The sequence below is a fragment of the Conchiformibius steedae genome, from assembly GCF_014054725.1.
GTDB classification, from domain to species: domain Bacteria; phylum Pseudomonadota; class Gammaproteobacteria; order Burkholderiales; family Neisseriaceae; genus Conchiformibius; species Conchiformibius steedae.
The window spans coordinates 512,524-569,504 of record NZ_CP059563.1 but is presented as its reverse complement, the minus strand read 5'-3'; the positions used below and the strand labels follow the sequence as shown (position 1 = coordinate 569,504).

Below are 56,981 nucleotides of genomic sequence, written 5' to 3'. Positions count from 1 at the left end.
TCGCATTGAATCAAAGTACGGGAATATTAACCCGTTTCCCATCGGCTACGCATTTCTGCCTCGCCTTAGGGGCCGACTCACCCTACGCCGATGAACGTTGCGTAGGAAACCTTGGGCTTTCGGCGAGCGGGCTTTTCACCCGCTTTATCGCTACTCATGTCAACATTCGCACTTCTGATACCTCCAGCAGCCTTTACAAGCTGCCTTCACAGGCTTACAGAACGCTCCCCTACCATGCTAGTAAACTAGCATCCGCGGCTTCGGTTACAGATTTGAGCCCCGTTACATCTTCCGCGCAGGAAGACTCGACCAGTGAGCTATTACGCTTTCTTTAAATGATGGCTGCTTCTAAGCCAACATCCTGGCTGTCTGTGCCTTCCCACTTCGTTTACCACTTAATCTGTCATTTGGGACCTTAGCCGGCGGTCTGGGTTGTTTCCCTCTTGACAACGGACGTTAGCACCCGCTGTCTGTCTCCCATGATTGCACTTTCCGGTATTCTTAGTTTGCCATGGGTTGGTAAGTCGCAATGACCCCCTAGCCATAACAGTGCTTTACCCCCGGAAGTGATACATGAGGCACTACCTAAATAGTTTTCGGGGAGAACCAGCTATCTCCGAGTTTGTTTAGCCTTTCACCCCTATCCACAGCTCATCCCCGCATTTTGCAACATGCGTGGGTTCGGACCTCCAGTGCGTGTTACCGCACCTTCATCCTGGCCATGGATAGATCACTCGGTTTCGGGTCTACACCCAGCAACTGTTCGCCCTATTAAGACTCGGTTTCCCTGCGCCTCCCCTACTCGGTTAAGCTCGCTACTGAATGTAAGTCGTTGACCCATTATACAAAAGGTACGCAGTCACCCTATACAGGGCTCCCACTGTTTGTATGCATCAGGTTTCAGGTTCTATTTCACTCCCCTCCCGGGGTTCTTTTCGCCTTTCCCTCACGGTACTGGTTCACTATCGGTCGATGATGAGTATTTAGCCTTGGAGGATGGTCCCCCCGTCTTCGGACAGGATTTCACGTGTCCCGCCTTACTTTTCGTGCGCTTAGTACCATGATAGTGTTTTCGGATACGGGGCTATCACCCACTATGGCGGACGTTTCCAAGTCCTTTTCCTAACACTGCCATTATTACGCACAGGCTTTTCCGTGTTCGCTCGCCACTACTTACGGAATCTCGGTTGATTTCTTTTCCTCCGGGTACTTAGATGGTTCAGTTCTCCGGGTTCGCTTCAGCAGAGCTATGTATTCACTCTGTGATACACACTAAAGTGTGTGGGTTTCCCCATTCGGACATCGCGGTATCATTGCTTTATTGCCAGCTTCTCCGCGCTTTTCGCAGGCTTACACGTCCTTCATCGCCTATCATCGCCAAGGCATCCACCTGATGCACTTATTTACTTGACTCTATCATTTGAAGTACCTGTTGACTTCGTTTGTTTGGCGTTGACGACCAGAACAAACTTCAGATACCTTACTTTGATACAGTTTACTGCTTTGTTGTGAATTGTTCCTGCCTTTTGTGTTCAGGAACAATTGATACAATCATCACCCAAATTACTGTGGTTGAAATATATTTATATTTACAACCAACATTGTCTTTGTTTGTTGATTTCGGCTTCCGATTTGTTAAAGAGCGATGCAATTATTTTTGCAAATAAAAACAGACTATTTTACCTTAATCCGCTTTTATTTGCAAAAGCTTTATTTAATATCTGATGAAATACCTGATATTTGGTGGAGGCAAACGGGATCGAACCGATGACCCCCTGCTTGCAAAGCAGGTGCTCTACCAACTGAGCTATGCCCCCAGTATTCTTCAGTTTGGGTCTTTCAAACGGCTTTAAGCAGTTTGGTGGGTCTGGGAGGACTTGAACCTCCGACCCCACGCTTATCAAGCGTGTGCTCTAACCAGCTGAGCTACAAACCCAAGGTCTTTTTCTTGCATCTAACATGATTACCGATAAGTGCGGATACTTGACCGCTTTCTCTAGAAAGGAGGTGATCCAGCCGCAGGTTCCCCTACGGCTACCTTGTTACGACTTCACCCCAGTCATGAAGCATACCGTGTTAAGCGGGCTCCTTTCGGTTACCCTACCCAATTCTGGTATCCCCCACTCCCATGGTGTGACGGGCGGTGTGTACAAGACCCGGGAACGTATTCACCGCAGTATGCTGACCTGCGATTACTAGCGATTCCGACTTCATGCACTCGAGTTGCAGAGTGCAATCCGGACTACGATCGGTTTTCTGGGATTGGCTCCGCCTCGCGGCTTGGCTACCCTCTGTACCGACCATTGTATGACGTGTGAAGCCCTGGTCATAAGGGCCATGAGGACTTGACGTCATCCCCACCTTCCTCCGGTTTGTCACCGGCAGTCTCATCAGAGTGCCCAACTTAATGATGGCAACTGATGACAAGGGTTGCGCTCGTTGCGGGACTTAACCCAACATCTCACGACACGAGCTGACGACAGCCATGCAGCACCTGTGTTACGGTTCCCGAAGGCACAAGCATATCTCTACGCTCTTCCGTACATGTCAAGACCAGGTAAGGTTCTTCGCGTTGCATCGAATTAATCCACATCATCCACCGCTTGTGCGGGTCCCCGTCAATTCCTTTGAGTTTTAATCTTGCGACCGTACTCCCCAGGCGGTCAATTTCACGCGTTAGCTACGCTACTAAGGTGTCAAGCACCCCAACAGCTAATTGACATCGTTTAGGGCGTGGACTACCAGGGTATCTAATCCTGTTTGCTACCCACGCTTTCGGGCATGAACGTCAGTGTTATCCCAGGGGGCTGCCTTCGCCATCGGTATTCCTCCACATCTCTACGCATTTCACTGCTACACGTGGAATTCTACCCCCCTCTGACACACTCTAGCTATCCAGTTCAGAACGCAGTTCCCAGGTTGAGCCCGGGGATTTCACATCCTGCTTAAATAACCGTCTGCGCCCGCTTTACGCCCAGTAATTCCGATTAACGCTCGCACCCTACGTATTACCGCGGCTGCTGGCACGTAGTTAGCCGGTGCTTATTCTTACGGTACCGTCATCAGTCATGGGTATTAGCCACAACTTTTTCTTCCCGTACAAAAGTCCTTTACAACCCGAAGGCCTTCTTCAGACACGCGGCATGGCTGGATCAGGCTTGCGCCCATTGTCCAAAATTCCCCACTGCTGCCTCCCGTAGGAGTCTGGGCCGTGTCTCAGTCCCAGTGTGGCGGATCATCCTCTCAGACCCGCTACTGATCGTTGCCTTGGTAGGCTTTTACCCCACCAACTAGCTAATCAGACATTGGCCGCTCGGATAACGCGAGGTCAGATGATCCCCCGCTTTCCTTCTTAAAGCGTATGCGGTATTAGCTTACCTTTCGGCAAGTTATCCCCCATTACCCGGTACGTTCCAATGCATTACTCACCCGTTCGCCACTCGCCGGCAGAAGTGCAAGCACTTCCCCGCTGCCGTTCGACTTGCATGTGTAAAGCATGCCGCCAGCGTTCAATCTGAGCCAGGATCAAACTCTTATGTTCAATCTCTAACTTAATAACTTCTGGTCTGCTCAAAAAAACCGACAAGAACACAACAAACAAAATTACTGTGTACTCGTCAATCTTGGCAGTGCGGACAAATATCCGCACTTATCGGTAATCAACTGTTAAAGAGCAATAAAAATGGCTACCACAACCAGAAAACTAATGTCGCAGCAGCGAAAAACCGAACTATACGCACTTTGCTAAATCTTGGCAAGCACTAGAGCACAAAAAATTGCAGGAAATTTGACACACCGTTATTTATTAACAGTATTTTGTTGCAAAAATTGTGGCGGAAATTATGCAATCATGTGTGATGCTTTAAACTGCTGTTATTGGGTTCAAAGTGTTGGTATGGGCGTATTATACACGATGTTGGCATTTGTGTTAAAATGTAAAATATTGTATTGGTTATATAATAACACCAAATTAAGGGCTTGATTATGCAAACCACTTCTATTTTACGATATGGGGCTTTGTTGGCAGTATTGGCTGCTGCCGCGTGTTCGCCCGAAAATAATACGAAATCTGTGAAACCGAATCCTGAAGAGATTGAGCTGCTGACACAGGCGCAGGGTATTTTTCAGCCTTTACCCAGCTTTGAGGAAGCCAATAAAGAGCATCATTTGAATGATGAGCAGGTAAAACTGGGACAGCAGCTTTGGTATGACACGCGTTTGTCGCTGGGCAACGATATCAGTTGCAATACCTGCCATCTGCTGACTACGCATGGTGTGGATAACAAACCCACCAGCCCCGGACACAATGGCGCGCCTGGGGTTCGCAATTCGCCTACGGTATTAAATGCGTTTTTATTAAAAACGCAATTTTGGGACGGACGCGCACCCAATATAGAAGAACAAGCCAAACATCCTATTATTAATCCGATTGAAATGGCAATGCCAAATCATGAGAAAGTGGAGCGCAAAATTGCCGCCATTCCGGGTTATGTGAAGCAATTTCAATCAGCTTACGCCCAAAACGGCGGTAAGGTCAGCATTAATAATATCGCGCACGCTTTGGGGGCGTTTCAACGGACGCTGCTGACACCAAGCCGTTGGGACAGTTATCTGAAAGGCGATACGAATGCTTTGAACGAGCAGGAAAAACGCGGAATTAAGTCGTTTATCAACAATGGTTGTGTGGCATGCCATTCGGGGGTAACGCTGGGTGGGGATTTGTTTCAAAAATTCGGTTTGGTAAAAGGACCTTATTGGGATTTGATTCACAGTAAAAACCGTGATGAAGGGGTATTTGACATCACCAAGAAAGAGGAAGACCGTTTTGTGTTCCGCGTGGCGGGTTTGCGTAATGTGGGTAAAACTGCACCTTATTTTCATAACGGCAGCATCGCGGATTTGGGCGAAGCGGTGTCGATTATGGGTGAGGCACAATTGGGCAAGACACTGAGCAAGCAGGATGTGGACGATATTGTGGCGTTTTTGCACAGCACCACGGGCGAAGTGCCGAAAGAGGCTTTACAAGTGCCGAAGCTGCCTGAATAAAGTTGAAATGCTTATTTCCAATCAATAAAAAACATACTGCCAAGCATTTTGGCAGTATGTTTTTTATGGCTTAAACACAAGGTTTATTTGGTAACATCTACAATGCTGCGGGCGGCGCGGCGGGCATCCAGCAGAATCAAACCGAGTTTTGCCGTTTCACGCGCGGTTAAGCATAAAACATTGGTTCCACCTGCCTGAATCAGCAGGGTATAACCCAAACGCCCTTTTACAATGACTTGTTCCAGTTCGCCGCAAGAAAGTTCTTGCGCGGTGCGGTTACCCAGTGCCAGCAATGCGGCAGACATGGCACCGATACGGTCGGCATCAATGTTGCGCGGAAGCATGTGGGCAATAGGCAAGCCGTCGGTAGAAATCACGGCCGATGCGGTAATATCTGCCGAAGAGCTGTTCAAATCACTCAATATGGAAGTTAAAAGTTGTGCATGCATTTTGTTTTCCAATCAATTGCTGTTAAGCGCCTACAGCCAGCCCGGCAGCGCCTTGGCGGGTACGGTACAACACATGCACCAACGATACAAAGGCATCTTTATGCAGTTGCGGTGTTCCGCCCGTTACCAGAATAAAGCGTGATTTATCAATATAAATCGGGAAGAAGGTTAATTCGCTTTGACCGTTCGGGTCGCACAAGCCCCATGCGCTTTGGTAGATATTCAGGTTGTTTTTAATCAGCAGCGAGTGGCGTTCCGACAGGCGGATGGCTTCGCTTGCCAATACTGCGACTTCTTCTGCGGCTTCGTGGTTAAAGCCTGCATTGGCAAAGTAAAAACCGTCTTGGTCAATCAGCAGGGCTTTTTGGTTGTCCGACATCAAAGGCAGCAGCTTGCCCAATACGGTTTCGTTAATCACGGGCATTTTGGCAGGCGCATCGTCGCCGTAAATAAATTCCAAACGCTGCATACGGTAAAGCAGGCTTAATGCGGCTTCCATATCGTTGGTTTGCGCCCACTGCTGCAAACGTTCGGGGGTCATCGGTGCGCTGCCCGATTTCAAAATATTCGCCAACAGCGTGCGGCTGGCGCTCTCGCTTTTGTTTGTAACAGCGTAAAACGCACCGGCGGGCGTGATGTGCGGATACAAATTGGCCTGTAAAGACAAAGTAGAATTAGAATCCATTATTATACCTCTAAACCGGGGTCGATTTGAAACAGCATGGCTGTTACCAATTGTTTAACGTCTTCCTCGTTTCGCGCGTCCACCTCGAACACGGGGGCTACCATATTGTGCTGCGCCAAGTATTTTTGGTACACATCAATACCTGGCACGGCGCGGATGTCCATTTTGGTCACACCGATAACCACAGGGGCGGTTTTGAGCAAATCGGCAAAAGAGTCCAAAAAGAACTTCAAATCTTTAAGCGGATTGGCACGGGTATTGTCCAGCAGCAGCACCAAACCCATGCTGCCCTGACTTAAAATATCCCACATAAAATCAAAACGCTCTTGACCGGGCGTGCCGTACAAATGCACTTTGGTGTTTTCATCTAACTGAATCAGACCATAGTCCATTGCCACGGTGGTGTAGCCCTTGCGCACGGCGGTCATATCCGATGCGTTGGCATCGGTTTGAATCGGCGGCTCGTCCGACAAGGCGGCAATCGCGGTGGTTTTGCCCACACCGACAGGACCTGTAAATACAATTTTGTTTTCTACCAACATAATTCCGATGCCTTCGTTATTTACTGAGTAATCGCTTCATCAAACGGCTGAGCAGACCGCCTTCTTTTTTCGGCTGCTCGGTTTCATCATCATCTGCCGCACGAGCGCGTCCTTCGGAACGCTCCGGCGCGGCGGCGCGGCGTACTGCTTTGGGCATGGCAGCGGCGGCAGCACTATCGGCAGCCGCAGCCCCAGTCTGACTAACCGCCAAATAATCAGTCAGATAAGTAGCAGCGATATAATTCAAAATATCCGCCATATCCAAAGGCATCATTTTATACAGCATATTCAGGCTGACCGATGTTTTGGTCAAAAACGCCGACAAACGCATTGATTCGGGCAAAGGTGCCAGGCGGGTCAGATTGGGCCACTGCTTCAAACGGCACACCGTAGAAGGCGTAAGCGGATACACCAAACGTCCGTTTGCCGTCCACACCGCCACCTGCCACATGCACGATACCACCGTGGCATTAGCACGTTCCTGAATCTGACTGCCTTCAGAAATAATTTTTACCTTAATATCAGGCTGTTCCTGACGACACAGCTCTTCCAGCAGCTTGGAATCGGGCACCCACACGCGCTGAATGGACGGAAAAACCGCCAACACGGGCTTTTCTTTAAACACGATTACCGTGTCTTTGCTTTGATTGAGCAATTCGCGAAAACGCCCCAACAAACCGCGGCGCGGGTCAAAACGCGGAATGCGCATTTCAGCTGCCCGTTCGGGGTGTGCAGGTTTGGCAGGTTCGGCAGGCTGTTGCTGCGCCTGCTGCGCCGCCGCGCCCTGCTGCTGCCCGTTTGCCAGATTACCCACCCATACGCCGTTGCCCTGCAACAAATTACGCAGGCTTAAAAACAGCGTGTCAAACTTAATCGGTTTGGAAAGATAGGGCGCAGTAATCATCGGCGGGCGTTTTGAGAAAAACACCACCACGCTTTTGGGGTAATCGGTTTTGGCTTTCTGCCACACCGCCGCACCCATCGGTCCGTCGCCGTCCACAATCACCATTTCGGGGCGTTCGCTGCTATCTGCACCGATTACCTGATAGGACGTGGTGCTGTGCATTTTAAACGCCATCTTAAACATCGCCTGCTGCCGTTCGTCCATAGCCACAAACAGCAACTTGACGGTTTTTACTTGCGGGATATTGTTATTCATCACTTACCGTCCTAAAGCACCTTGGTTGTTAAAACGCTGCAGCAACTGGCTCATTGCCAGCACCACTTCTTCAGGCAAGGTTTGAACCTTAGTACGCAAATCCTGAACCAGTTTGCCCAAACGCGCCCATTCTTCGGCACGCTCGTACAAATCGAACAAGGTAATGTACAGTTGTGCTTCTTGCGGGTATTCGCGGATTGCCGATTCCAGCAAATCCATCGATTGGTCCAACTGACCGTACATAAGCAGGAATTCCGCTTCTTTGAGTACGCGTTCGGCGGGGGTTTTGGGCTCGTTGTCCACATCCACTTTTTCGGTTACCAAGCTCTTATGGCGACCTTTTTTGGCAGCGGCACTGGCCTCGATAAAGCCGTTACGGATACCGATTTCACGCAAAATCGCTGTATCGCCCGCGTGGGTTTCCAACAAAGGGAAAATCGGATGTTCGCCCATCATGCTGTAACCCAAACCCAACATACGCTCTTTTACCTGACGTCCGCCATTGCCCAAGCTGTAGTACAAATTCCACAAATGCTCGATAAAACTGCGCAGGTTTTTGGCTTTATAGTCCATAGTCAGCGCATCAATCAGCAGCGCAGCAGGTTTGGTGGACGAGCGGATGGCTTTGTTCAGATAGCGGTTGGACACATCGTACCGCAGCATGCCTTTCAGCAGTTTCATGCTTTGTTCGGGCTGCATAAACGCCAATACCGTGCCTTTTTCTTCGTTTTCCACCCCCGCCAAAGGCGCATTGCCCGACACCAGCTCTTTACGCGCAGCTTTGGCAGCGGCTTGTGCGGCTTCTTCGGACTGTTTGTTAGGCAGACCCAATTGCGGGCGTTCTGGCAAGGCGGGTGTTTCTTCGGTTTGCTCGCCGATTTCGTTGGCGGTTTTTTTCACCGACCAACCCAAACGCGATTCTGCCAACACGCGCAAACCCAAATGGTTGGCATCCAGCGCCAAACCTTGTTTGACATATTCTGCCAACGCCGCTTGGTCAAACATTTCCTGATATTGTGTCAATGCATCGGAAAACTCGTCGGTTTTTTTCGCCTGCAGCCACAAATCCAGCAGTTCGTCCACCAAATTTTTATCGTTTGCCTTATCGGGATGATTTTTCAAATAAGCCGCCAGCGATTCGGCGGCTTTGTCCACATAACCAAATTGTTTGTACACATTAAATTCGGTTAGCGGATCCACATCCTGCACTGATACTTTGGTATCGTCCACCACTGCGCTGGATGCCGACGTGCTACCCCAGTCCCATTCGTCGCCCGCCACTTCTTCCGTTTCTTCTAAAACGGCTTCATCTTCGGCAGGCAGCGGCTCTTCCGCTTTGGTTTTTGCGGCACGTTCGGGCTGCTTGGCAGGCTCTGCTGTGTTTTTCGCCCCTGCCTTTACCCTAGATGCGGGGGTGCGTACAGGTTCGTCATCATCATCGTTTTCACGACGTTTGGACGCTCCCGTGCGGCGGCCGCTGCGGTTTGCATCGGCACGGCGGTCATCGTCCTGTCCGTCCCGTTTTTTCAACACGACAAACAGAACCCCGCCGACCACAGCCAACACCACTACGGCGCCGACAATCCCCAAAACCACGGGATTGGTTAAAGCATCCATAAGCGTTGCTCCTGTATCTGTTTGAAATTGATTCTCTGCTTCATATCCACACTTTCATCCCAATAAACAAAATCAGCAAAAATCCACAATAGCCGATATTCTATCATTTTTTTTTACATTGCGATGCCTCTGTAAACATTTTTCTTCTTTGTAAACGTTTCTTTACATAAAAATTTGGTTTTTTACCACCACTTGTGCCGACACGCCCGCCGTCTGCCCTGTCCTGCCCCTGTTTTCCGCGCCCGCGCCCTTTGTACAAAAACACTTGCCAAGCCCGCGCAGCTGTGTTTAAATGGCGGTTTGTTTGGCCAGATAGCTCAGTCGGTAGAGCAACGGACTGAAAATCCGTGTGTCGGCAGTTCGATCCTGCCTCTGGCCACCAAATTCTTGCTAAAGCCCGAAAATAATTTTTCGGGCTTTTGTCGTCTTTCATGCTGCGATACAATCGCCATTGTTAGATTTTTTCCTCTACCTATATATGACCTCTACCCGCGAACGCATAAACAAGCTCAGACGACAGCTATACCGTTATTCCTATGAATACCACACTTTAAATGCACCCACCATATCCGATGATGAATATGACCGTTTATTCCGCCAATTACAGGACTTAGAAAAAGAATTTCCACAGTACCATAACAGTAATAAGCGCAAAGAAAACTTTACCGACCGAGTGGGCAATAAACCACTAGACGGTTTTGCCGAAGTGCGCCACGCCGTTCCCATGCTGTCGCTGAACAATGCCTTCTCGCCACAAGACGAAAACGGCACATTTGACCACGCCGAAATGTATGCGTTTAACGAGCGCGTGTGCAAAGATTTGGGTGTTCGCCACACTGTTTACACCATTGAACCCAAATTTGACGGCTTGGCAGTCAGCCTGCTGTACCAGCAAGGCATCTTAACGCTGGCAGCCACACGCGGCGATGGCGAAACGGGCGAAGACGTGAGCCACAATATCCGCACCATTGCCAGCATACCCTTAAAACTGCACGGCGACACCTTGCCTGAATTATTGGAAGTGCGCGGTGAAGTATTGATGCTCAAAAGCGATTTTGCTGCCTTAAACGCACGTCAGGAACAAAACGGACAAAAAACCTTTGCCAACCCGCGCAACGCCGCTGCAGGCAGTTTGCGCCAATTGGATTCCGCCATTGCCGCGCAACGCAAACTGCATTTTTTTGCCTATGGCATTGCCCGCTGCCAAGGCGCAACCGCACCGCTTACCCACGCAGATGAACTGCATTGGCTGCACAGCTTGGGTTTTGCTGTGGCAGAAAACGAATGGAAAGTCTGCGCCGACATAGATGAAGCCTTGGCGTTTTATGAGCAAATGGCGCATGCACGCCCGCATCTGCCTTATGAGATTGACGGCATGGTGCTGAAAGTAAACGATTTGGCACAACAGGAACAATTGGGTTTTGTTTCCCGCGCCCCGCGTTGGGCGATTGCACATAAATTTCCTGCCGAAGAAGCACTGACACAGGTGGAAGGCATTGATGTGCAGGTAGGGCGCACAGGTGTACTCACGCCTGTGGCGCGTTTAAAGCCTGTGTTTGTTGGCGGGGTAAACGTTACCAATGCCACTTTGCACAATCAGGACGAAGTGCGCCGTAAAGACGTGCGCGTGGGCGATACGGTTATGGTGCGCCGTGCGGGGGACGTGATTCCCGAAGTGGTGCGCGTGTTGCCCGAACTGCGCCCGATGCGCTCGGACGATTTATTTGGCGAACAGCAAACGCCGTTGCATCCGCCGTTTGAACTGCCTGCACAATGCCCCGTTTGCGGCGGCGAAACCGTGCGAGATGAAGGCATGGCAGCTTTGCGTTGCAGTGCAGGATTATTGTGTCAGGCGCAGCGCGTTCAAGGGCTGATTCATTTTGCTTCACGCAAAGCGATGGACATTGGCGGCTTGGGACAAAAACAGATTGAAGCCTTGGCAGAACGCGGTATTTTGCGCGATTTTGCCGATATTTACGCGCTGGACGTAGCCGCTTTGCAGTCCATTAAAGACCCCGAAAGCCAAGCAGTGAAATGGGCGCAAAATATTTTAGACGGCATCGCTGCCAGCAAAACGCCGACATTGGCACGGTTTTTATTCGCTTTGGGCATCCGTCATGTGGGCGAAAGCACCGCCAAACAGCTTGCCGCCGCTTTCGGTACGCTGGAACGGGTAGCCGCCGCGCCCGAAGCCGTATTGGCGTGTTTGCCTGATATTGGCGACGTGGTGGCGCGTTCCATTGCGCGGTTTTTCCGCACCCCCGAACAAAACGCTTTGGCACAAAGGCTGTTGGCAGCAGGCGTACAGCCACAGCCGCAAACGGTTACGCTGGATTGGCACAGCACCGCCGCGCCTGCGCGTTGGTTGGCAAAACTGCCCGCCGCCAAACTCAGCGAAAAACGCGCCCAAGCGCTGTGGGAACTGGCAGGCAGCAGCATCGGTGGTTTGTTGGACGACCCCGTTTTACCAGCCGAATGGCAACAATGGCGCAGCCACCCCGAACACGCCGCCTTATTGCGCGAAATCGCTGCTTTTTTACAAAACTTGCCCGAAACCACCCTTAACAAGGATAATGCGCCCGTATCTGCAGCGTCCGCTTCCGCCGTGCTTGGCAAAACCTTTGTGCTGACAGGCACATTACCCAGTTTGAGCCGCGAACAAGCACAAGCACTCATCGAAAGCGCAGGCGGAAAAACTACTTCCAGCGTTTCCAAAAAAACCGATTTTGTGGTGGCGGGCGACAAAGCAGGCAGCAAGCTGGACAAAGCACAACAATTGGGCATTACTATATTAGACGAAGCCGCCTTGCTGGCGCTGCTGCCCCCAAAAGCATAAACACACCCGTTTTACCGCCGTTTGCGGCGGGGTTTCAAACCGAAAAGGAATCATAATGAAACAATATTTGACTCTGCCCCTGTGCCTGCTGCTGTTGGGCGCGTGTTCCGACAGCGGCACGCCCGCCGACACCAAACGCCACACCACCGCCGCACCCAACGCCGCTGCCTCTGCCACAGCCCAAGCGCTGAATCCCGAATGCAGCGCAATCATGACCGGCAACCATTCTATGGTGTACGACAAAGCCGAAATCAATATTGACGCCTCCAAATGCGCCGAATTTACCATTGTGGTACGCAATATCGGCTACTTGCCGCGCAACGCCCGCGGACACAATGTCGTTATCGCCAAAGATACGGACGAAAGCGGCATTTTGGCAGACGGCGTGGATTTGGGCGCGAAATCCGACTTTCTCAAACCCAACGACCCGCGCGTGATTGCCAACACCAAACTGGCAGGCGGCGGCGAAGAGCAGCGCGTTACCTTTAAAACCAACCATTTCAAACCGGGCAACAACTACGTTTATTTCTGCTCGTTTTTAGGACACCACAAAATGCGCGGGAAAGTTAATATCACTTATCCCAACAGCTAAACCCATACACCGTTTCGCCCCACAGCCAAACGGTGTATTTTTTGCCATCAGTCTGCCACAGCCGCATCAAATCCCGCTGCTTCTACCGCCGCTGCCAACTGTGCCACATCGGTTTGCTGTGGGTCAAACTGCACCTTTGCCTTACCTGATGCCAAATCCACCAACACCTGCGCCACGCCCGCACAGCCGTTTAAAGCCTGTTCCACCCCGCGCACACACGCTGCACAGCTCATGCCATTTACTGCTAAAATAACTGTTTCCATTTATATTTCCTTGATAAATATGGGTTAAGGGTTTTCGCGCACCGTTCCGCGCCCGATGGCGCAGGGTAAAACGGTATATTCGGCTAAAGCCTGTTGAAAATCGTCAAACAGCAGCGTACGCGAACCGAAACGCGCCAGATGTCCCGTGTCCTGCTGGCAATCAATCAGGCGCACGCCGCAGTCTGCCAAATAAGGCACGGCACAGGCAAAGGCGATTTTAGACGCATCGGGTAATTTAGCAAACATGGATTCGCCAAAAAACACCGCGCCGATTTGTACGCCGTACAAACCGCCTGCCAATATTTCACCGCCCTTACCGTCAGGCAACCAGCATTCAAACGAATGGGCAAAACCTTGCTGATGCAATGCACCGTAAGCCCGTTGAAACGCGGGCGCAATCCAAGTACCGTCTTGCCCAACACGCGGTGCAGCAGCACACTCGCCCATCACCGCTGCAAAATCCTGATTTACGCTAACGCGGTAGGCACGATTTCGCAGGGTTTTGACAAGCGAACGGGAAAGGTGCAATTCGGCGGGATACAGCACGGCGCGGGGCGCGGTGGCAAACCAGTAAACATAATCACGGTCGCTGTGCCACGGAAAAATCCCGCAGCGGTACGCCGCCAAAATCCGTTCGGGGCGCAAATCGGCACTCACGCACACCCAACCGTTGCGCTTGGAACAGGCAAGTGCGGGGCGCGGGTCGGGGAAAGTCAAATCATCGGGGGGAAGAAAGGGAATGTCCATATCGTGATTCAGGCTGTCCGAAACGGTTTCAGACAGCCTGTCAAATCGGGGGTTAACGTTTTTTTTCTTTTTTTTGGCAGTCGGCGCACACACCGTATAAATACAGCGAATGGTCCACCACACGGTAGCCGTTTTCGGCGGCAATGCGCTCTTGCATGGCTTCCATTTCTTTGTTTTGAAACTCGGTAATCAACCCGCATTTCACACACATAATATGGTCGTGTTCTTCCTGATTCAGTTCGTAAACGGCTTTTCCACCTTCAAAATGGTGACGGATTAAAATACCAGCCTGTTCAAACTGGGTCAGCACACGATAAATGGTGGCAACGCCCACTTCTACGCCTTCTGCCAACAAAATACGGTACACGTCTTCCGCGCTTAAATGGCGTTCACTTTCACGCTCGGCGTACAGCTCAAACAAATCCAGTATTTTCAAACGCGGACCGGTAACTTTCAAACCGTTGCTTTTTAATTGGGTAATATTGTTCATTGTTATCTATCCTTAATCAATTGACTGCTTATAGGCAAACCGCCCAATCATACGCATTTTTCACGGCTTTGCACACGCTGCGCCGATAAAAAGTTTTAAAGCGGTTTTCAAAATTGGCTAAAACACAGCACATCAGTTTTAAGGGCTGCGGTGTAACACCAAGCGCCCAGCCCAATCACACAGTTTTTTTCCTTGACTAACTACAGATTACGAAGATTTTTTCTCTGCACGCGGGATAAAACGGATTTCTTGTTCGTTGGCTGCCAAATCGGCTTTTTTAACGGCGTGTCCGAACACGGTTTCCAAGGTGATTTGGCGCAATCCGCCTTGCTGCCATGTTTGACGAATCAGGTTTTCGGCAGCGGCGGGGTTGTCGCACTGCAATGCCTGCCATGCGCCCAAAGTGCTCAAATCCTGCAACAGGGCTTCGGCGCTGCGGTAGGTTAAAACCAGTTTTTCGGTGTCCATCACGGGGTCGTAAAAGCCGTGATGAAACAGCATATCGCCCAAATCGTGCATATCCAGCAAAGTGGGCGCGGGGCAGGAAATTTGGTTGTCTGCCAACAGGGTGCGTATGTCTGCCAAGCTGTCGCCACCCAAATGGCTGAAAAACAGCAAGCCGCCGTTTTTGAGTGCAGCCGCCCAATTTTCAAACACGGCAACAGGCGCGGTTTCAGTCAGCAAACTTAAATTCGCCCACAACATATCCGCAGGTTCGCCCAAAGGTTCGGCAATGCTTTGGCAGTGTTGGACAACGGTTTTGCCTGTCCATTTTGCCAGTAAGCCTGTTTTGCGCACGGCTGCGGCATCGTCTAAAAAATCTGGGCGGGGGTCGTATTCACGAAAACGGGCTTGCGGAAAACGCGCCGCCAACAGGCTGCGCCCGCCGTCGCCGTCTGCGCCCGCCAAGATAATCTGACGCGGGGCGTGTTTGAGCAGTGCCAGCCGTGTGTCCATAATGTGTGCCAAATGGCGGTGAACGGCATAGCGGTCGGTATTTATCATGCGGCTTCCTTTAGAACCAAAGCCCCTTTATTCGGGGTAAAACGGTTGAATTTTACCCGATATGGTTTACAATATTTGGCATATTTGTACACATTGGGGCAAGGCTTTTGCGCCGCCCTGATTTTGGAAGGGAAAAATTAACCTTTCAATTCAGCAGTTTTACGCCACACTTGGCGAAGTTTCAAAACCCAAAGAATGCATGATGAAAAAAACATTATTCCGTTTGTGGCTGATTGGTTTCACTTTGTTTGCTACCGGTGCCTGCGCTTCACTAAACGAACCGACCGATGCGGCGGCATCTGCCCCTGCTGTAACAGTTGCCGCTTCTGCCGATGCCGCAGCGCCCGAACCCGACACGGCAGAAACGGCTGCCGCTTCCGCCCCCGCTGAAGAGGCTGCAACCGAGCAAACCGCCCCTGCACAAGCCTTAAAACCTTCGGAAGAATTGCGCCGTATTTGGGATAATATCCGCCGCGATGATGATGTTACCGTGTTGCCCGAAGTCACACCACCCGTAACCGAAACCATTGAAAAAGTGGAAAAACCCACCAAGCCCGAAAAGGCTGAAAAAGAAAAAAACAAAAAGGATAAAGCTGAAAAAGGCTCGGGCAACACCGACAAATCCAGCAAAACCAAAGTGAATGTTCAGTTACGCAAACCGCCCGCGTCCAATCCCACACGCAGCAAAGGCAAAGGCAAATCAGTTCCCCAACCTGCGCCCACTGTTAAAATGCCGACTGCTAAAACTGCACCATCTGCCCCCGCGCTCACCCGCCGCCAAATTTTAGAACGCGAAATCAATCGGGAACGTGCTGCGCTAAAAGCCGCGCAATCGCAGTTAAACGCAGCCCGCAAAAAAGGTAATACTTCACAAATCAACCGCTTAATGGGTATTATCAAAGACCGCGAACTGAACATCAAAGCCATCAGCAAAGAAATGGTAAAATAAAGCCCTCTTTCCCCTTTGACTCACGGTAAAAACACCTTGTTTTTACCGTCTTTTTTTAGAAAGCAGATATGGCAGGAAAATTTTTGTGGATAATGGCAGCGGTGTTGTTATCGGTACAACTGCTGCACTATGGCGCAGCGCGTGCCTTGGTGTGGTGGCTGGGCGTAAGCCGCCGTTCTGTATTGTGGGCGGTGTTTTTAATCGGTAACACCATTATTTTATTGAGCAGTTTAAGGCTGATGCTGTCGCCGCGCTGGGTAGCGGCGTGGCTGGCGTTGTTGTGGTTTGCCTGTTTGAGCGCAGGCGCGGTGCTACTGTTAAACCAATTTGCTTTCCGACACCACCCACAACGCCAGCGCGTGTTACGCATCACTGCTGCTGCCATTTTTCTTGCCCTACCCGCATGGTCTGTCTATCACGCCTATGTGCCTGTGGTGCGCCACATCAGCATCACTTTAGACAAACCTTTAACCAAACCCCTACGCATCGGCATGGCTGCCGACACCCATTGGGGCGTATTGGCAGGCAAACGGCAAATCCGCACCCTCGCCCAAATCATGCAGCGTGAACAGGCAGATGTGATTCTCATGCCAGGCGACATTATGGACGATAACACCGCAGCCTATGAAGCCGAAAACATGCACAGCGAATTGCTGAATTTACGCGCCCCTTTGGGTGTGTATGCCACTTTGGGCAACCACGATTTATTCGGACACCAGCAGCAAATCACCCAAGCCCTGCAACGCGCAGGCATCCGCGTATTAAACGATGAAGCCGTACTATTGGACGGGCGCGTGTGGGTGGCAGGTCGTCCCGACAAATTAAACAGCCAACGCCTGCCCACCGAACAGCTGCTTGCCCAAACCGATGCCAAGCAACCTGTCATTCTGCTGGACCACCGTCCTGACGATGCCGAAGCCCACGCCCAAATGCCGATTGACATCCAGCTTTCGGGGCATGTGCATAACGGACAGGTTTTTCCGCTCAATCTGTTGGTTCGCGCCCTTAACCGCATTCATTACGGCTACGAACGCATTAACCAAACCCATTTTGTTGTGACATCGGGTTATGGTTTTTGGGGTGTGCCGCTGCGTTTGGGTTCGCAAGCGGAAGTGTGGATCATTGATGTGAACAGCAAACAACCCTAATCCCCCACATATTCCCACAGCCCAAAACGGCTTTGCCCTGCCCGTCCTTCGCGGCGCAACACCAGCCAATCAGGTAGGTCGGGCAACATCCCTGCTTCAATATATACCCGCGCACCGTTTGCCAAACGCGGGCGCAGCAACGTCCACAAACCGTCCCACTGCTGCCATGCAAACGGCGGATCCAGCAGCACAATATCAAATGTTTCGCCTGTTTGCGCCAAAAACGCCAAGGCATCGGCACATACTACCTGCACCGTTGCCGTTAAATTTAAAGTGCGGATATGGGATTGCAGCGTTTGCGCGCTTGGACGGGATTTTTCGCACAAACACACCCGCGCAGCATGGCGCGATGCGGCTTCCAAACCCAATGCGCCGCTGCCCGCAAACAAATCCAAGACGCTTTGTCCGTATAATTCCTGTCCCAACCAATTAAACAGCTTTTGACGCACGCTTTCGGGTGTGGGGCGCAAACCTTCGGCATCGGCAAAACTCAATTTGCGCCCTCGGTGAATGCCGCCGCTGATGCGTACCTGATTGCTGTGTTTGGCGTGTTTTTTGTTCATGGCATCACCTGCTGCAATGCCTGATACACTTCATTTACAGTGGGTATTTGTCCCATCGCGCCCACGGCACACGCCCGCGCAGACGGTTGTAAACCTGTTTTGTGCGGATGGCTGGCAGTATAAATTCCCACCACTGGCACGCCTACGGCATCGGCAAGGTGCAGCAAACCCGTATCCACGCCCACCACAGCGGTAGCCCCGCGCAATACGTCTGCCGCCTGTGCCAAACTTAATGGCGGACACACGCGCACAAAATCCAAACCCTGTGCCAGTTGTTCAGCACGTTCACGCTCAGCATCGCTGCCCCACGGCAACCACAACGGCAAACCCTGTTCCTGATGCCAACGCTGCATCAGCTCACGCCACGCATCGGCTTGCCAATGTTTGTCGGCGCGGCTGGCAGCATGCAAAACCACCCCGTAAGGCTGCGCCATTTCGGGCAAACGGAAACCCGTTCCCCCCGACACGCCAAAATCCGCCGCACCCTCAAACGAATAAGCAAAAGCTTGTGCAAACAAAGTACGGTTGCGCCACACCGCATCGCGCCCCGTTTCCACCGCAAAACGGCGATGGTACGCCCACGTTGCCAAAGGTTCACGCGCACTGTTTTTGTCCAAACCATACACAGGCGCACCCGCCAAACGCGCAAACGCCGCGCTTTTCAGCAAACCTTGACTGTCCAGCACCCAATCATAACGCGCCGCACGCAACGCACCACACAATTCATCAAGCGCAGCAAAGGATTCTTTAAAAGATTCTTTTTTAAGTAGCTGTTTACGCCACTGCCGCCACTGCATTGGCAACACCTTTGCCGTAAAAGAATGCAGCCGCGCAATATCCGCAAACGCCGCTTCGCACAACCAATCCAATTGCACATCAGGGCGATGCCGCGCCAAATCCGTCAGCGCAGGCAGCGTATGAATCAAATCGCCCATGCTCGACAGGCGCACCAGCAGGATTTTCATGATTTTTCCTTGATGATATGGTTGATAAAAATAAAAACGAGACAAGGCGACAACGCCCGCCGTGTACGAACAGTACATCAGGGCGTTGGCAACGCCATATCGTTTTGATTTTAATCAACTATATTGACTATTTTTTCGCGCACACACCCAATCTTGCCTATCCAGCCCGCCAAAGGATGGGGCGCAAACACTTTTTCCACGCTGGGATACCACGGACTCACACCGTTTTGCGGCAAACCCCAACGCCAATCATACACAGGTGCCAACATCACCAGCGCAGGCACACCCAACGCCCCCGCCGCGTGTACCACCGAAGTATCCGCCGTAACCAGCAAATCCAATTGCGACAATGCTGCTGCGGTATCGGCAAAATCGTGCAGTTGCCCGCGCCAATCTGTAATCGGGCGAGATTGCAACCATTGCGCTTCTTCATCGTTTACCGATTTTTGTAGGTTAAACCATGCTGTATTGGGAATGTCTAACAAAGTATCCAATAATTCAGGACGGTGCAGCGAACGCATGGCATCGTTTTCATGACGCGGGTCGCCGCGCCACACCAAACCGATTTTCAACTTACCCGCTGCGGCAGACACATCAAAAGCGCGCACCTTATCCGCATCGGCAAACAAATACGGGCTGCGCTTAGGTAAATCGGCAAACGGCTGCTCACAATGCGCCAGCAGCGCGTGCGGAAAATCCCAATAATCCACAGGCGGACAATGCTGTGCGGCGGTATCGGCACTGATAACTTCGTCAATATCGGGGTGACTGCGCAGCAAATCCACCAAAGGCGGTTGCACCACCCACAGCAGCCGCGCCACACCGCAATCTTGTTTCAGCCACCTTGCCAAAGATGCAAACATGATTTCATCGCCCAAACCAAATTCACTCCACACAATCAAGGTTTTGCCGTTTAGGTTTTCGCCCTGCCAGCGCTTCGGATACAAACGGACAGGCGGCGGCGGATAAGCATGGCTGCGCCGCTCGTAAGGCAAAAAGCGTTCCGCATAGGCTTCGCGCATACGAAAACCCCGCAAATAATCGCCTGCAATCAGGGTATTCAATACCTGCATTATCAAAGGTTTGGTGGAACGGGGATATTGGTGGTGCATTTGTTGCCACAATTTATCGGCTTGTTCAAACTGATTTTGGCGGTTGTAAAACAAGGCAAGATAATGCGCTGCATCCCAATCAGCAGGTGCAACGGTGCGGGCAAAGGTATAGTGATAATGCGCTTGTTGGATTTCACCTGCAATTTCAGCGTGCAAAGCAGCAAGAACATGATGGGTAGCCGGAAAAAACTTGGCTTTTTTGCGTACCATGGTGGTGCGTGTGGCTTCCTGCGCTTCCACCGTTTCCGCCAAAGGCTCAATCAGCGACAAACCGCGCACCAGTAAGTTGTGATTGTCGCTGCTGTTTTCCAAAAACAATTGTCCGCCACGGCGCAATACACGCATCCAATTGGCAAAACTGTCCGCGTGTGCCGCTGACGATACGTCTTGCGCCACCAGCACCGCATCAAAGGTTTCATCTGCCACTTCGGGCAAATAGTGCCAAGACGACACATCATTATCATCAGGCACTTGCACCTGCATCGCGTGCCAATCGCCCAAGCTGTGCAGATAATCGGCGTTTTTCGCGCCCAAATAGAGAACGTTCACGCTTGCCACTTTTTTCAAAACAATGGATTGTATATAAAAACCCCGTCCTTAAACGGGAACGGGGTTTTGCGTCTTTTAAACGGATATTCAAGAATTTAGGCAGAAAAATCGCGCCTAATTCAATATCGTTTTTAGTTTTCTTCGCCAGTGTAGGGGCGAACGCTAACGGTTTTGCGGTTCAAACGGCCTTTTACGGCAAATTCTACATAACCGTCCACTTTGGCAAACAGGGTGTGGTCTTTGCCCATGCCTACATTGGTGCCTGCGTGGAATTTGGTACCGCGCTGACGCACGATGATGGAACCTGCGGGAATCAGTTCGTTACCAAAGGCTTTTACGCCCAGTCGTTTGGCTTCGGAATCGCGGCCGTTTTTGGAACTGCCGCCTGCTTTTTTGGTTGCCATGTCGGATACTCCTTAAATTGGTTGCAAATTAGGCAATCGCCACGATTTCAATTTGGGTGAAATTTTGACGGTGACCTTGGCGTTTTTGGTAGTGTTTGCGGCGGCGCATTTTGAAAATGCGGATTTTTTCGCCGCGACCGTGTGCCACCACTTTGGCAGTCACTTTTGCACCTTCAATAAAGGGCGCACCCACTTTTACCGCGTCGCCGTCAGCAATCATCAAAACTTCGTTCAGTTCGATTTGGCTGTCGAGTTCGGCAGGTATCTGTTCTACTTTCAATTTTTCGCCGACGCGCACTTTATACTGCTTACCGCCGGTTTTTATGACCGCATACATACTCAACTCCGTGTATTTAGTGTGAAAACATACCGCATCCCCAGCGGGCGCGGCAACAAAACGGCGCATTATAGCCCAAATAAACGTTAGGGGCAAACGCAAGTGCGCGGTTTCACGTTACAATCGCCTTTTTACACAGGGGAATGCCATGATTGGTCACATTGCCGGCACGCTTACCGAAAAACACGCCCCGCAAATTGTGGTGGAAACGCACGGCGTGGGTTATGAAATTGATGTTTCCATGCAGACTTTTTGCGCCCTGCCCGCCACAGGTGCAGCCGTGCGCCTGTACACGCAATTGGTCATACGCGAAGACGCGCATTTATTATACGGTTTTGCCGAACGTGGCGAACGCGCCGCTTTCCGCCAATTATTAAAAGTCAGCGGCATCGGTGCCAAAACCGCTTTGGGTGTATTATCGGCATTAAGTGCAGACGAATTGGCACAAGCCGTGGCGCAGGAAGACGTGAAACGTTTATCGTCTGTTCCGGGGATTGGCAAAAAAACCGCCGAACGCATGGTTTTGGAACTGCGCGGCAAATTGACCGCTGCTGATAATGCCTTGTTATCTGCCGATGCTTCTTCGTCTCAAGCCGATATTGTCGCCACCCTGCTGGCATTGGGCTACAACGAACGCGAAGCCCAAAGCGCAGTCAAAAACCTACCCCCTCATAGCGATGTGGGCGAAGGCGTGCGCTTGGCATTAAAAAATCTGGTTAAATCTTAAACTTCTTACCCCTTCATTTTGATTAAAAAGGTAAAAACCATGTCCCATTTTCACGATTGGCAAACCCAAACCCGCGCCCGTACCGAACAATTATTGGCACGCCTGCTTCCCCCTGCCGACAGCGAACCCGCGCTGTTACACCAAGCCATGCGCTACAGCACTTTAGACGGCGGTAAACGTCTGCGCCCATTGCTGGTTGCCGCTGCTGCCGAACTCGGCACGCCCTGCCCCACCGCCTTGGAACACGCCATGGCAGCCGTTGAGTGCATTCACGTTTACTCACTGATACACGACGACCTGCCCGCCATGGACAACGACGAACTGCGCCGTGGCAAACCCACCTGCCACGTTCAATATGGCGAAGCCTTTGCCCTGCTGGCAGGCGATGCCCTGCAAACCCTTGCGTTTGACCTGCTGTCGCGCCCCACCACCCTGCCCGCCGAACGCCAAATCCGTCTGCTCAACACATTGGCACACGCATCAGGCAGTTACGGCATGGCAGGCGGACAAGCCATTGATTTGGCGAGTGTCGGACAAAGCCTAGATGCCGATGCCCTTGCCCGTATGCACAGCCGCAAAACCGGTGCGCTGATTGATGCTGCCGTGCAACTGGGCGCACTGTGTTGCCCCGATTTGCACGATAGCGACCTTGCCAATCTACACACCTATGCCAGCAAAATCGGTTTAGCGTTTCAAGTGATTGATGATGTACTGGATTGCGAAGCCGATACCGCCACCCTAGGCAAAACCGCAGGCAAAGACAACCAAGCCGACAAACCCACTTATGTGGCACTAATGGGCATCGCCCCCGCCCGCCAATACGCCGAACAACTGCTTGCCGAAGCACTGGACGCGCTTACCCCCTACACCAGCCGCGCCGACCACCTGCGCCATTTGGCGGAATTCAGTGTACGGCGCGGATATTAAAGCCCTATGTTTAACTTTGTTCTCCAAAACGCCGTTACCTTTGAAAACAGGGACACATTTTTACGCTCACAAACCGATTATTTTCCTAAAAATTTATTTATCCGTATCCACCCAAACGAGATAAACGAACTGCAAAAAATCATTCCGATTCCCAAGCAGTTAAAAAGATTTTGGCTGGAAGTGGGGGAAGGCTTTATCCATTGCAGCAGCAACGGTTTAACCCTGTCCGAATGCAGCAATCAAATCCTATCCCCTTTAGCAGTTAAAGAAATTCTATTGGGCGAACACGGGGAACGTCCGTTTTTTGAAGTGGAAGACAATACGCTGCCGTTTTTTGAAGTCAATCCTTCATCATTTATCTGCATGAAATCAGATGATTCCGACACAGGAGTTTATTGGATGCACGGAGGCAAAATTGCTGATTCGCTTACAGCGTTTTTTGAAAAATTATTGCTCACCCCGAATGATATTCCTTGGATTGCCCCATAGACCTTGCAAATTTCAACCCCGGCAGATTGACCGAATTATGACCACTTTACTAGAAACCTTATTGGCTATCCGTCCCAAGCACCATGATTTTACCCGTCCTGAATTAATTCAAGGGTATAACAAAGAAGAAATTCAAGAAATTGAACAACGCTACAATTTATCTGTACAAGGACAATTTAGGGAATTTTTAATGACAATGGGTAAATGTTCTGGAGGGCTACTTCTAGGGGAATATATCTCAATCTTTGATAGTATTTACAATCCTGATAGTAGATATTTTGGCATACAACATCAATTAGATACGCAGAATGATGAACGTTTATCAGACTTTTTAAGGGAAAACCAAATTAATTTGGTACAAGAACAATATTTTCATTTTTCATATGAGAATGAAGGCATTATTTCCTATTTTCTACTGACTAATAGAAATAATGATATTATTTATAAATATGATGAAAATATGGAAGAAGTTCAATTTAAGGAATGGGGAACACTATTTGATTTATTAATTGCTTATCGGAAAAATATTGTTCGCTACTCAAAAAGATGGACACAAATATTTAATGGCAATCCTAATCGTTTTAAGGAATTGACAATGGGTTACTTACTGTAAGATATTCAGATTTAATGAAAACATAGCGTAAATCTAAAGCCATTTCCATCTTAACACTATAGATTATCCTACATTCATACAAAATTTGCACATAGCAATTGTATAATTTTTTATCTAGACGTTTTCAGTTTACCCATTAAAGCAACAGGCTGTCTGAAAACCGTTCAGACAGCCTGCTTTCACATTAAATCAATGTGTTATTTCACACGCATATCGCCTGTTTCCACAAAGCGTTGGTGCCACGACAGCGCTTCCGCCAGCAGGTGCGGGGTGTGCAAGCCCACTTTTTCCGCTTTTTCGGCGCGGTCAAAGTAGTCGCGCAACTGGTCGCGGTAGTCGGGGTGGGCGCAGTTTTCAATAATCAGCTTGGCACGCTGGCGCGGGGCTTTGCCGCGCAAATCCGCCATACCTTGCTCGGTTACGATAAACATCACATCGTGTTCGGTGTGGTCGTGGTGGGAAACCATCGGCACAATGCAGGAAATCGCGCCGTCTTTGGCAACAGAGGGCGACACAAAGAACGAGAAGAAAGCGTTACGGGTAAAGTCGCCCGAACCGCCAATGCCGTTCATCATTTTCGTACCCATCACATGAGTGGAATTCACATTGCCGTAAATATCCGCCTCAATCATGGCGTTCATGCCAATCACACCCAAACGGCGAATCACTTCGGGGCTGTTGGTGTATTCCATTGGGCGCAAAACGATTTTGTCGCGCAAAAATTCAATATTGTCGTTAAAGCGTTGCAGCGCATCGGGGCTGAACGACAAGGCAGTTGCGGAAGCGGATTTCATTTTGCCTGCAATAATCAAATCCAACATACCGTCTTGCAGCACTTCGGTGTAGCCGGTTAAGTCGTCAAACGGTGCGTCCAACAAGCCTGCCAACACGGCGTTTGCCACATTGCCTACGCCCGATTGCAAAGGCAGCAGGTTTTTCGGCAAACGTCCTGCTTTCACTTCGTGATTAAAGAAATCAATAATTTGGGCAGCAATGCGTTTGGAGTTGTCGTCGGGGTCGGCAAACTTGCTGTTGCGGTCGCCGCTGTCGGTAAACACGATGGCGACGATTTTGTCCAAATCGCATTCCATATACGGTGCGCCGATGCGGTCAAACGGTCCGACCAAGGGAATGGGTTGGCGGTAGGGCGGTACGCCGATGTCGTGAACAATGTCGTGCATGCCTTCCAATTGGGCGTTTTGGGCGGTATTGACTTCAATAATCACTTTTTTGGCGGCTTTCACGGCTTCGTTCATGTGACCGATGCCCATCGCGGGAATGATTTTGCCTGCTTCGGTAATGGCAACGGCTTCAATCACGGCGACATCAAACGCGCCGTAAAAACCTTGACGCATTTGCTGTTCAACGTGCGACAGGTGCATATCTTGGTAAGCGGTGTTGCCTGCGTTGATGCCGTTACGCAAAGTGGGGTCGGATTGGAAGGGGCTGCGGAAGCTGACGCAGTTGGCAGCCGCCAATACGCCGTCACATTCGGGGGCGGTAGATGCGCCCGTTACCACGCCGATGGCAAAGGCTTCGCCGCGTGCATGGGCGGCTTTGGCTTTTTCGGCAACGGCGGTGGGAACGGCTTTGGGGTAGCCCGCACCGGTAAAGCCGCTTACGGCTACGGTCATGCCGTTTTGGATAAAATCGGCGGCTTGTTCGGCGGACATGATTTTGTCGCGCAATCCTGCGTGGCGCACGCGTTCTGCTGCTTGGGTCATTGAGGGGTTCTCCTGAAGGGTGGGAAAAGCAAACTATAGCGTAAAAGTGTATTTACTGCAAAAAGCGTATAACAAACGGTTTCAACCCTACCGTTTGCGGGCATGGGTTTTATTCCATACGCACTTCGGCAGCGCGGGCGTGGGCGGTTAAGCCTTCGCCGTGGGCAAGTACGGAAGCGGTTTGCCCTAATTGTTGTGCGCCTGTGCGGGAAACGCGAATCAGGCTGCTGCGTTTTTGAAAATCATACGTTCCCAAGGGGGAAGAAAAACGCGCACTGCGGCTGGTCGGTAAAACATGGTTGGGTCCCGCACAGTAGTCGCCCAAACTTTCGCTGGTGTATCCACCCATAAAAATCGCGCCCGCGTGACGGATTTTTTGCGCCCATTGTTCGGGGTTTTCTACACACAATTCCAAATGCTCGGGGGCAATGCGGTTGGCAACGGCGCAGGCATCGTCCAAATCTTGTGCCAAAATCATCGCGCCACGGTTGTTAAGCGAGGCTTGGATAATGTCGCGGCGGGGCATATCGGCAATCAGGCGTTCAATGGATTGCGCCACGTCGTCCAAATAGGCGGGGGAAGTGGCAATTAAAATGGCTTGGGCGATTTCGTCATGTTCGGCTTGGCTGAACAAATCCATCGCTACCCAATCGGCGGGAACGCTGCCGTCTGCAATCACCAAAATTTCGGAAGGTCCTGCCACCATGTCAATGCCTACCGTGCCGAATACGCGCCGTTTGGCAGCAGCCACATAGGCGTTGCCCGGCCCCGTGATTTTATCTACTTGGGGAACGGTTTGCGTGCCGTATGCCAGCGCTGCGACAGCTTGTGCGCCGCCGATGGTAAACACGCGGTTTACCCCCGCCAAATGTGCGGCTGCCAATACAATATCGTTGCGCTCGCCTTTGGGTGTAGGCACCACCATAATGATTTCGCCCACACCCGCCACACGCGCAGGCATGGCGTTCATCAGCACGGAACTGGGATAAGCGGCTTTGCCCCCCGGAACATAAATACCGACACGGTCTAATGCGGTAATCTGCTGTCCCAGTAAAGTGCCGTCTTCATCGGTGTATTGCCACGATTGCAGTTTTTGACGTTGATGATAGCTTTCAATGCGACGGGCAGCGGTTTGCAGGGCATCACGCACCTCGTCAGGCAAACGGTCAAACGCGGCTGCCAATTCATCTGCGCTAATGGTTAAATCTGCCATGCTTTGGGCAGACAAGCCGTCAAAACGGGCGGTATAGTCCAGCAAAGCCGCATCGCCGCGTGTTTGCACATCGGCGCAAATCTCGGCAACGGCGCGGTCGGTATCGGGGTTTTGCGCGGTTTCAAACGCCAGCAGGCGGTTTAATTGCGCGGAAAAGTCGGAAGATTGGGTGGAAAGACGAAGCATGGTTATGAATCCTACAAAAACGGTTGCCTGTGATAATATTGTCTGTTTCTTGCACAGCCCGAACATACCCTACCCGTATAAGGGCATATTAAGTAAAGGTTTGGCAAGTACACAGCCATTGTACCGCCATCAGCAGCAGCGGTTCAAACCAAAAAGAAAGAAAGGCTAAATCAATGACATTGTATTTTTTGGGCGGGGGCAATATGGCAGCTGCCATCATTGCCGCTTGGCAACAGCACGGCGATGGTACGCCCGTGGTCGTGGCAGAGCGCAACGCCGAACGGCGCAACACCCTGATGCAGCGTTTCGGTATTCACACCCTTGACACCCTGCCCGCTTTACAGGCAGATGATGTGCTGGTGTTGGCAGTCAAACCGCAAGATATGGCACAAGCCTGTGCCGATGTCCGACACGGTGGCGCATTGGTGCTGTCGATTGCAGCGGGATTGCCTGTGGCGGCGTTGTCGGCAATGTTGGGCGGAACACAGCGCATTATCCGCATCATGCCGAACACGCCTGCTGCCGTGGGTATGGGGATGTCGGGACTATACGCTGCCGATGCCGCTGATGCCGCCGACCGCGCCCGTGCCGAAACCCTGATGAACGCCTGCGGACGTTGCCTATGGCTGGAAAATGAAGCGCAAATGCACGCCCTTACCGCCGTTAGCGGCAGCGGTCCCGCTTATGTGTTTTACCTGCTGAACGCCCTGCAACAATCCGCACAACATTTGGGCTTTACGCCCGAACAGGCGCACACGCTGGCATTGGAAACCTTTCGCGGCGCAACGGCATTGGCAGCCGCTTCGCCCGACAGCTTCGCCGCTTTGCAAGAGCAAGTAACCTCTAAAGGCGGAACCACTTATGCTGCTTTGGAAAGTTTCCGCGCCAACGAATTAGCCAAGCTATTAGAACAAGGCGTACAAGCCGCCGCTGCCCGTTCCCGCGAAATGGCAGAAAAGATTTAATTGATTCCAACCCCAATCCCAAAGGACACCAACCATGCCCGATTACCGTTCCAAAACCTCCACCCATGGTCGCAATATGGCAGGCGCACGCGCCCTGTGGCGCGCCACCGGCGTGGGCGAAGCCGATTTCGGCAAACCGATTATTGCCGTTGCCAACTCATTTACCCAATTTGTTCCGGGACATGTGCATTTGCACCATTTGGGACAACTGGTTGCCCGCGAAATTGAACAGGCAGGCGGTTTGGCAAAAGAATTCAACACCATCGCCGTAGATGACGGCATCGCCATGGGACACGGCGGTATGCTGTATTCGCTGCCCAGCCGCGACTTAATCGCCGACAGCGTGGAATATATGGTTAATGCCCACTGCGCCGATGCGCTGGTGTGCATTTCCAACTGCGACAAAATCACCCCCGGTATGCTGATGGCGGCGTTGCGCCTGAATATTCCCACCGTGTTTGTATCAGGCGGACCGATGGAAGCAGGCAAAGTTATCGGCAGCATCAACATCACCGACACCCGCAAACTGGATTTGGTCGATGCGATGGTGGATGCCGCCAACGACCAAGTTTCCGATGAAGAAGTGGCGGCGGTAGAACGTTCCGCCTGCCCCACCTGCGGTTCGTGTTCGGGTATGTTTACCGCCAATTCCATGAACTGCTTAACCGAAGCCTTGGGCTTGTCGCTACCGGGCAACGGCTCGCTGCTCGCCACCCATGCCGAACGCAAAGAACTGTTTTTACAGGCAGGACGTTTGATTGTAGACATCACCAAACGCTATTACGAACAAAACGATGAAAGCGTGTTGCCGCGCAATATCGCCACCAAAGCCGCGTTTGAAAACGCCATGAGTTTGGACGTTGCCATGGGCGGCAGCACCAATACCGTGTTGCACCTGCTCGCCGCCGCGCGTGAAGCCGAAGTGGATTTCAAAATGGCAGACATTGACCGCATCAGCCGCCAAGTGCCGTGTTTGTGCAAAGTCGCGCCCGCCACGCAAAAATACCATATGGAAGACGTACACCGCGCAGGCGGCGTGATGGGTATTCTCGCCGAGCTGGACCGCGCAGGCTGCCTGAAAACCGATGTTTCCACCGTACACGCCCCCAGTTTGCAAGCCGCATTGGCACAATGGGACGTGATGAACCCCGACAACCACGCCGCTCACGCCCGTTACAAAGCCGCCCCTGGTGGCGTGCGTACCACCCAAGCCTTTTCCCAAAACCGCCAATGGGACAGCTTGGATTTAGACCGCGAAAACGGCTGTATCCGCAGCCAACAACACGCCTATTCGCAAGACGGCGGCTTGGCGGTGCTGTTTGGCAACATCGCCGAACGCGGCTGCGTGGTGAAAACCGCAGGCGTGGACGACAGCATTTTGCAATTTACTGGTCGCGCCCGCGTATTTGAAAGCCAAGATTCCGCCGTTGCCGCCATTTTGGACAACCAAATTGTTGCGGGCGACATCGTCATTATCCGTTACGAAGGACCCAAAGGCGGCCCTGGAATGCAGGAAATGCTTTATCCCACGTCTTACTTAAAATCCAAAGGCTTGGGCAAAGCCTGTGCCCTGCTTACAGACGGACGTTTTTCAGGCGGTACATCAGGTTTAAGCATCGGACACGTTTCCCCCGAAGCCGCTGAAGGCGGCGCAATCGGCTTGGTGCGTGAGGGCGACATCGTGGAAATTGATATTCCCAAACGCAGCATCCATTTAGCCGTTTCCGATGAAGAACTGGCAAACCGCCGCGCCGAAATGGAAAGCCGTGGCGCCAAAGCGTGGCAACCCGAAAACCGCCAACGCCCCGTTTCCGCCGCCTTACGCGCCTATGCCGCCATGACCACTTCTGCCGATACAGGCGCGGTGCGTGATGTCTCGCAAGTAGAACGCCGTTAATCCGCAATCTGCAAAAACACACACGCCACGCATCATGCGTGGCGTGGTTTTTTGTAATTTTAGGGTTTACGCATGGCTTCAAGCCAAGCAGCCCATTCAGATTATTCACTTTCCGTTTGTTCAATCCGTTTACGCAACCATTCAATTTCTTTATCTTTTTGTTGCAATATATTTTTTAAAAATTCAATCTCTTTTTTCAAAACAGCCGTTTCAACAGATATATCAGGTGGCGCATACAAAGCAACATTACCACAAGAAATATCGCCATTACTATTATCTTCATTTATTTGCAAAATAACATTACCCTGTTCAGATTTCAACAATTCCCACAAATCTATTTGAAAAACAGCCGCAATCTGCTGCAAACGGATAATATTGGGCTGGGTTTCGCCCCGTTCTATTTTTGCATAACCGCTTGCCGACATATCCAATTGCTCTGCTACCTTTTCTTGAGACCATCCGTTTAACTCGCGAAGCAAACGGATTTTATTGTGAATTTCCATAGTTGAACTTTCTGTACAGGCAATTGCACTAAAAAGACAGATTTTAAACTTTTGCTGGCTGGATAGGCAACGGCAATCTGTACTATAATGTAATAAATTTCTTCCAATATCATCACTTCAAAGGGATAAGTTTATGAAAAAAATCTTAATGGGCGCAACACTGGCTTTATTAAGCCTAACAGCTTCCGCACAAGACCCGCTTCAATCGCAAAAATTGCAAATCGTGAAAAAGATTTACAAGAATGGTGGCGATATGGGTGTCCTACTCAATTATGCAAGCCGTGATTTAAAATCCGTGTTTGATGAAGATGAACGGAACACACCTGAAGGTGAGATGGGCTGTATTGATTATGATGTAACCATACAAGGTCAAGATTCCAACCCAAAAGAAATTATCCGCAGCTTAAAAACCTCCGTTACTTCAAACGGAAATGTATTAGTCACGTTTAAAAATGGTCAAAGAATGAAACTGATTTATGTCATGAAGTGCCACAATGGTCGTTGTTTGGTTGATGATGTTTTGGAAAAAGGCAAATCTTTCAAACAACAAGTTCGCCAATGCATAAGGGGATAATATGAAAAAGTTGTATCTTTATTTACTTTTAGGTAGTTTCTCTGCCCTGCCTTTATATGCACAAGCCAAACCAGCACAATGCCTGATTGAAAGCAGCGGTGAAATTTTATTTAAAGGAAAATGTAATTTTTCAGCAGACAGAGATGGTTCCTTTACGTTAGAAAACATTCGCAGAAACGGTGAACTTTATGACAATATTCTTATGGTTAGTGTCAGCATTGTTTCACCAAAAGTTGCCCATGTGCGCGGGGTAACTTCATTTGGCAATAGTTCCTATTGGGGAGATGTACGTCGCTCTCGTACACAGCCTGCATGTTGGGCTAACAATGAATTTAAAATCTGTGCTTGGTAACATATCTCTATAAAAAACCGTTCTGTAACCCTACAGAACGGTTTTGCTTTATTCCGCTGATTCTTTGGCGGCTTTGGGCGCAGGTGGTTCAATCTGCTCTTTCCAACCGCAGCTTTTTTGCGGACACACTTTTTCCACGCCCCAGCGTTTGGTGGTTTTGCGGGTCAGCACTTTCCAACCGCATTGCGGACAGCTTTCTGCCAAGGGCGGATGGCTGACGGCGTATTTGCAATCAGGATAGGTATTGCAGCTGTAAAACGGTGTGCCAAAACGCGACTTGCGCTCAATCAAATGCCCTTTTCCGCATTCGGGACAGCTTACGCCCGTGTCTTTAGGCGGTTCTAAAGGTTCAATATGTTTGCATTTGGGATAATTGGCACAACCGATAAATTTGCCGTATTTGCCTTGTTTGTACACCAGCTGTCCCGCGCATTTGGGGCATTCGCGCCCTTCTACTACGGTGGGTTCTTCGGCGGCTTTGGCGGCTTCTTCGGCGGTTTCGTTTAAATTGCGGGTGTAATCGCATTCGGGATAGCCCGAACAGGCAATAAAACGTCCACGTTTGCCAAATTTAATTTGTAGCTGGCTGCCGCATTTGGGACAGGCTTCGTCCAAGGCTTCGGTGGTAATTTTGGCGCGTTCAATGCCTTCTTTTTCCACAACCTGCTTATGAAAGCCTTGCCAAAAATTATCCATAACAGGCACCCATTGACGTTTGCCGTTGGCGATGTCGTCCAATTGGTTTTCCAGCTTGGCGGTAAAGTCGTAATCTACATATTGGGTAAAATGCTCGGTCAAAAACTTATTGACGATATCGCCCGTATCGGTGGGTTGGAAACGGCGTTGCTCAACGGTAACGTATTCGCGGTCTTTTAAGGTTTTGATAATGCTGGCATAGGTGGAAGGACGACCGATGCCGAACTCTTCCAAGGCTTTCACTAAAGTGGCTTCATTAAAGCGTGGTGGCGGTTGGGTAAAATGCTGTTCGCCATACAATTTATCCACAGGCAGGGCGTCGCCCACCGCCATTTCAGGCAGCTTTTTGCCATTTTCCTGCTCGTCGTCTTCGTCCTGACCTTCCTGATAGACTTTTAAAAATCCTTCAAACACCAGCACTTGCCCTGTGGCACGGAACACGCCGTCGCCCACGGTAATATCCACAGTGGTGGCATCAAACTTGGCATCTGCCATCTGACAGGCAACCGTGCGCTGCCAAATCATTTGGTACAGCTTAAATTGGTCGGCACTCAAAAACGGTTTTACGCTGTCGGGCGCGCGGTAAACGGAAGTGGGGCGCACGGCTTCGTGGGCTTCTTGGGCGTTTTTGGATTTGGTTTTGTAAATTTTGGCGGATTTGGGCAGAAAATCCGCGCCGATTTTGTTGTCAATATAGTGGCGGATTTCGGTCAGCGCATCTTCCGACAGGGTAACGCTGTCGGTACGCATATAAGTAATCAAACCCACGGCACCTTGTCCGACATCAATGCCTTCAAAGAGTTGTTGTGCGGTACGCATGGTGCGGTCGGTGGTAAAACCCAGTTTACGCACGGCATCTTGCTGCATGGTGGACGTGGTGTACGGCGCGGCGGGTTTGCGCGTGGCTTTCTTTTTGACGACATCTGACACGGCGGCAGGTTTGCCAGCCAGCGCGTCCAACACCGCTGCCTGCGCCGCTTCATCGGGCAGGGAAAACTGTTCCAGCTTATTTCCCTGCCATTGGTGCAGCTTGGCAGAAAACTTGGTGCGCCCTTTGTGGCTGTCCAAATGCACAGACCAATACTCTTGGCTTTCAAAGGCTTTAATTTCGTTTTCGCGTTCGCAAATCAGGCGCAGTGCAGGACTTTGCACGCGCCCCGCACTCAAACCACGGCGGATTTTTTTCCACAGCAAAGGCGACAGGTTAAAACCGACCAAGTAATCCAAAGCACGGCGTGCCTGTTGTGCGTCCACCAGATTGATGTCCAAACCGCGCGGATTTTGCAAAGCTGCCTGAACGCCTTTGGGCGTAACTTCGTGGAACACCACGCGGCGGATGCGTTCGCCGATGTTTTTTAAACCGCGCTTGGATTTCAGGATTTCGTAAATATGCCACGAAATCGCTTCGCCTTCGCGGTCGGGGTCGGTTGCCAGATAAATTTGTTCGGCTTCTTTTGCCGCCGCCACAATCGCATCAACGTGTTTGCTGTTTTTGCTGATGATTTGGTATTTCATGGCAAAATCGTTGTCGGGGTCCACCGCGCCGTTTTTTGGAATCAGGTCGCGCACATGGCCAAACGATGCCAGTACTTCAAAATCGCCGCCCAGATATTTTTTGACGGACTTGATTTTATTGGGGGATTCTACAATCAATAGGTTTTTGGACATATTCTATTTCTCAAATATCGGTTTAATACATTCAAACAAAATCATTTTATTCCGCTTCAGGCAGAGGGAATACCGCAATGCTGTGGATTTTCGCACCTTCTTGATATTCCGTGGTAATTTTAGGCAAATCCGCGCCGTCTTCTTCATCAAACGCGCCCGAATCGTCAATGCGGAACGATAAAGTCGGCGGTTGGTTGGTGAAATCGGCGGTTTGACGGCTTTCAATTTCGCTCATCACAATTTGCTCTACTGCACCATAACGCTGTTCGGCATGTTCCAACAGCATTTCGGGATGCACGCCCTGCGCCGTTTTACAGGCTTTGGAAGCGGTATCCAAATAAGTAATCGGCTCGGCGGGATTTTCGGGTGCACCCGTATAAGCGGCGATTTCCACATCGGGATTGAGTTTAATCATGGTAAAACCCACGCCTTCGGCATCGGTAACAGGGGTCAGCACCGCATGCGGAAACGATTGGCGTACCTGCTCCAAAGACGTTCCCAAAGGAATCCCGCCGATGCTGTTGTCGTCAATTTCGCACAAAGGCTGATGCGCTGCGGCAGAAGCTGCCACGGCACTTGGCATGGCAGGCGGTTCGGCTTCGGAACACGCTGCCAGCCACAGGCAAAGCGGCAGCACAAACATTCGGCTGCCGATGGAACAAAAGGGTTTGCTTGCGTTCATGGTTTATATTGTCTAAAGAGTCAGTTCTTAATGCATCAGACCGTTGCCGTATAGCAATGCTTCGCCGTCTGCTGCGGCAACGCCATCTTCACTCTGTGCCGCCCACAATGCCAATACCACCAGCATTTTGGCGGTTTCTACGGTAATTTCATCATAAGGCAGGTGCATCAGCGCGTGTATCACAAACTCACGCTGTGCAGGCAACAGTGTACCGTCCTGCTGCCAAGTATGCAGCATGGCACGCACGGCGGCAGGCAGCGTTTCCGTTTCATCACGACAATAAATCCGCAAAGCCTGCTGCGGCGCATGAAAATCCGCCATCATCGGCATGTCGTTTAAAAGCTGCACAAACAAAATCATCGTACCGATTTCACGGTCGCTAAAACCCGCGTTTTCCAACACACTGCCCAAATCATCACCCGAAGGGCACACCTGAATACTGTGAAAATGTTTGATTAAAAAAGCCATTACATCAATCATGGTTTTGCTTTCAGCCAAAGTTTACACGCTTATTGTACCCGATTTTACCCTTTTTAACACGAAAGCCTTGACACATCCTGCAAAGGCGCGTATAGTTCGGAAATTCAGACGCGGGGTGGAGCAGCATGGTAGCTCGTCGGGCTCATAACCCGAAGGTCGTAGGTTCGAATCCTGCCCCCGCAACCAAATTCCAAACAACCTTTTTTTTCAAAAGGTTGTTTTTTTACGCCTGAATAAGCGGTTTAATTCATTTTATTCATTCAACAAAAACTGCCTGAAATAACACAATTTCAGGCAGTTTGTTTATGGATTGGCTTTAAAGCCGCAAATATTATTTAACAGGCTTCAGCAAACCAGGATTGCCCATGGCAGGGTCGGTTTCGTAAGCAGCCATCGCATCGGCAACAGTCATGCCCAAAGCTTTGGCAACACCTTCGCCGTAAGCGGGGTCGCAAGCGTAGCAGTTGCGGATGTGGCGGTATTTGATAAAGTCCAGCGCATCGCCCATGCCCGCAGCCGTGTTGTTAAACAGGGCTTGTTTTTGCTCGTCGCTCATCAGGTTGAACAATTTGCGCGGTTGGCTGAAGTAATCGCTGTCGTCTTCACGGTAGTTCCAGTGTGCTGCATCGCCGCTGATTTTCAAAGGCGGCTCGGCGTACTGGGGCTGCTCTTGCCACTGACCGAAGCTGTTCGGTTCGTAGTGAATGTTGCTGCCGTAGTTACCGTCTACGCGACCTTGACCGTCACGGGCATTGCTGTGTACGGGGCAACGGGGGCGGTTTACGGGAATTTGGTGGTGGTTTACACCCAAGCGGTAGCGTTGCGCGTCGGCGTAGTTAAACAGACGGGCTTGCAGCATGCGGTCGGGAGAAACGCTGATACCAGGAACCAAGTTGCTCGGTGCAAAAGCAGATTGTTCTACATCAGCAAAGAAGTTTTCAGGGTTGCGGTTCAGTTCAAACTCGCCCACTTCAATCAGGGGGTAGTCGCCTTTAGGCCATACTTTGGTCAAGTCAAACGGATGGTAGGGTACTTTTTCCGCATCGGCTTCGGGCATGATTTGAACGTACATTTTCCATTTCGGGAAATCGCCGCGCTCAATGGCTTCGTACAGGTCGCGCTGATGGCTTTCGCGGTCTTCGGCGATAATGGCAGCCGCTTCTTCGTTGGTCAGGTTTTTAATGCCTTGTTGGGTGCGGAAGTGGAATTTCACCCAAAAACGCTCGTTGTTGGCATTGATAAAGCTGTAAGTGTGGCTGCCGAAACCGTGCATGTGACGGTAAGAAGCAGGAATACCACGGTCGCTCATTACCACGGTTACTTGGTGGAAAGCTTCAGGCAGCAGAGTCCAGTAGTCCCAGTTATTGGTGGCAGAACGCAGATTGGTGCGGGGGTCGCGTTTAACCGCTTTGTTCAAGTCGGGGAATTTACGCGGGTCGCGCATAAAGAATACGGGGGTGTTGTTACCCACCATATCCCAGTTACCTTCTTCGGTGTAGAACTTCAGGGCAAAACCGCGAATGTCGCGCTCAGCATCGGCCGCACCACGCTCACCAGCTACAGTGGTAAAGCGGGCAAACATTTCAGTTTTTTTGCCTACTTCGCTAAAAATAGCGGCGCGGCTGTATTTGGTAATGTCGTTGGTTACGGTAAACGTACCGAACGCGCCAGAACCTTTAGCGTGCATACGACGCTCAGGAATCACTTCGCGCACAAAGTTCGCCAATTTTTCGTTCAGCCACAAATCTTGTGCCAATAAAGGACCGCGCGGACCTGCGGTCATGCTGTTTTGATTGTCCACAACGGGCGCACCGTTGTTCATGGTTAAATGGGTTACGGGGCATTTAGACATGCTTGCATTCCTTCAATTAAATAAACAAACTATTTTGTAAAAACTATTAAAAAAAATTTTTGATTGCCTGTGGCAATTGGCAATCATACGCCCAAAGCCTCCCAATTAAAACTATGGTTACGATAGCACAGTTGCACAACAAACACCTTAATTATAGGTTGATTTCAATGTGTATGGCTACAAATTAAACAAGACACTACCCTTGCCCGTCCCCAGCTTTCCGCCCCGTAACACATAATAATATGTACTGCCCTGCGCCAATCCAAACCAACTGCCGTAAAACTGCCCATTTGCGCCACCTGTTGCCCCAATATCAGGCAGGTGTCGCTTTATGGCAGGCAAAAAAATGTATTTTTGCGTTTTTGCTTGACAAAAACTGACAAATCACGTTAATCTAGATCAATTATGTACCTTGCAGGCATAATGGCGTTAATTAAGCAAAACATGCTTTTTCTTTAAAAGCAATAACTTGGAAGAATAGTATGGAATTTATTCCCCAAACAGGCATGTGGACTGCTTAATTTTAACCAAGACAGGCGGCAAATTCGCCAACTGCTTAAAAAGCGAACAAGCCGTTTTAAACCAAACTTTCTTTTTAATTAAACGACTAGGAGTCATACTATGAAAGCTCTGCAAAAAGGTTTCACCCTGATTGAATTGATGATTGTAATCGCCATTATCGGTATCTTGGCTGCTATTGCCCTGCCGATGTATCAAGATTACATCTCTAAATCCCAAACCACCCGTGTGGTAGGCGAACTGGCTGCTGCCAAAACTGCTGTTGATGCGGCTATTTTTGACGGAAAAACCCCCAAGGCAGGTACCAATGTAACCAAACCTGGTTCCACTGCTGCGGTAGGCTTGGCTAACGGTGATGACTCTGCCACCAAACCCCGCTCTAATTTGTTACAAGCTGTTGAAGTAAAATTCCAGAATGGCTCTGCTGGCTATATCTCTGGCACTTTGGGTGGTAATGCCAACAAAGACATCCATGGTACTATTGTAAAACAAAACCGCAGCAATGACGGTGTATGGACTTGTACCGTTAAAGGTCTTGGCAACGGATGGAAAGACAAATTTATTCCTACTGGCTGCAGTAAAGAAAATGCCGCAGGTTCTCCTGCTGCTTAACTTAATCAAGCAATTAGGTTAAGTGGTAGAATAAACCTAACCAATCTAGTTAACTGACAAAACAACGCTTCCCATATTCGGGAGGCGTTTTGTTTTACAATACATACTACTATTCTCTTGACTTTCCCCACACTCATGATATAATTCTTAACTCTTTCCCCGATAGCTCAGTCGGTAGAGCGACGGACTGTTAATCCGCAGGTCGCTGGTTCGAGCCCAGCTCGGGGAGCCAAATTTAAACCGTTCCAATCAGGTAAAATGATTGGAACGGTTGTTTTTTGGAAAATCTATACGCGAAACGCCGCCATATAGTTTACCGATACATCATCTACCAAAGCATAGCGTTTAAACAAGGGGTTGTAGCTTAAACCGCAGGTATCGGCAAGGTGCAAACCCGCTGCCCGTGCCATGCGTGCCAATTCGGCAGGGGTAATGAATTTTTGCCAGTCGTGCGTACCTTTGGGGACAATATCCAGCAAATATTCTGCTGCCACAATGGCATACAAATAGGATTTGGGATTGCGGCTGAGTGTGGAAAAAAACACATGGCCGTCAGGCTTAACCAGCTTGGCGCAGGCGCGAATGACAGAAGCGGGATTCGGAACGTGTTCCAGCATTTCCATGCAGGTAACGACATCGTAAGCCTGCGGGGTTTGTGCCGCCAAATCTTCTACGCTGATGCAGCGGTAATCCAAATTTGCAATGCCGTTTTGTTGGGCGTGGGCGCGTGCCACGGCAAGCGATTGTTCTGCCATATCAATGCCTAACACTTGCGCTGCGCCCGCTTGGGCAAGGCTTTCCGACAAAATGCCGCCGCCGCAGCCTACGTCTAACACGGTTTTTCCCGCTAAATTGGCGGTACGGTTGATATAGTCTAGGCGCAGGGGATTGATGTCGTGCAGGGATTTGAGTTCGCCCTGCGGATTCCACCAGCTTTGGGCAAGTCGTCCGAATTTGTCAATTTCGGCGGCATCAACATTGGGGGTTTGGCTGTGCATGGCTTTGGTTTACAGGTAAAATTTTTCAACAGCGTTCAGCTTGTCGTCCAAGCGGTACACCAAGGGTTGTCCCGTAGGAATTTCCAAGCCCATAATATCGGCATCGGAAATCTGCTCAATGTGTTTGGCAAGGGCGCGTAAGGAATTGCCATGCGCTGCCACCAACACGCGCTTGCCCGACAAAATAGCGGGGGCAATTTGGTCGTGCCAAAACGGTAACACTCGCTCCAAGGTGACTTTTAAGTTTTCGCCATCGGGGACGACATCGGCAGGTAAATGGGCGTAGCGGCGGTCGTTGTGGGCAGAAAATTCGTCTTGCGGATCCAGCAGCGGCGGCAAGGTGTCGTAGCTGCGCCGCCAAATGCGGACTTGCTCATCGCCGTATTGTTCGGCGGTTTGTTTTTTGTCCAAACCTTGTAGTTTGCCGTAATGACGTTCATTCAAACGCCAGCTTTTGATTTGCGGCACCCACAGTTGTCCGCTTTCTTCTAAAACGATATTACAGGTTTTGATGGCGCGTGTTAAAACTGAAGTAAACGCCAAATCAAACTGATAGCCTTTTTCTGCCAATTTACGTCCTGCGGCTTGGGCTTCGGCAATGCCTTGTTCGCTTAAAGGCACGTCGCGCCAGCCTGTAAACAGGTTTTTGGCGTTCCATTCGCTTTGTCCGTGGCGGATGAGTACGAATTCCATAATATTCAGTCCTTTGTGTGAAAAATCATTGTGCGGGTGGCGGGGCTACGGGGGCAAGATAGCGCAATCCGACAAACTGCTGTTCCGAATCCACTTCGGTAACGGCTAATTTTACCGTGCTTTTGGGCGGAATTTCGGCAGGAATACCCGTTGCCCGCGCCACCAAAGGCACGCCTTCCAAACGCACCAAATCTTCTTTTAATACTTGTGCGTTCATTTCGCTAATGTTTTCTTGCTGCAAATACACCAGCGACCAATAGGCTTCCATGCTGTTTTGAAAATCGCGGTAAGCATTGTAGGTATTGTCAAAATTGCTGACAGCGGCAAACAGCATGGCATCGTTGGCACTAAAGCGCGGTTCGCAATCGGGATTAAGCAAGCTTTGCAGTTGTTTTTGGTTGATGTAGTCGGCGGCGCGGCGCAGCGGCGAGGTAAACCAACCGTAATGGCTTAAATTCATGCCGATATGGGTGTCTGCCTGCGTTGCCATGCGTACACGCCCCGAAGGTTGCACTCGGAACAATCCGCCCAATTGGTGTTCGTCCAGCATTTGCGCCCAAGTGCTGTTTGCCAGAATCATCATTTCGCTGACTACGGTATCAATGGGCGAACCGCGCTCGCGTTTGCTGATGGATACGCGCCCTGTTTCGTCTAGTTCAATGCCGTAATCGTATTTTTTGACGGGATTTTCTTCATAACGGTCGCGCTGTTTTTGCAATGCCTGTGCCAAAGCGTGCAGCCAAATCATTTCGGCATGAAAGGGGAACTGCGGCGCATCGGCACTGCCAATGCCTGTTTCGCTGTTGAAATAAGGCTCAATGGCGTGAATACGCAGGTTGTGTTCAATCCACACGCGCTCGATGCGGTGGGAAACGTTTAATAAATTGAAGTCGCCATCAAAATCAAAATAGGCACTAAATGCGGGGCGCAATGCGCCTTCGTCCAAACTGAACGCGCTAATCCAGCTTTCGGGCAACATGGTGATTTTGCCTGCGGGAAAATACACGGTGCTCAAACGCTGCATAATGATTTTTTCAATTTCGCTGTCGGCAGCCACGGCAAGCGCGGGCGCGGCAATGTGAATACCGACACGGGTGATGCCGTTGTCGAGATGGCGCACGCTGAGGGCATCGTCAATTTCGGTGGTGGACGCATCATCTACCGAAAAGGCGCGTACCGTGCTGTCGGCTTCGGACAGCGGCGGCAGTTGCGGGGCAGACACGTCGCCAAAACCAATGCCTTGCGGGAAATAACGGTATTCAAAACGCTGTTGCAAATATTCGGGCAAACCCGATACTGCGCCCGTGCGCTTGGCTAACTCGTACAGGCTGATTTTTTGGCTGTCGGCAGCAGTGGCAAAGGCTTTGTAGGCAGGACTTTGTTTGTCGGGCTGGTGCAGAATGGCACGGATTTCGGCGGCAACGGCAGCGGGCAGTTGCCCTGCTAACAGTTCGCTGCGCCATTGTTCGATTTGGGCTTCAATTTGACGTTTGCGCTCGGCGGCAGCTAATGCCTGCTGCAAAATATCGGCGGGCGCGGCTTTAAACACGCCTTTGGCTTTTTTGTGAAAATACAGCGGCGCATCGTATAACGCCATTAACACGGCGGCGGTTTGCGCTTTGCTCGGTTGTTCGCCATAGTATTCGGCGGCGGCGGCAGCGGCGGTAAACTCTTCCGTTCCCGACACTTCCCACAGCAGCGGAATATCTACGGTATCGGCTTCGGCGCGGGCTTGCGCTAAAAAGGCGGCGGCATCGCCGTCCAATTCCAAAAACACATTGGCGGCTTTAATTTTCACCCGTTTGCCGTGGGCGGTGTCTGCCTGATAGGTGCTGTCGTTTTTTTGGACAACGGCGGCGGTTTTAAACTGTCCGCCTTCTTCGTAAAAAATATGCATAATGGGGAAAACGCGGGTAATAATGGGGCGTGAACGGATTATAGCCCAAAAGCGCCAATGCGCCCGTTAATCTTCCAAAGCAGCCTGCAAATGCCGTTCAATCTCATCGCTGTCAAAGGCTTCGGCAATCAGTTCAAAACGGCTGTCGCGCCGCCACGAAACCTGATTCGCGCCCCACTGCCCGTCCGTCCAGTTCAGCCACACCCAAGTATCCATCACCCGAAACACGCCTTTGGCGCGCATCAGGCGCGTGGCAAGCGCGGGCAAATCGTCAAAAAAACGGGTCAGCTTTTCGCCGTCAAAATTGCGCTCGGCGGGAAAAGTAAAACCTTGCGATTGAAAGCCTTGACGGTTATCGGGCAGGTTTTTGACACGATAGCGCGGTTTTTCGGTAACGGGCGTGTCCAACCACGCAATTTGCGCCTGTGCCTGTACGGTTTCGGCAATCAGAGCCTTGGGCGGGAATAGCGCGGCGGCGCGTTCGCGGAATTTTTCCAATACTTCGGCACTGCACAAATCGGTTTTGCTTGCCATCAGCACATCGCACACGCCGATTTGGTCTTGATACAGCGGATTGCGGAAAAAGGCATCGTCAATAAACTGGCGCGGGTCCACCACGGCAAACGCGGCAGCCACTTCAATATCCTTACGCAGTTCGGGCGATTTCAGTTCGTCAATCACGCCTGCTGCGTGCGCCAAACCGCTGGCTTCAATAATAATGCGTTGCGGACGCTGCGAACGTTGCAGCATGGTACGCAGGGTTTGCCCCATTTGTCCGCCTGCGCTGCAACACAAACAACCGCCTGCAATTTCTGCAACGGGAATGCCGTTGTCTGACAACACCGCACCGTCAATGCCGATTTCGCCAAATTCATTGACCACAATCAGCCATTGCTCGTCAGCAGGCTTTTGCGCCATCAGGCTGCGCAATGCGGTGGTTTTGCCCGTTCCCAAAAAACCTGCAAACAGGTGGGTAGGAATTTTGTTTACTGACATTTTTGGCAGATTCCTGTTAAAACAACGTGTTCTTCTTTTAAACGAAAACCCGAAGCGGCTGCGCCGTTGTGCAGGGCTTTCCATTCTTGGGCAAGACTTTGTTCGTCCACCGCGCCGCATTCGGTACACACCAAAATAAAGCTGCTGTCGTGCCCTGCGGCGCAGTCGTGTCCGCAATGATGATGGGCGTGGCTGCACAAAATATAGCCGTTTACCGCAGGAATTTTATGCAAAATGCCCTGCTCTGCCCAAAAATCCAAAGCGCGGTAAGCCGTGGGCGGGGCAACGGCATGATTGCTCACGCGCTGCATTTGCGCCAATACGGTATAAGCCTTAATCACGCCTTCCAATTGCAAAACAATATCCAGCACCTGTTCGCGCAAGGGGGTGATTTGTGCGCCGTTTTGACGGCATTGTGAAAGAATGGTGTGTTTGGTGTCGGCAACAGTCATCTCAAGCCCAATAATATCTGACCAAATGGAAAAAAACGGGTGCGGCAAAACAAATACTGTCCACACGGTCGAGCATACCGCCGCGCATCCGTGCTGCATGTCCCCAATGTTGCACGCCGTGACTGCGTTTGATGCCCGCCATCACCAATGTGCCGAAAAAACCCATCACCGAAATCACCAAACCGATTGCCGCCGCTTCCCAAGGCGTAAACGGCGTAATGCGGTACAAACCCGCCGCCAGCGCCGTCGCCCCCGCAAAACCGCCTAATGTTCCCAATATCGTGGATTCAGACGACAAAGCAGGCATGATTTTTTTACCGCCAAACAGCGTTTGCAACACATATTGCAGCACTTCGCCCGCCTGCACCACCACAATCATAAAAATCAGCAACAAAACATTCAGGTCTTCAAAATCCTGAATATTCAGCATCATAATAGCGGGAACGTGCGACAGACAGAAAATGGTAATCATCGCGCCCCATTGGATTTGGGCAGCGCGTTCAAACAAACACGCCGTATTACCCGAAAACGCCGCAATCACAGGCAGCAGTAAAAACGCATACACGGGAATCAGCGCGGCAAACATTCCGTACCAATCAATCAGCACAAAATAATACTGCAAAGGCAACAAAATATAAAAACAAGCCGCAATGGCATTGTGGTCGCTGCGGCGGCGGTACACCAGCGTCATAAACTCGCGCAACGCCGCAAACGAAATCAGAAAAAACAAAAACGTAGTGCCAATAATATGAAACCAAAACGCAAACAGCAGCACCACCATGATAATCCACCATGCCGATACCCGCGCATTCAAATCATCTACCGCACGGTTGTCGGGCAGGCGTTTTTTCAACACTGCGCCTATGCCCGTTGCCGCCAGCAGCACCGCAAAAATCCCCAAAAATACAAATCCCGCCTGAATCGGCAGCGCCTGATGTATGCTTTCCATCGCTCTTCCCCCTTATTGTTCCGAACCGTTTTGGCTGTATTCGCGGTGCGGTGCGGGCGCAGGCAGCAAACGTTTGCTTTCGGGTGCCAGCGACAACAGCGCATCACGGGTGCGCGTTAAAAATTCGTCCTTGCTTTCCCCTGGAAAAAGCTGCATTTCCCCACCAATATTCACATCACAAATCATCGGCACAGGCAACAGTCTTCCCTTGGGTAACACACGGTTGATGTTATCCATCCAAATCGGGACAAACTTCGCTTCAGGATTTTCCCTTGCCAAATGGTAAATCCCGCTTTTAAACGGCAACAGCAGCACATCATCATCGGTATTGCGTGTGCCTTCGGGAAAAATAATCAGCGAACTGCCCTGTTGCAAGGCTTCGCTCATTTGCACGGTAGCGGCTTGCGGCGAACTGCCGTTGCGGGCAATCAGCAGCGCGTGAAACACCTGTTCAATCACAAAACGGCGTATCCGTCCGCCCAACCAGTAATCTGCACCCGCCACAGGGCGCACCACTTCACGCCAACGCGGCGGCAGCGAAATCCACACCAGCATAAAATCGCCGTGGCTGGCATGGTTGGCAAAATACACCTTTTTTTCGGGCGAAAACGGAATATCGCCTTCAAATTTGGGGCGCACCCCCGTGATAAACGACACAAAAAACGACAGCGATTTGTCAATCACACGGGCGCACAGCCTGTGCAAGTAACTGGGTTGGGTAGCGTTCATAACGGTATTTCCCAATATTTAGCCGCGTTTAAGTGCAGCGTCCAAACGGTTGGCGATATGCTCGGTTAAAAACGCACGTTTTTCCCAAAAAAAGCCCTGAAATTTGTTCAAGGAATAAAATTTACGCAGCATCGCCGGCAAACCACCGTACAGCAGCGCAGCGATTTCACGATTGACCGCTTCGTCTTCCATCGCGGTGTTTAAATCCATCTGGCGCTGTTCCAGCAATTCAGTGATTTGGCGTTTTACATAGCCGTTGATTTCAAATTGGTTAATCATGCTGTTGTTCCTCTTTCCGTTTGTTGCGGTTAAAAAAGCTGCGGAACGAATCAAAGCGTTTTTGGTATTTGATTTCGCCGCCTGAAGACTGTGTGCCTACCCGTGCAATGGCTTGGAAGGATTTGCTTAACTGATACACCAGCTTCACCGATTGGCTGGCATTGCCCAAACCTGCTTCATAGCCCAAATACAGGTTTTGCGTAAGTTGCTTGCCGAAAGTGAGTACTTGCTGGGCAGGATTCATTTCGCCTGTTTGGGCATTGCGGTTTTGCTGGCTGGTCAGCCCGAAATCGTCCACCAAACCGATTTTGTCGTTTAAATTGCCTGCCAGCCACGCACTGGCAGCGGTGGCGAGTGTGGCTTCATCGGCGCTGCTGCCGCTGCTGGCGCGGTTTAAAATCAGCCACGACAATTTGTCTTTTTCGCTCATCGGTTCGTTTGCCACCAAGCTGATGCGCGGATTGTCCAAGTTCCCCAATACTTCCACGCCTGCCCCCACAGGCGAATTGCGCCTTTGGGCGCGGATATTCAGATTGGGATTGTCCAAAGGTCCGACAAACGACACAATGCCTTTGCTAATCACCAAATCCTGACCATAGGCTTTGTATTGCCCTTTCACCACGCGCACACTGCCAACGGCGCGTAAATCTTGTTGTGGTGTGGCAGTCAGGGTCAGTTTTCCGCCCAATGCCACATTCAAACCTTGTCCGCTAAAGTAAAAACGGTCGTTCAAATCAAATACCAAATTGAGATTTAAGGGCGTGGGTGCAGAGGCTTCTTTTTTGCTTTCTCCCAACACCACCACATCATCGCTCAAGGTAGGCATGCTGCTTTCCTGAAAACCAAAACGCCCTTCGTCTGTTTTAAGGTTGCCATTTAGGGAAAACAGGTTGCCGTTGTAGGACAAACGTCCTTTGCCGCTTAAAGTTAAACGGCGGTTGGGTTGGTCCAATACGGGATAGCGGTCAAACACAACGTCTGCGCCGATATCGGGTTCTTCGCGGGTGTAGTCTGCTGCGCCCGACAGGGTAATCGTTCCGCCGCTTTGGCGGAATGTCAGGGCATCAATTATCCAACGGCGGTCTTGCAAACGGGATTTTAATGTGCCGTTGCTCAATGCCACGCCCACATCGCGGTTGCGGTAATACAGGTTGTCGCCGTTTACCGTGCCTTGCAGCCGTGGGGCTTGCAGCGTACCGCCAAATTTGACTTCGCCGTTGATGTTGCCTTTCACGGATTGTCCGACAGGCAGCAGGTTTTTTAAGGTGTCCAGCTCGGCAATATCTACCTGCAATGCACCACCAATGGGCGCACGGGCAAACTCGCCTGCGCCAAAGGCTTGCAGAATATTAAAATCGCCACGCGCTTTGCCATAACGCACATCGCCGCTAAAACGGCTTAAAATGCCCCGTGCGCCGATTTCGGTGCGCAACACAAAGTTTTTTAAGCCCAATTGTGGTTTGCGGCGCGTGGGCAAGGTAATGTCGCCACTTTGCTGACGCAGGTTGAGATAACCGCGCGGGCTTTGGCTGTATGCCAAATCCCAATCGCCTGCCACCACCAAATTATGTTCAACAGGCGGGGTATAAAAATGGTGCAGCTGGCTAAAGTGCAGGCTGTCGGCGCGTCCTTTGGTGGTAAGCCCGTGCTGCGGGTCCCACACCAGTTTTTCCAATTGCAATATACCACCCAGCGCGCGCCAACCCGCTGCGCCCAACACCACCCGTTTTGCGCCTGCTTCCAAACGCATGGGCTGGTTTAAATGCAGGTTTAACGCACCCGACACATCTAATGTGCCTACTGTGCCGTGCCATTGGTTTTGCGCGTCCAAACCGCCGTTGGCAGCCACATCCAGCTTCAGCGGTTTGCCATCTATTTTCATGCCTGCGGCAGCGCGTAAACGGTGTGCGCCCAAAGTGCCTTCCAAAGTAGCATCAATATGGTCTGCCACCGTTCCGCCCGCTGCCAAACCTTTGCCTTGCAGGGAAATATTTAAGGGACGGCGCGTATCGGGCGAAGCGAATACTTTAAAATCCAAAGTATTTAAGCGCACATCGCCCGGAAGCAGCACATTCCGCGCCTGTCCCGCTAAAGCAGCGTCCAACTGCGTCCAACCGTCTGCGGTATTGGTCAGCGTGCCTTTTGCCGACAACGCCCCACGCATGCCGAAACCAAACTGCTGCAAAGCGGGCGCATTGAGGTTTAACGCCAAAGTATTGCCTTTTTTGCCAAAGCTGCCTTGTGTCATTAACACATTGTCGCCCAAGCGGATATTGGTGTCGGCACGACTTAAATGTCCGTTTTCGTAACTGACTTTACCTGCGCCCGACAATGCTGCGCCCTGCACCACCGAAGGTGCAAACTGCATATCGGCATGAAACACCGTTTTTGCCAACAAACCATTTAAACGCACGCGCCCATTGATATTACCAACAGGCAATTCGGGATACAGTTTTTGCGGATTAAAACCGCTACTGATAATATCTGCCTGAATTTTCTGGTCTTTAAATAATTCCAAAGTCGCCGCCACATTCAGCTTGCCGCCGTTGGGGGGCAAAATTTCGCCCTTTTCCAACACCACGGTTTGCTGTCCGCCGCGCTTATCCGTACGCAAGGACACCAGCCCTGCGGTTTTGGCAAAGCCCGTGTCCAGCTTAAACGATGCCACAGGCGCATCAAATGCGCCGCTTAAATTAACCGTACCATCCAGCTTGCCCGCAAAATCTTGCGCCAACACATCAGCAGCGGTTAAATTGCTTACCGCCACATTTAAATTTAAGGTTTTTTTCTGGGTGTAAATCCCGCCATCCACACTGACTTTGCCGTTTTTCGCCGTGTGTGCCAGCAGGTTTTCAATGCTGACCGCGCCGCTTTCGTTAATGGCAAAATTACCCGTTAAATCGCGCAACGGAATACCGTTTTTATCGGCAGGCGCAGGGGCATTATTGCGTAATTCAATTTGTCCGCTCAAGCCCAATTGCGGGCTGTCAAAATCGGGTAAGACATTGGCAAAAAAATGCAAATCGGCTTTGGGCAGATTATCCCAAAACGCATGTGGGCTGATGCCTTCGCCACTCAAACGGATATGCCCGACTTTTTTGCCCAAGCTCTCGGCAAACGGGCGCACCGCTGTATCGGCGCGTAAAGACACGCCGTTGCCCGCCAAATCGGTTTTTAACAATACTTCCTGCAAGCTGCCGTCCAAATCCAAACCGCTTTGCACGGCAATCCCGTCCAAATCGCCGTGCGAATTCATTTTACCGCGCAAGGCAAACGGTCGTTGCGCCGCCAATGCCAGCGTGCCTTTGCTGTCTGACCACGGCGTTTGCAGCGAAGCAATATCCAAACGGTGTAAATTGTATTCGTAACGGTAAGCAGCAGACACGCCGCGCAACAGCACCGTTTCGCCCTGTGAAATGCGCCCCACTGCCAGTTTTTGCACATTTACGGTAAACGGCAAGGCTAAATCTTCAGGCAAACGCAGCGGCGTTTCATCATCGGGCTTGGGGGGGACGGGTTTGGGGGTAATCTGCACATCGCCCGCGCTTAATTCGCGTATTAAAATATGCTTGTCCCACAATTGGCTGCTGTCCCAGTCCAACACCAATTCGCTGACGGCAACATCTGCTGATTCGGTTTGCACCTGCCAGCCTTTGCCCGAAAAACCATGCCACAGCGTACCTTGCAGCTGTTCAGCACGGATAGACACAGGTACTTGCAGCTTTTGCGGCAGCGTAAATAAGGAAAAACGCAAACCCGAATGCGTGCCCAACAGCCACCACGTACTCCCTGCCAAAGCCAATAACAGCACCAACACCAGCAGCAGCAACACGCGCACCATCCGCCACAGCATCTTGCGCTTGGGCGGTTTTTTTTGCGCTTCCACCATTTTGACCACTTCGTCAAACGGCATCGGTTCGCGCTGGGGCGGACGGGACGGGGCAGACTGATTCATAAAAATGCGTCAATACGCAGTTATCAATATAGTAAAGGCGCGATTATAGCGCAAAACCACCCTTGCGCGTTTGCCAAAGTCCCCATCCCCCAGAAGGGCAAACAATGCTAAAATTTGCGCTTTTTCAACCACTACTGCCGCCAATGCCCGCCATGATGCCTGCTTTCCGCCTGTCGCTGCTGTTTTTTGCCCTGATGTCTGCCTTTGCCCATGCCGACAACACCCCCGCGCCCACCGACCCCGTCCCCACCCAGAACGACCCCAAGCCACAAAAAAATAAAAAAAACAAAAACAATAAAAAAGACGACAAACCGCTCAAATACCCCGTTTCCGTACACACGGGCGACAGCGAAATGACGGAGCTGCTGCAAACCCATTTGCCCTTGATACAATATCAACGCAAAGAAGACTTGGACAAAGAGCAAATCGGCTATCTTGCCGAAGATGCGCCCGATGATGCCCGCAATATTTTGCGTACCGAAGGCTATTTCAACACCCAAATCCAAGTTTCCCCACAAGGCGAAGGCTATGAAGTACGCGCCGATTTGGGCAAGCGCACCCATATTGGCAATGTGAGTGTGGCAATCGGCGGCGATATTGTGCAAGACCCGCAATTAGGCAACTACTACAAAACCGCCACCGAAGGCTGGAAACTGCCCGTAGGCAATCCCTTTCGTCAAGAAGATTGGACGGCAAGCAAAGTGTCCGTACTTTCCGCCGTTACCCGCAAAAAATACCCCTTGGCAAAACTCACACACACCCAAGCCACCGTTAATCCGCAAACCCACAGCGCCGATTTAAATGTGAACGTAGAAAGCGGGGCGCCCGTGTATTTTGGCGAATTGGATATTTCGGGTGTGCAGCGTTACCCCGATTCGGTGGTGCGCGGTTTGGCGGATTTTAAAGCGGGCGACCCCTATGATTTGGATAAGTTATTGGATTACCAGCAGGCTTTAGAAAACAACAGCCACTATTCGGGCGCATCGGTACAAGCCGATTTTGAGCGCATCAGCGACGGGCGCGTGCCGGTAAAAGTATCGGTTTCCGAGTTGAAAAAACAAAAATTTGAAGCGGGTTTGCGTTTTGATTCCGAATACGGCTTGGGCGGCAATATCGGCTACGACCACTATAATCTGTTTGGGCGCGGTTATGTCGGTTCGGTATTTGTGGAAGCCGACAAATACCAAACCAAAGTGGGCGCAGGCATCAGCCAACCGCGCAGCAGTAAAGGCAATTATTTTACTTCCAACCTGTCTTACAACCGCAGCACCACCCAAAAACTGGAAAAACGCGCATGGAAAAGCGGTATTTGGCATGTGCGTGAACGCGGCAATACCGAAATCCGTTACGGCGTAGAATTTATTGCCGAAAACAGCCGCATTCCTGACAGCACCATCGTATTGGGCAAAAGCCATGCCACCATGCTTACCGCTTCATGGAAACGTCAAAATATTGAAACCCAAATGCGCCCCGCCAACGGCTATTATTTTGACGGCAAAGTCGGGACAACTTTAGGCAAGCTGATGTCGTCGGCACTGATGGCACGCGCTTCCGCCAATGCGGGTTACTACTTTACCCCAGAAAACAAACAATTGGGCACATTGGCATTGCGCGGTAATTTGGGCTATGTTTATACCAATAAAAAAGAAGCAGCGGGCGAAGTGCCTGCCGATTTGATGTTCCGCACTGGCGGCGCGGGCAGTGTGCGCGGTTACGAACTGGACAGCATTGGTCGCCGTCTGCCCGACAGCACCGCCGTGCTGCCCGACCGTGCTATGGCGGTTGCCAGCTTGGAATACCAATACCCGATTAAAGACAGCTTTGCCGCTGCCGTGTTTCACGACATGGGCGGCACGGGCAGACAGTTTAAAGACATCCGCTTCAAACACGGCAGCGGTGTGGGCGTGCGCTGGTTTAGTCCTGTTGCGCCTTTTTCGTTTGATATTGCCTACGGGCATCACGACAAACGCCTGCGCTGGCACATCAGCTTGGGTACACGCTTTTAATACGGCAAACGCGGGCATCAAGCCCGCGTTTTCATTTGGCGCAAATCCCAATATTATCATCACAAAAATTAAAAAATATCAACAATATATCAACAAAACCAATCCAACGCATCACAAAAACAAAAACACCCCGCCCAACCCTAGACGGCTGACACTATGCTCTTTAATATGCCTGCAAACGATGATACGCAATTGTCCGACCGCATTATCTCGCCTGCCCCACCACGCAGTCGGACCAAGGGGCAACGACATAAGGAACACACCATGGCAACCTCACAATTTTTCATGCCTTCCCAAAACATCTTGGGCGCAGGCGCACTGGACGAAGGTTTGGCGCAAGTGGCAGGTTTGGGCTTTAAAAAAGCCCTGATTGTTACCGACAGCGCACTGGCAAAATTAGGCATCGCCCAAACCGTTGCCGACAAACTGGCAGAAAAAGGCGTATCGGCCGTGATTTTTGACGGCGTACAGCCCAATCCCACCGTAGGCAATGTGGAAGCGGGTTTGGCAAAATTAAACGAAAGTGGTGCTGATTTTGTGATTTCTTTGGGTGGCGGCTCGTCTCACGACTGCGCCAAAGCCGTGGCACTGGTGGCAGCCAACGGCGGCAAAATCGCCGACTACGAAGGCTTAAACAAATCCAAAAAACCGCAGCTCACGCTGGTGTCCATCAACACCACCGCCGGCACAGCTTCCGAAATGACCCGCTTTACCATCATTACCGATGAAGAACGCCATGTCAAAATGGCGATTGTGGACAGCCACGTTACCCCCACGCTGTCGATTAACGATTCGGGTTTGATGGAAGGCATGCCCGCAGCCTTAACCGCCGCTACAGGCATGGACGCCCTTACCCACGCCGTAGAAGCCTATGTTTCCACCATTGCCACGCCGCTTACCGATGCCTGCGCGGTTAAGGCCATTGAACTGATTGCCGCTTACCTGCCTACCGCCGTTAAAGAACCCGGCAATAAAGAAGCCCGCGAAAAAATGGCGTATGCCCAATTTTTGGCAGGCATGGCGTTTAACAACGCTTCTTTGGGCTATGTACACGCCATGGCGCACCAATTGGGCGGTTTTTACGACCTGCCCCACGGCGTTTGCAATGCCCTGCTGCTGCCCCATGTGGAAGCCTTTAATATGTCGGCTGCCGAAGCCCGTTTAAACCACGTTGGCGACATTTTGACAGCGAACAATGCCGATTTAAATGGTTTGGGCGTAATTGATGCCATTAAAAAACTGGCGGATATTGTCGGCATTCCCCAATCGCTGGAAGAATTGGGCGTTAAGCGCGAAGACTTTACCGTATTGGCGGAAAACTCGCTCAAAGACGTATGCGGTTTCACCAACCCGCGCCAAGCCAATTTGGAAGAAATCATCGGTATTTTTGAAGCAGCCTACGGCAAACGTTCCTAAATCACGGATTTAATCCAAACACACACGCCCGTTTCCTTGATGAAACGGGCGTTCAATATTATCGGGCTGGTTCAGTCCAACTCTGCCCGCGAAAAAATATCCAAAATCAGCTCTTTATTTTCCAACGCTTCCTTAAAAGCCAAAACAAAGGTTTTTAAAGCCTGCTCATCGCTGCAATAAGCGCAAAACATACCCGCTTCAGGGTCAAACTCAATGATTTCAGCCAGTTCGGGCAATTGCTCTGCCACAAACACCACCGCCAAAGAAGTCCAATCGTAGCCGCTGCCCTCAAAGCCTTCATCGGCACGGCTGTCAAAAACCGCTTGGTAGGCAGCCACATTATCTGCATACAGGCACACGGAAAAATAATCATCGTGTTCCACCCAAAAAAACGGCGCGAGAGTTTGTTTAAAATCATTTGTATCCATGATGATTCCTTTATTTTTTAAGTAAAAGTGCTTGAAAACTGCAACAGAAAACAGTTTAACCCGATTAGAATAAATAATCAATCCGTATTGTTGGGCACGCCCTAATTTTGCGCTAATTTTTGTTCGGTATCATGCAGGGCATGGTTACTTTACAGCCAACTTTGATTTAACCCCATTCCACCATTTAACAAACATTTAAGGAAATATCATGTCTAAAAAAATCTTGGCAGGCGTATTGGCTGCCGTTACTTTCGCCACCGCCGCACCTGCATTTGCCGATGATGACGATGCCCGCCATTACCAACAAAACCGCGCCCAATACATCAGCTACGATAAAGCGGCCAATGCTGCCGTGGCACATGTAGGCGGCGGCGTGGCAGAAGACGTGGATTTTGAATACAGCATCCACAAAGGCGCATATTTTGATGTAGATGTCCGCCGCAACAACGGTCAGGAATACAAAGTAAAAGTAAACGCCAAAAACGGCAAAATTATTTCTTCACGTCTTGACGACTAAAAAATAAAAAACATACCGTCTGCACACCTTAAACGGTTTGCAGACGGTATTTTTATGATGTACCTAAAACATCAGGCGATTTCGGCGGCGTATTGCTCTGCGCTTAACAAGCCTTCCAAAGCAGCGGCATCGGCAGGTTGGATTTTAAAGAACCAGCCTTCGCCGTAAGGGTCGCTGTTGGCGGTTTCGGGTGCGTCAATCAGGGCTTGGTTGATTGCCAGCACTTCGCCTGCGATGGGGGCGTAAACGTCTGAAGCGGCTTTTACCGATTCAACCACGCCTGCCTGTTCGTCTGCTGCCAAGTTTGCGCCCACTTCGGGCAGCTCGACAAACACGATGTCGCCCAACAGCTCTTGGGCGTGTTCGGTAATACCGACGGTTACGCTGCCGTCTTCTTCCAAGCGCAGCCATTCGTGGCTGGCAACGTATTTCAAATCGGCGGGGATATTGCTCATGGTGTGTTCTCCATTGTGGGAAAGGGGGAAAGCGGTTTTCAGGCAAGCTGAAAACCCTTATTTTAGCCTAAATCAGGCACAACGGTATTGCCATTACGCCTGATGTTTAGGTCATAGCATTGTTTCTATTAAATATCCGTTTCCAAATAAACCACCTGTGTTTGCAAAAATTCTTCCAAACCGTATTTGCCGTCTGCGCCGCCCAAGCCCGATTGTTTCCAACCCGCGTGAAAACCTTGCATCGCTTCAAAGTTTTCGCGATTGACATAGGTTTCGCCAAACTGCAAACGGCGGATAACGCAAAACGCTTCGTTCAGATTACAAGCAGGGTTTGCACTTTGTGAATCAGCAGGATAAACGCGGATAAAAATATTATAACGCCTGACTACTCACGGTGGTAGGGGTGGTTGTGCAAAATGGAAACGGCACGGTAAAGCTGTTCGGTAAGCAGCACGCGCACCATGCCATGTGGCAAAGTTAGGCTGGACAGGCGCATCAGCAGCTGGGCGCGTTGCTTGAGGGCAGCGGTCATGCCGTCTGCGCCGCCGATAATAAAGCAGACGTGTTCGCCGTTTTGCTGCCAACGGCGCAAATGTTCTGCCAACTGCTGCGACGTGGGCGCTTCGCCGCGTTCGTCTAATGCCACGATAAAGGCGTGTTCGGGCAGGGCTTCTATAATGCGTTTTTCTTCGGCTGCCATGCCTTGCGCGGCGTTGATGCCTGCGCCGCGTTTTTCGGGTTTGATTTCTTTGAGCGTGTAACGGATGTCGCGCCCGAAACGCTTGGCGTATTCGGCAACGGCTTCATCTACCCAACGCGGCATTTTGCTGCCGACGGCTAAAACGGTGATGTTCATCATATTTACCTGTTTTAGAAATTCATAGTGATATCTTGTTTCTAATTATACATCCACCTATCTATAGGCATAGTTCTTATGAAATATTTATAGCTATAAAAAATTTAGCTTGCTAAAAAAATTTAGCTTGCTAAAAAAATTTAGCTTGCTAAAAAAATTTAGTATGGTATAATTTTGACATTCTCAAATTAATTCTATTTTTACAGAAAGGAAAAACTCAATGAGTCACGAAATGCAATCTATTGATGATGAACTGGCAGCCTTGAATAGACGCGAGAAAGAATTGCTAGCACAGAAAATTAAGGAATGTGAGAAAATTCTTCAAAGTCATGGGCAGGAAATTGCAGAATTGCAACAACGCGTAACCGAACTAGAGTCGTACCGCAACTCTGCCATTAAAGCAGATTTACATAATGGTATGACTGGAATAGCTGCTGCAAAGAAATACAACTTAAGCCCAAGTCGCATATCCCAAATTAAGAATAGCGATAAGCTCAATTAAGTGGAACTGCCGTCTAGAATTTTTCTAGACGGCTTTATTCATCTTCACAAGTTACCTAAAATAAACGCTTCAGTCAAACGGCGCGTTTGCGTATCGGCAGCCACCAAAGCATCAATGCTGTCGGGTTCGCCTGCGGGAATATGTGCCAAAGCGTGTTCTACGCTGCGGGCAATATCGCTAAAGCGGATGTGTCCGCGCAAAAAGGCAGCAACGGCGGCTTCGTTGGCAGCGTTTAACACACAAGGCGCAAATCCGCCTGCGTGCATGGCATCATACGCCAGTTTCAAACAGGGAAAACGCTGAAAATCAGGCTGACGGAAGGTGAGTGCGCCCAAAGTGGCAAAGTCTAGCTTGGCAGCGCCCGAGGCGATGCGTTCGGGCAAACCCAAGCAATAGGCAATCGGGGTACGCATATCAGGCACACCCATTTGCGCCAGAACCGAACCGTCGCGATAACGCACCATGCTGTGAATCACGCTTTGCGGATGAATCACCGCTTCCAAGCGTTCGGGCGGACAGTGAAACAGCCAATGCGCTTCAATCAGTTCCAAGCCTTTGTTCATCATGGTGGCGGAATCAACGGAAATTTTTTGTCCCATGCGCCAATTGGGGTGTTTGACGGCTTGGACGGGGGTGATGTGGTCAAAGTCGCGCAAATCGGTGTCGAGAAACGGTCCGCCTGATGCGGTTAAAACAATGCTGTCGATGCCGTGTGTGTCCAAATCGCCGTTAAAATCGCGCGGCAACACTTGGTAAACGGCGTTGTGTTCGCTATCTACAGGCAAAATGCGGGCGTGGTTTTGACGGGCGGTGTCCATAAACAAACGTCCCGACATCACCAAGGTTTCTTTATTGGCAAGAAACACGGTTTTGCCTGCGGCGGCAGCAGCTAAAGTGGGGGCAAGTCCCGCCGCACCAACAATGGCTGCCATTACGCCCGTTACTTCGGGCGCGGAAGCGACATCACACAAGGCTTGTGCGCCGTGTAAGACTTCCGTTGTGCTGTTTTGTTGGGCGAGTAAACGGCGCAATTCGGCGGCTTCGCTTTCGCCTGCTACCACGGCATAACGCGGACGGTGAACGGCGCATTGTTCTGCCAAACGCGCGGTTTGGGTGTGTCCTGCCAGCGCGAAAATGCGGAAACGCTCGGGGTGGCGGGCCACTACGTCTAATGTGCTGACACCAATGCTGCCAGTGCTGCCCAGCAGGGTAAGGACTTGAACGGACATAAAGATTCCTAAAACTTAATCATCAATTTGCCGTATTTTAACGCGAAACAAACGCCTGAAAACAAACTGCTGTTTTCAGGCGTGTTTATTTAGGGCTGGCGGAATACTATCTACCGTACACAGCCCGCCAAGCCTTATCCAAACGGTCGCCAGCGTTTTTCAGCTCGCCCGTGTTTTTCTGATGGATGTCTTGCAACAGCAGCAGCTCGGCGCGTAAACGGTTCACTTCCAAATTCGCCTGAATCAAGCGTTGCTCGGCGGCATACAGGCGGCTGCGTAATTTCACCAATTCGGCTTGGTCGGTGGTTTGCGCTTTCACCAAAGCCTGATAACGCATTTGCGCGTTGGCAAGTTCGGCTTGGTTGGCGGCGGGATTACCGTTGGCAGCGGCAGCGGCGCTGAACACCAGCACGGCAGCAGCAGAAAAAAGTCTTTTCATACAAGTCTCCGAAAAAAATACGCCCGTATATTAGCATGTTGCAGATGT

Annotated in this window: 53 protein-coding genes, 5 tRNA genes, 2 rRNA genes and 1 pseudogene (1 of these 61 running past the window's edge); 21 read left to right on the top strand and 40 right to left on the bottom strand. The window is 50.8% G+C overall.

Features of this window, described 5'->3' with window-relative positions:
• From H3L98_RS03245 to H3L98_RS03230, 4 genes are all read right to left on the bottom strand, one after another.
• A 23S ribosomal RNA gene (locus H3L98_RS03245) occupies positions 1-1,413 on the bottom strand (it extends 1,473 nt beyond the left edge of the window).
• Positions 1,414-1,741: 328 nt separating this feature from the next.
• A tRNA-Ala gene (locus H3L98_RS03240) sits at positions 1,742-1,817 on the bottom strand.
• Positions 1,818-1,859: 42 nt separating this feature from the next.
• Positions 1,860-1,936, bottom strand: a tRNA-Ile gene (locus H3L98_RS03235).
• A 64-nt stretch (positions 1,937-2,000) separates the two neighbouring features.
• A 16S ribosomal RNA gene (locus tag H3L98_RS03230) occupies positions 2,001-3,541 on the bottom strand.
• The 16S and 23S rRNA genes sit together here with 2 tRNA genes alongside, the layout of an rRNA operon.
• Before the next feature lie 443 nt (positions 3,542-3,984).
• On the opposite strand from H3L98_RS03230, the gene H3L98_RS03225 reads away from it, so the two are divergent.
• Positions 3,985-5,046, top strand: a complete 1,062-nt coding sequence (locus tag H3L98_RS03225; protein WP_156932304.1) for a cytochrome-c peroxidase — start codon at positions 3,985-3,987, stop codon at positions 5,044-5,046.
• An 83-nt stretch (positions 5,047-5,129) separates the two neighbouring features.
• Here the strand turns inward: H3L98_RS03225 and H3L98_RS03220 are convergent, their stop codons facing one another.
• Genes H3L98_RS03220 through H3L98_RS03200 form a run of 5 tightly spaced genes read right to left on the bottom strand, consistent with a single transcriptional unit; the run spans position 5,130 to position 9,498 of the window.
• Positions 5,130-5,495, bottom strand: a complete 366-nt coding sequence (locus H3L98_RS03220; protein WP_027022180.1) for a roadblock/LC7 domain-containing protein — start codon at positions 5,493-5,495, stop codon at positions 5,130-5,132.
• 22 nt (positions 5,496-5,517) lie between these two features.
• A complete protein-coding gene (locus H3L98_RS03215; protein WP_034333644.1) occupies positions 5,518-6,180 on the bottom strand; it encodes a hypothetical protein in 663 nt (220 codons plus the stop codon).
• 2 nt (positions 6,181-6,182) lie between these two features.
• Positions 6,183-6,719, bottom strand: coding sequence for a GTP-binding protein (locus tag H3L98_RS03210; RefSeq protein WP_027022182.1), 537 nt, complete (start codon positions 6,717-6,719; stop codon positions 6,183-6,185).
• A gap of 19 nt (positions 6,720-6,738) precedes the next feature.
• A complete protein-coding gene (locus H3L98_RS03205; RefSeq protein WP_027022183.1) occupies positions 6,739-7,881 on the bottom strand; it encodes a hypothetical protein in 1,143 nt (380 codons plus the stop codon).
• A gap of 3 nt (positions 7,882-7,884) precedes the next feature.
• Positions 7,885-9,498: a type IV pilus assembly protein FimV gene (locus tag H3L98_RS03200; RefSeq protein ID WP_027022184.1), complete on the bottom strand. Its 1,614-nt coding sequence runs from the start codon at positions 9,496-9,498 to the stop codon at positions 7,885-7,887.
• A 306-nt stretch (positions 9,499-9,804) separates the two neighbouring features.
• Here H3L98_RS03200 and H3L98_RS03195 point away from each other — a divergent pair.
• The 3 genes from H3L98_RS03195 (at position 9,805) to azu (ending at position 12,926) form a co-directional block, all read left to right on the top strand.
• A tRNA-Phe gene (locus H3L98_RS03195) sits at positions 9,805-9,880 on the top strand.
• Between the two features lie 96 nt (positions 9,881-9,976).
• Complete coding sequence (ligA, locus tag H3L98_RS03190; RefSeq protein ID WP_027022185.1) at positions 9,977-12,334, top strand: NAD-dependent DNA ligase LigA; 2,358 nt, start codon at positions 9,977-9,979, stop codon at positions 12,332-12,334.
• Positions 12,335-12,389: 55 nt separating this feature from the next.
• Positions 12,390-12,926 (top strand): azurin, encoded by a 537-nt coding sequence (azu, locus tag H3L98_RS03185; RefSeq protein WP_027022186.1) that lies wholly within the window; start codon positions 12,390-12,392, stop codon positions 12,924-12,926.
• A gap of 47 nt (positions 12,927-12,973) precedes the next feature.
• Here azu and H3L98_RS03180 read toward each other — a convergent pair whose 3' ends face one another.
• The 4 genes from H3L98_RS03180 to H3L98_RS03165 form a co-directional block, all read right to left on the bottom strand.
• Complete coding sequence (locus H3L98_RS03180) at positions 12,974-13,189, bottom strand: heavy-metal-associated domain-containing protein (RefSeq protein ID WP_027022187.1); 216 nt, start codon at positions 13,187-13,189, stop codon at positions 12,974-12,976.
• 24 nt (positions 13,190-13,213) lie between these two features.
• Entirely contained in the window at positions 13,214-13,936 is a 723-nt protein-coding gene (aat, locus tag H3L98_RS03175; protein ID WP_027022188.1) for a leucyl/phenylalanyl-tRNA--protein transferase, read from the bottom strand.
• A gap of 52 nt (positions 13,937-13,988) precedes the next feature.
• Positions 13,989-14,426: a ferric iron uptake transcriptional regulator gene (fur, locus tag H3L98_RS03170; protein WP_027022189.1), complete on the bottom strand. Its 438-nt coding sequence runs from the start codon at positions 14,424-14,426 to the stop codon at positions 13,989-13,991.
• A 207-nt stretch (positions 14,427-14,633) separates the two neighbouring features.
• A complete protein-coding gene (locus tag H3L98_RS03165) occupies positions 14,634-15,431 on the bottom strand; it encodes a class I SAM-dependent methyltransferase (RefSeq protein ID WP_027022190.1) in 798 nt (265 codons plus the stop codon).
• A gap of 199 nt (positions 15,432-15,630) precedes the next feature.
• Between H3L98_RS03165 and H3L98_RS03160 the strand changes: the two genes are divergently transcribed.
• The gene (locus H3L98_RS03160; protein ID WP_156932305.1) at positions 15,631-16,380 is read left to right on the top strand and encodes a hypothetical protein; all 750 of its coding nucleotides are present in this window, start codon (positions 15,631-15,633) and stop codon (positions 16,378-16,380) included.
• 68 nt (positions 16,381-16,448) lie between these two features.
• The gene (locus H3L98_RS03155) at positions 16,449-17,528 is read left to right on the top strand and encodes a metallophosphoesterase (protein WP_027022191.1); all 1,080 of its coding nucleotides are present in this window, start codon (positions 16,449-16,451) and stop codon (positions 17,526-17,528) included.
• On the opposite strand, the gene rsmD is transcribed toward H3L98_RS03155, so the two are convergent.
• The 5 genes from rsmD to rplU form a co-directional block, all read right to left on the bottom strand.
• Entirely contained in the window at positions 17,525-18,109 is a 585-nt protein-coding gene (gene rsmD / locus H3L98_RS03150) for a 16S rRNA (guanine(966)-N(2))-methyltransferase RsmD (protein ID WP_027022192.1), read from the bottom strand. The genes H3L98_RS03155 and rsmD overlap by 4 nt on opposite strands.
• A complete protein-coding gene (gene waaC, locus H3L98_RS03145) occupies positions 18,088-19,056 on the bottom strand; it encodes a lipopolysaccharide heptosyltransferase I (protein ID WP_027022193.1) in 969 nt (322 codons plus the stop codon). The genes rsmD and waaC overlap by 22 nt, the downstream gene beginning before the upstream one ends.
• 110 nt (positions 19,057-19,166) lie before the next feature.
• Complete coding sequence (locus tag H3L98_RS03140) at positions 19,167-20,717, bottom strand: glycosyltransferase family 9 protein (protein WP_156932307.1); 1,551 nt, start codon at positions 20,715-20,717, stop codon at positions 19,167-19,169.
• Between the two features lie 131 nt (positions 20,718-20,848).
• Entirely contained in the window at positions 20,849-21,121 is a 273-nt protein-coding gene (gene rpmA, locus H3L98_RS03135; protein WP_027022194.1) for a 50S ribosomal protein L27, read from the bottom strand.
• A gap of 28 nt (positions 21,122-21,149) precedes the next feature.
• The gene (rplU, locus tag H3L98_RS03130) at positions 21,150-21,458 is read right to left on the bottom strand and encodes a 50S ribosomal protein L21 (protein ID WP_027022195.1); all 309 of its coding nucleotides are present in this window, start codon (positions 21,456-21,458) and stop codon (positions 21,150-21,152) included.
• A 148-nt stretch (positions 21,459-21,606) separates the two neighbouring features.
• On the opposite strand from rplU, the gene ruvA reads away from it, so the two are divergent.
• The 4 genes from ruvA to H3L98_RS03110 are packed head-to-tail and all read left to right on the top strand — an operon-like array spanning position 21,607 to position 24,214.
• Positions 21,607-22,185 (top strand): Holliday junction branch migration protein RuvA, encoded by a 579-nt coding sequence (gene ruvA, locus H3L98_RS03125; protein WP_027022196.1) that lies wholly within the window; start codon positions 21,607-21,609, stop codon positions 22,183-22,185.
• A gap of 39 nt (positions 22,186-22,224) precedes the next feature.
• Positions 22,225-23,112, top strand: a complete 888-nt coding sequence (locus tag H3L98_RS03120; RefSeq protein WP_027022197.1) for a polyprenyl synthetase family protein — start codon at positions 22,225-22,227, stop codon at positions 23,110-23,112.
• A 6-nt stretch (positions 23,113-23,118) separates the two neighbouring features.
• Positions 23,119-23,601: an SMI1/KNR4 family protein gene (locus tag H3L98_RS03115; RefSeq protein ID WP_027022198.1), complete on the top strand. Its 483-nt coding sequence runs from the start codon at positions 23,119-23,121 to the stop codon at positions 23,599-23,601.
• Positions 23,602-23,638: 37 nt separating this feature from the next.
• Positions 23,639-24,214, top strand: a complete 576-nt coding sequence (locus tag H3L98_RS03110) for an SMI1/KNR4 family protein (RefSeq protein ID WP_169733466.1) — start codon at positions 23,639-23,641, stop codon at positions 24,212-24,214.
• A 197-nt stretch (positions 24,215-24,411) separates the two neighbouring features.
• Here the strand turns inward: H3L98_RS03110 and H3L98_RS03105 are convergent, their stop codons facing one another.
• Positions 24,412-25,938, bottom strand: a complete 1,527-nt coding sequence (locus H3L98_RS03105; protein WP_027022200.1) for an acetyl-CoA hydrolase/transferase family protein — start codon at positions 25,936-25,938, stop codon at positions 24,412-24,414.
• 109 nt (positions 25,939-26,047) lie between these two features.
• Positions 26,048-27,337, bottom strand: coding sequence for a histidinol dehydrogenase (gene hisD / locus H3L98_RS03100; RefSeq protein ID WP_027022201.1), 1,290 nt, complete (start codon positions 27,335-27,337; stop codon positions 26,048-26,050).
• A 173-nt stretch (positions 27,338-27,510) separates the two neighbouring features.
• Between hisD and proC the strand changes: the two genes are divergently transcribed.
• Positions 27,511-28,302: a pyrroline-5-carboxylate reductase gene (proC, locus tag H3L98_RS03095; protein ID WP_027022202.1), complete on the top strand. Its 792-nt coding sequence runs from the start codon at positions 27,511-27,513 to the stop codon at positions 28,300-28,302.
• A 34-nt stretch (positions 28,303-28,336) separates the two neighbouring features.
• Complete coding sequence (gene ilvD / locus H3L98_RS03090) at positions 28,337-30,199, top strand: dihydroxy-acid dehydratase (protein WP_027022203.1); 1,863 nt, start codon at positions 28,337-28,339, stop codon at positions 30,197-30,199.
• Between the two features lie 101 nt (positions 30,200-30,300).
• On the opposite strand, the gene H3L98_RS03085 is transcribed toward ilvD, so the two are convergent.
• Positions 30,301-30,702: a helix-turn-helix domain-containing protein gene (locus tag H3L98_RS03085; RefSeq protein ID WP_027022204.1), complete on the bottom strand. Its 402-nt coding sequence runs from the start codon at positions 30,700-30,702 to the stop codon at positions 30,301-30,303.
• Between the two features lie 133 nt (positions 30,703-30,835).
• Between H3L98_RS03085 and H3L98_RS03080 the strand changes: the two genes are divergently transcribed.
• Positions 30,836-31,276: a hypothetical protein gene (locus H3L98_RS03080; protein ID WP_027022205.1), complete on the top strand. Its 441-nt coding sequence runs from the start codon at positions 30,836-30,838 to the stop codon at positions 31,274-31,276.
• A gap of 1 nt (position 31,277) precedes the next feature.
• Entirely contained in the window at positions 31,278-31,628 is a 351-nt protein-coding gene (locus H3L98_RS03075) for a hypothetical protein (protein ID WP_124795615.1), read from the top strand.
• A 48-nt stretch (positions 31,629-31,676) separates the two neighbouring features.
• Here the strand turns inward: H3L98_RS03075 and topA are convergent, their stop codons facing one another.
• From topA to H3L98_RS03060, 3 genes are read right to left on the bottom strand one after another with little or no spacing between them, the layout of a single operon-like run.
• Positions 31,677-33,992, bottom strand: coding sequence for a type I DNA topoisomerase (topA, locus tag H3L98_RS03070; protein WP_027022206.1), 2,316 nt, complete (start codon positions 33,990-33,992; stop codon positions 31,677-31,679).
• 46 nt (positions 33,993-34,038) lie between these two features.
• Positions 34,039-34,674 (bottom strand): hypothetical protein, encoded by a 636-nt coding sequence (locus tag H3L98_RS03065; protein WP_156932308.1) that lies wholly within the window; start codon positions 34,672-34,674, stop codon positions 34,039-34,041.
• 27 nt (positions 34,675-34,701) lie between these two features.
• On the bottom strand, positions 34,702-35,154 hold the full coding sequence (locus H3L98_RS03060) for a DUF494 family protein (protein WP_027022208.1): 453 nt from the start codon (positions 35,152-35,154) through the stop codon (positions 34,702-34,704).
• Positions 35,155-35,263: 109 nt separating this feature from the next.
• On the opposite strand from H3L98_RS03060, the gene H3L98_RS03055 reads away from it, so the two are divergent.
• Positions 35,264-35,340: transfer RNA gene (locus H3L98_RS03055), tRNA-Met, on the top strand.
• 145 nt (positions 35,341-35,485) lie between these two features.
• On the opposite strand, the gene H3L98_RS03050 is transcribed toward H3L98_RS03055, so the two are convergent.
• A complete protein-coding gene (locus tag H3L98_RS03050) occupies positions 35,486-37,006 on the bottom strand; it encodes a catalase (protein ID WP_027022209.1) in 1,521 nt (506 codons plus the stop codon).
• Between the two features lie 621 nt (positions 37,007-37,627).
• Between H3L98_RS03050 and H3L98_RS03045 the strand changes: the two genes are divergently transcribed.
• Complete coding sequence (locus tag H3L98_RS03045) at positions 37,628-38,137, top strand: pilin (RefSeq protein WP_027022210.1); 510 nt, start codon at positions 37,628-37,630, stop codon at positions 38,135-38,137.
• A gap of 156 nt (positions 38,138-38,293) precedes the next feature.
• Positions 38,294-38,369, top strand: a tRNA-Asn gene (locus H3L98_RS03040).
• Positions 38,370-38,424: 55 nt separating this feature from the next.
• Here H3L98_RS03040 and ubiG read toward each other — a convergent pair.
• From ubiG to H3L98_RS02995, 9 genes are all read right to left on the bottom strand, one after another.
• Positions 38,425-39,135 (bottom strand): bifunctional 2-polyprenyl-6-hydroxyphenol methylase/3-demethylubiquinol 3-O-methyltransferase UbiG, encoded by a 711-nt coding sequence (ubiG, locus tag H3L98_RS03035; protein ID WP_027022211.1) that lies wholly within the window; start codon positions 39,133-39,135, stop codon positions 38,425-38,427.
• 9 nt (positions 39,136-39,144) lie between these two features.
• The gene (locus H3L98_RS03030; RefSeq protein ID WP_027022212.1) at positions 39,145-39,828 is read right to left on the bottom strand and encodes a 2,3-diphosphoglycerate-dependent phosphoglycerate mutase; all 684 of its coding nucleotides are present in this window, start codon (positions 39,826-39,828) and stop codon (positions 39,145-39,147) included.
• A 25-nt stretch (positions 39,829-39,853) separates the two neighbouring features.
• Positions 39,854-41,725: a ribonuclease catalytic domain-containing protein gene (locus tag H3L98_RS03025; RefSeq protein ID WP_027022213.1), complete on the bottom strand. Its 1,872-nt coding sequence runs from the start codon at positions 41,723-41,725 to the stop codon at positions 39,854-39,856.
• A 66-nt stretch (positions 41,726-41,791) separates the two neighbouring features.
• The gene (locus H3L98_RS03020; protein ID WP_034333648.1) at positions 41,792-42,721 is read right to left on the bottom strand and encodes a CobW family GTP-binding protein; all 930 of its coding nucleotides are present in this window, start codon (positions 42,719-42,721) and stop codon (positions 41,792-41,794) included.
• Entirely contained in the window at positions 42,712-43,173 is a 462-nt protein-coding gene (locus tag H3L98_RS03015; protein WP_027022215.1) for a Fur family transcriptional regulator, read from the bottom strand. The genes H3L98_RS03020 and H3L98_RS03015 overlap by 10 nt, the downstream gene beginning before the upstream one ends.
• Position 43,174: 1 nt before the next feature.
• Positions 43,175-44,122: a phosphatidate cytidylyltransferase gene (locus tag H3L98_RS03010; RefSeq protein ID WP_027022216.1), complete on the bottom strand. Its 948-nt coding sequence runs from the start codon at positions 44,120-44,122 to the stop codon at positions 43,175-43,177.
• A gap of 12 nt (positions 44,123-44,134) precedes the next feature.
• Complete coding sequence (locus H3L98_RS03005) at positions 44,135-44,851, bottom strand: lysophospholipid acyltransferase family protein (RefSeq protein ID WP_051532098.1); 717 nt, start codon at positions 44,849-44,851, stop codon at positions 44,135-44,137.
• Positions 44,852-44,869: 18 nt separating this feature from the next.
• Positions 44,870-45,130, bottom strand: a complete 261-nt coding sequence (locus tag H3L98_RS03000) for a hypothetical protein (protein ID WP_027022217.1) — start codon at positions 45,128-45,130, stop codon at positions 44,870-44,872.
• On the bottom strand, positions 45,123-49,085 hold the full coding sequence (locus tag H3L98_RS02995) for a translocation/assembly module TamB domain-containing protein (RefSeq protein WP_246327836.1): 3,963 nt from the start codon (positions 49,083-49,085) through the stop codon (positions 45,123-45,125). The genes H3L98_RS03000 and H3L98_RS02995 overlap by 8 nt, the downstream gene beginning before the upstream one ends.
• Positions 49,086-49,240: 155 nt before the next feature.
• Here H3L98_RS02995 and H3L98_RS02990 point away from each other — a divergent pair, with 155 nt between their 5' ends.
• Both H3L98_RS02990 and H3L98_RS02985 read left to right on the top strand, forming a co-directional pair.
• On the top strand, positions 49,241-51,091 hold the full coding sequence (locus tag H3L98_RS02990; protein ID WP_034333666.1) for an autotransporter assembly complex protein TamA: 1,851 nt from the start codon (positions 49,241-49,243) through the stop codon (positions 51,089-51,091).
• Positions 51,092-51,355: 264 nt separating this feature from the next.
• A complete protein-coding gene (locus H3L98_RS02985) occupies positions 51,356-52,507 on the top strand; it encodes an iron-containing alcohol dehydrogenase (protein ID WP_027022219.1) in 1,152 nt (383 codons plus the stop codon).
• Between the two features lie 71 nt (positions 52,508-52,578).
• Here H3L98_RS02985 and H3L98_RS02980 read toward each other — a convergent pair whose 3' ends face one another.
• Complete coding sequence (locus tag H3L98_RS02980) at positions 52,579-52,935, bottom strand: Imm51 family immunity protein (RefSeq protein ID WP_027022220.1); 357 nt, start codon at positions 52,933-52,935, stop codon at positions 52,579-52,581.
• A 208-nt stretch (positions 52,936-53,143) separates the two neighbouring features.
• On the opposite strand from H3L98_RS02980, the gene H3L98_RS02975 reads away from it, so the two are divergent.
• Entirely contained in the window at positions 53,144-53,452 is a 309-nt protein-coding gene (locus H3L98_RS02975; RefSeq protein ID WP_051532093.1) for a PepSY domain-containing protein, read from the top strand.
• A gap of 71 nt (positions 53,453-53,523) precedes the next feature.
• Here the strand turns inward: H3L98_RS02975 and gcvH are convergent, their stop codons facing one another.
• The 3 genes and pseudogenes from gcvH to rlmH all read right to left on the bottom strand — a co-directional run bounded on the left by gcvH (position 53,524) and on the right by rlmH (position 54,763).
• Positions 53,524-53,907, bottom strand: a complete 384-nt coding sequence (gene gcvH / locus H3L98_RS02970; RefSeq protein WP_027022222.1) for a glycine cleavage system protein GcvH — start codon at positions 53,905-53,907, stop codon at positions 53,524-53,526.
• A gap of 128 nt (positions 53,908-54,035) precedes the next feature.
• Positions 54,036-54,227: pseudogene (locus H3L98_RS02965) on the bottom strand (aldehyde dehydrogenase family protein); the annotation flags it as partial.
• Between the two features lie 65 nt (positions 54,228-54,292).
• A complete protein-coding gene (rlmH, locus tag H3L98_RS02960) occupies positions 54,293-54,763 on the bottom strand; it encodes a 23S rRNA (pseudouridine(1915)-N(3))-methyltransferase RlmH (RefSeq protein ID WP_027022223.1) in 471 nt (156 codons plus the stop codon).
• Between the two features lie 220 nt (positions 54,764-54,983).
• Here rlmH and H3L98_RS02955 point away from each other — a divergent pair, with 220 nt between their 5' ends.
• The gene (locus H3L98_RS02955) at positions 54,984-55,265 is read left to right on the top strand and encodes a hypothetical protein (protein WP_027022224.1); all 282 of its coding nucleotides are present in this window, start codon (positions 54,984-54,986) and stop codon (positions 55,263-55,265) included.
• 44 nt (positions 55,266-55,309) lie between these two features.
• Here H3L98_RS02955 and ispC read toward each other — a convergent pair whose 3' ends face one another.
• Positions 55,310-56,494, bottom strand: coding sequence for a 1-deoxy-D-xylulose-5-phosphate reductoisomerase (ispC, locus tag H3L98_RS02950; RefSeq protein ID WP_027022225.1), 1,185 nt, complete (start codon positions 56,492-56,494; stop codon positions 55,310-55,312).
• A 106-nt stretch (positions 56,495-56,600) separates the two neighbouring features.
• On the bottom strand, positions 56,601-56,933 hold the full coding sequence (locus tag H3L98_RS02945) for a hypothetical protein (protein WP_051532094.1): 333 nt from the start codon (positions 56,931-56,933) through the stop codon (positions 56,601-56,603).
• Between the last annotated feature and the right edge of the window lie 48 nt (positions 56,934-56,981).

Excerpts from the sequence above, each read along its gene's own strand:
- H3L98_RS03225 (WP_156932304.1), top strand. The coding sequence starts at position 3,985 with ATGCAAACCACTTCTATTTTACGATATGGGGCTTTGTTGGCAGTATTG.
- H3L98_RS03220 (WP_027022180.1), bottom strand. The coding sequence starts at position 5,495 with ATGCATGCACAACTTTTAACTTCCATATTGAGTGATTTGAACAGCTCT.
- H3L98_RS03215 (WP_034333644.1), bottom strand. The coding sequence starts at position 6,180 with ATGGATTCTAATTCTACTTTGTCTTTACAGGCCAATTTGTATCCGCAC.
- H3L98_RS03205 (WP_027022183.1), bottom strand. The coding sequence starts at position 7,881 with ATGAATAACAATATCCCGCAAGTAAAAACCGTCAAGTTGCTGTTTGTG.
- H3L98_RS03200 (WP_027022184.1), bottom strand. The coding sequence starts at position 9,498 with ATGGATGCTTTAACCAATCCCGTGGTTTTGGGGATTGTCGGCGCCGTA.
- ligA (WP_027022185.1), top strand. The coding sequence starts at position 9,977 with ATGACCTCTACCCGCGAACGCATAAACAAGCTCAGACGACAGCTATAC.
- azu (WP_027022186.1), top strand. The coding sequence starts at position 12,390 with ATGAAACAATATTTGACTCTGCCCCTGTGCCTGCTGCTGTTGGGCGCG.
- H3L98_RS03180 (WP_027022187.1), bottom strand. The coding sequence starts at position 13,189 with ATGGAAACAGTTATTTTAGCAGTAAATGGCATGAGCTGTGCAGCGTGT.
- aat (WP_027022188.1), bottom strand. The coding sequence starts at position 13,936 with ATGGACATTCCCTTTCTTCCCCCCGATGATTTGACTTTCCCCGACCCG.
- fur (WP_027022189.1), bottom strand. The coding sequence starts at position 14,426 with ATGAACAATATTACCCAATTAAAAAGCAACGGTTTGAAAGTTACCGGT.
- H3L98_RS03165 (WP_027022190.1), bottom strand. The coding sequence starts at position 15,431 with ATGATAAATACCGACCGCTATGCCGTTCACCGCCATTTGGCACACATT.
- H3L98_RS03160 (WP_156932305.1), top strand. The coding sequence starts at position 15,631 with ATGATGAAAAAAACATTATTCCGTTTGTGGCTGATTGGTTTCACTTTG.
- H3L98_RS03155 (WP_027022191.1), top strand. The coding sequence starts at position 16,449 with ATGGCAGGAAAATTTTTGTGGATAATGGCAGCGGTGTTGTTATCGGTA.
- waaC (WP_027022193.1), bottom strand. The coding sequence starts at position 19,056 with ATGAAAATCCTGCTGGTGCGCCTGTCGAGCATGGGCGATTTGATTCAT.
- rpmA (WP_027022194.1), bottom strand. The coding sequence starts at position 21,121 with ATGGCAACCAAAAAAGCAGGCGGCAGTTCCAAAAACGGCCGCGATTCC.
- rplU (WP_027022195.1), bottom strand. The coding sequence starts at position 21,458 with ATGTATGCGGTCATAAAAACCGGCGGTAAGCAGTATAAAGTGCGCGTC.
- ruvA (WP_027022196.1), top strand. The coding sequence starts at position 21,607 with ATGATTGGTCACATTGCCGGCACGCTTACCGAAAAACACGCCCCGCAA.
- H3L98_RS03120 (WP_027022197.1), top strand. The coding sequence starts at position 22,225 with ATGTCCCATTTTCACGATTGGCAAACCCAAACCCGCGCCCGTACCGAA.
- H3L98_RS03115 (WP_027022198.1), top strand. The coding sequence starts at position 23,119 with ATGTTTAACTTTGTTCTCCAAAACGCCGTTACCTTTGAAAACAGGGAC.
- H3L98_RS03110 (WP_169733466.1), top strand. The coding sequence starts at position 23,639 with ATGACCACTTTACTAGAAACCTTATTGGCTATCCGTCCCAAGCACCAT.
- H3L98_RS03105 (WP_027022200.1), bottom strand. The coding sequence starts at position 25,938 with ATGACCCAAGCAGCAGAACGCGTGCGCCACGCAGGATTGCGCGACAAA.
- hisD (WP_027022201.1), bottom strand. The coding sequence starts at position 27,337 with ATGCTTCGTCTTTCCACCCAATCTTCCGACTTTTCCGCGCAATTAAAC.
- proC (WP_027022202.1), top strand. The coding sequence starts at position 27,511 with ATGACATTGTATTTTTTGGGCGGGGGCAATATGGCAGCTGCCATCATT.
- ilvD (WP_027022203.1), top strand. The coding sequence starts at position 28,337 with ATGCCCGATTACCGTTCCAAAACCTCCACCCATGGTCGCAATATGGCA.
- H3L98_RS03085 (WP_027022204.1), bottom strand. The coding sequence starts at position 30,702 with ATGGAAATTCACAATAAAATCCGTTTGCTTCGCGAGTTAAACGGATGG.
- H3L98_RS03080 (WP_027022205.1), top strand. The coding sequence starts at position 30,836 with ATGAAAAAAATCTTAATGGGCGCAACACTGGCTTTATTAAGCCTAACA.
- H3L98_RS03075 (WP_124795615.1), top strand. The coding sequence starts at position 31,278 with ATGAAAAAGTTGTATCTTTATTTACTTTTAGGTAGTTTCTCTGCCCTG.
- topA (WP_027022206.1), bottom strand. The coding sequence starts at position 33,992 with ATGTCCAAAAACCTATTGATTGTAGAATCCCCCAATAAAATCAAGTCC.
- H3L98_RS03065 (WP_156932308.1), bottom strand. The coding sequence starts at position 34,674 with ATGAACGCAAGCAAACCCTTTTGTTCCATCGGCAGCCGAATGTTTGTG.
- H3L98_RS03060 (WP_027022208.1), bottom strand. The coding sequence starts at position 35,154 with ATGATTGATGTAATGGCTTTTTTAATCAAACATTTTCACAGTATTCAG.
- H3L98_RS03050 (WP_027022209.1), bottom strand. The coding sequence starts at position 37,006 with ATGTCTAAATGCCCCGTAACCCATTTAACCATGAACAACGGTGCGCCC.
- H3L98_RS03045 (WP_027022210.1), top strand. The coding sequence starts at position 37,628 with ATGAAAGCTCTGCAAAAAGGTTTCACCCTGATTGAATTGATGATTGTA.
- ubiG (WP_027022211.1), bottom strand. The coding sequence starts at position 39,135 with ATGCACAGCCAAACCCCCAATGTTGATGCCGCCGAAATTGACAAATTC.
- H3L98_RS03030 (WP_027022212.1), bottom strand. The coding sequence starts at position 39,828 with ATGGAATTCGTACTCATCCGCCACGGACAAAGCGAATGGAACGCCAAA.
- H3L98_RS03025 (WP_027022213.1), bottom strand. The coding sequence starts at position 41,725 with ATGCATATTTTTTACGAAGAAGGCGGACAGTTTAAAACCGCCGCCGTT.
- H3L98_RS03020 (WP_034333648.1), bottom strand. The coding sequence starts at position 42,721 with ATGTCAGTAAACAAAATTCCTACCCACCTGTTTGCAGGTTTTTTGGGA.
- H3L98_RS03015 (WP_027022215.1), bottom strand. The coding sequence starts at position 43,173 with ATGACTGTTGCCGACACCAAACACACCATTCTTTCACAATGCCGTCAA.
- H3L98_RS03010 (WP_027022216.1), bottom strand. The coding sequence starts at position 44,122 with ATGGAAAGCATACATCAGGCGCTGCCGATTCAGGCGGGATTTGTATTT.
- H3L98_RS03005 (WP_051532098.1), bottom strand. The coding sequence starts at position 44,851 with ATGAACGCTACCCAACCCAGTTACTTGCACAGGCTGTGCGCCCGTGTG.
- H3L98_RS03000 (WP_027022217.1), bottom strand. The coding sequence starts at position 45,130 with ATGATTAACCAATTTGAAATCAACGGCTATGTAAAACGCCAAATCACT.
- H3L98_RS02995 (WP_246327836.1), bottom strand. The coding sequence starts at position 49,085 with ATGAATCAGTCTGCCCCGTCCCGTCCGCCCCAGCGCGAACCGATGCCG.
- H3L98_RS02990 (WP_034333666.1), top strand. The coding sequence starts at position 49,241 with ATGCCTGCTTTCCGCCTGTCGCTGCTGTTTTTTGCCCTGATGTCTGCC.
- H3L98_RS02985 (WP_027022219.1), top strand. The coding sequence starts at position 51,356 with ATGGCAACCTCACAATTTTTCATGCCTTCCCAAAACATCTTGGGCGCA.
- H3L98_RS02980 (WP_027022220.1), bottom strand. The coding sequence starts at position 52,935 with ATGGATACAAATGATTTTAAACAAACTCTCGCGCCGTTTTTTTGGGTG.
- H3L98_RS02975 (WP_051532093.1), top strand. The coding sequence starts at position 53,144 with ATGTCTAAAAAAATCTTGGCAGGCGTATTGGCTGCCGTTACTTTCGCC.
- gcvH (WP_027022222.1), bottom strand. The coding sequence starts at position 53,907 with ATGAGCAATATCCCCGCCGATTTGAAATACGTTGCCAGCCACGAATGG.
- rlmH (WP_027022223.1), bottom strand. The coding sequence starts at position 54,763 with ATGAACATCACCGTTTTAGCCGTCGGCAGCAAAATGCCGCGTTGGGTA.
- H3L98_RS02955 (WP_027022224.1), top strand. The coding sequence starts at position 54,984 with ATGAGTCACGAAATGCAATCTATTGATGATGAACTGGCAGCCTTGAAT.
- ispC (WP_027022225.1), bottom strand. The coding sequence starts at position 56,494 with ATGTCCGTTCAAGTCCTTACCCTGCTGGGCAGCACTGGCAGCATTGGT.
- H3L98_RS02945 (WP_051532094.1), bottom strand. The coding sequence starts at position 56,933 with ATGAAAAGACTTTTTTCTGCTGCTGCCGTGCTGGTGTTCAGCGCCGCT.